The sequence below is a fragment of the Actinomyces glycerinitolerans genome (assembly GCF_900098745.1).
Taxonomy (GTDB): Bacteria; Actinomycetota; Actinomycetes; order Actinomycetales; family Actinomycetaceae; genus Actinomyces; species Actinomyces glycerinitolerans.
Genome location: NZ_FQTT01000010.1, coordinates 201,209 through 258,879, shown reverse-complemented (window position 1 = coordinate 258,879; position 57,671 = coordinate 201,209). Strand labels below are relative to the sequence as shown.

General features: G+C 66.4%; 47 protein-coding genes and 1 pseudogene (2 of these 48 running past the window's edge). 33 read left to right on the top strand and 15 right to left on the bottom strand.

From position 1 onward, the window contains the following. The 3 genes in view from ACGLYG10_RS07665 to eccD are tightly spaced (each overlapping or abutting the next) and all read right to left on the bottom strand, a layout consistent with a single transcriptional unit that may run on beyond the window. Positions 1–1,264 carry the 5' portion of a S8 family serine peptidase gene (locus ACGLYG10_RS07665; RefSeq protein ID WP_073330021.1) on the bottom strand. It extends 311 nt beyond the left edge of the window, so the window shows 1,264 of its 1,575 coding nt (coding positions 1–1,264); its start codon is at positions 1,262–1,264; its stop codon lies beyond the left edge, outside the window. Further along, positions 1,261–2,589 (bottom strand): type VII secretion protein EccB, encoded by a 1,329-nt coding sequence (gene eccB / locus ACGLYG10_RS07660; RefSeq protein WP_073330018.1) that lies wholly within the window; start codon positions 2,587–2,589, stop codon positions 1,261–1,263. The genes ACGLYG10_RS07665 and eccB overlap by 4 nt, the downstream gene beginning before the upstream one ends. Continuing rightward, complete coding sequence (gene eccD, locus ACGLYG10_RS07655) at positions 2,590–3,900, bottom strand: type VII secretion integral membrane protein EccD (RefSeq protein WP_073330505.1); 1,311 nt, start codon at positions 3,898–3,900, stop codon at positions 2,590–2,592. 438 nt (positions 3,901–4,338) lie between these two features. On the opposite strand from eccD, the gene ACGLYG10_RS07650 reads away from it, so the two are divergent. Both ACGLYG10_RS07650 and ACGLYG10_RS07645 read left to right on the top strand, forming a co-directional pair. Beyond that, the gene (locus ACGLYG10_RS07650) at positions 4,339–4,671 is read left to right on the top strand and encodes a WXG100 family type VII secretion target (protein WP_073330015.1); all 333 of its coding nucleotides are present in this window, start codon (positions 4,339–4,341) and stop codon (positions 4,669–4,671) included. Between the two features lie 53 nt (positions 4,672–4,724). Next, entirely contained in the window at positions 4,725–5,015 is a 291-nt protein-coding gene (locus ACGLYG10_RS07645) for a WXG100 family type VII secretion target (protein ID WP_073330012.1), read from the top strand. A gap of 186 nt (positions 5,016–5,201) precedes the next feature. Here the strand turns inward: ACGLYG10_RS07645 and ACGLYG10_RS15595 are convergent, their stop codons facing one another. Both ACGLYG10_RS15595 and ACGLYG10_RS16220 read right to left on the bottom strand, forming a co-directional pair. Then, entirely contained in the window at positions 5,202–6,692 is a 1,491-nt protein-coding gene (locus ACGLYG10_RS15595) for an FHA domain-containing protein (protein WP_170866487.1), read from the bottom strand. Further along, positions 6,689–8,041, bottom strand: coding sequence for a hypothetical protein (locus ACGLYG10_RS16220; RefSeq protein ID WP_073330003.1), 1,353 nt, complete (start codon positions 8,039–8,041; stop codon positions 6,689–6,691). Before ACGLYG10_RS16220 ends, ACGLYG10_RS15595 begins: the two co-directional genes overlap by 4 nt. A 219-nt stretch (positions 8,042–8,260) precedes the next feature. On the opposite strand from ACGLYG10_RS16220, the gene eccCa reads away from it, so the two are divergent. From eccCa to ACGLYG10_RS07615, 3 genes are all read left to right on the top strand, one after another. Next, positions 8,261–12,322, top strand: coding sequence for a type VII secretion protein EccCa (eccCa, locus tag ACGLYG10_RS07625; RefSeq protein ID WP_073330502.1), 4,062 nt, complete (start codon positions 8,261–8,263; stop codon positions 12,320–12,322). Positions 12,323–12,503: 181 nt separating this feature from the next. Next, complete coding sequence (locus ACGLYG10_RS15895) at positions 12,504–13,679, top strand: hypothetical protein (RefSeq protein WP_139240903.1); 1,176 nt, start codon at positions 12,504–12,506, stop codon at positions 13,677–13,679. Positions 13,680–13,998: 319 nt separating this feature from the next. Next, positions 13,999–15,327, top strand: a complete 1,329-nt coding sequence (locus ACGLYG10_RS07615; RefSeq protein WP_139240902.1) for a calpain family cysteine peptidase — start codon at positions 13,999–14,001, stop codon at positions 15,325–15,327. Between the two features lie 23 nt (positions 15,328–15,350). Here the strand turns inward: ACGLYG10_RS07615 and ACGLYG10_RS15890 are convergent, their stop codons facing one another. The 7 genes from ACGLYG10_RS15890 to ACGLYG10_RS07585 form a co-directional block, all read right to left on the bottom strand. Then, positions 15,351–15,929: a hypothetical protein gene (locus ACGLYG10_RS15890; RefSeq protein WP_139240901.1), complete on the bottom strand. Its 579-nt coding sequence runs from the start codon at positions 15,927–15,929 to the stop codon at positions 15,351–15,353. A 147-nt stretch (positions 15,930–16,076) separates the two neighbouring features. Then, entirely contained in the window at positions 16,077–16,322 is a 246-nt protein-coding gene (locus ACGLYG10_RS07610; protein ID WP_073330000.1) for a hypothetical protein, read from the bottom strand. A 282-nt stretch (positions 16,323–16,604) separates the two neighbouring features. After that, positions 16,605–16,985 carry a hypothetical protein gene (locus ACGLYG10_RS07605; RefSeq protein WP_073329997.1) on the bottom strand — a complete coding sequence of 127 codons (381 nt, stop codon included), beginning with the start codon at positions 16,983–16,985 and terminating at the stop codon, positions 16,605–16,607. A gap of 124 nt (positions 16,986–17,109) precedes the next feature. Beyond that, the gene (disA, locus tag ACGLYG10_RS07600) at positions 17,110–18,180 is read right to left on the bottom strand and encodes a DNA integrity scanning diadenylate cyclase DisA (protein WP_073329994.1); all 1,071 of its coding nucleotides are present in this window, start codon (positions 18,178–18,180) and stop codon (positions 17,110–17,112) included. Positions 18,181–18,344: 164 nt separating this feature from the next. Continuing rightward, a complete protein-coding gene (radA, locus tag ACGLYG10_RS07595) occupies positions 18,345–19,766 on the bottom strand; it encodes a DNA repair protein RadA (RefSeq protein WP_073329991.1) in 1,422 nt (473 codons plus the stop codon). A gap of 43 nt (positions 19,767–19,809) precedes the next feature. Beyond that, positions 19,810–20,310: a hypothetical protein gene (locus ACGLYG10_RS07590; protein WP_073329988.1), complete on the bottom strand. Its 501-nt coding sequence runs from the start codon at positions 20,308–20,310 to the stop codon at positions 19,810–19,812. Positions 20,311–20,424: 114 nt separating this feature from the next. Then, positions 20,425–21,063 (bottom strand): hypothetical protein, encoded by a 639-nt coding sequence (locus ACGLYG10_RS07585; RefSeq protein WP_073329985.1) that lies wholly within the window; start codon positions 21,061–21,063, stop codon positions 20,425–20,427. Between the two features lie 595 nt (positions 21,064–21,658). Here ACGLYG10_RS07585 and ACGLYG10_RS07580 point away from each other — a divergent pair. The 5 genes from ACGLYG10_RS07580 to ACGLYG10_RS07560 all read left to right on the top strand — a co-directional run bounded on the left by ACGLYG10_RS07580 (position 21,659) and on the right by ACGLYG10_RS07560 (position 27,006). After that, on the top strand, positions 21,659–22,876 hold the full coding sequence (locus ACGLYG10_RS07580; RefSeq protein WP_083565743.1) for an ABC transporter substrate-binding protein: 1,218 nt from the start codon (positions 21,659–21,661) through the stop codon (positions 22,874–22,876). Positions 22,877–23,097: 221 nt separating this feature from the next. Continuing rightward, positions 23,098–24,111: a siderophore ABC transporter substrate-binding protein gene (locus tag ACGLYG10_RS07575; protein ID WP_073329983.1), complete on the top strand. Its 1,014-nt coding sequence runs from the start codon at positions 23,098–23,100 to the stop codon at positions 24,109–24,111. Continuing rightward, positions 24,108–25,127, top strand: coding sequence for an ABC transporter permease (locus ACGLYG10_RS07570; protein ID WP_083565742.1), 1,020 nt, complete (start codon positions 24,108–24,110; stop codon positions 25,125–25,127). The genes ACGLYG10_RS07575 and ACGLYG10_RS07570 overlap by 4 nt, the downstream gene beginning before the upstream one ends. 2 nt (positions 25,128–25,129) lie before the next feature. Next, the gene (locus ACGLYG10_RS07565) at positions 25,130–26,257 is read left to right on the top strand and encodes an iron chelate uptake ABC transporter family permease subunit (RefSeq protein WP_083565741.1); all 1,128 of its coding nucleotides are present in this window, start codon (positions 25,130–25,132) and stop codon (positions 26,255–26,257) included. Then, complete coding sequence (locus ACGLYG10_RS07560) at positions 26,254–27,006, top strand: iron ABC transporter ATP-binding protein (protein WP_073329979.1); 753 nt, start codon at positions 26,254–26,256, stop codon at positions 27,004–27,006. The genes ACGLYG10_RS07565 and ACGLYG10_RS07560 overlap by 4 nt, the downstream gene beginning before the upstream one ends. A 773-nt stretch (positions 27,007–27,779) precedes the next feature. Here the strand turns inward: ACGLYG10_RS07560 and tkt are convergent. After that, positions 27,780–29,864: a transketolase gene (gene tkt / locus ACGLYG10_RS07555; protein WP_073329975.1), complete on the bottom strand. Its 2,085-nt coding sequence runs from the start codon at positions 29,862–29,864 to the stop codon at positions 27,780–27,782. 423 nt (positions 29,865–30,287) lie between these two features. Between tkt and ACGLYG10_RS07550 the strand changes: the two genes are divergently transcribed. From ACGLYG10_RS07550 to ACGLYG10_RS07485, 15 genes and pseudogenes are all read left to right on the top strand, one after another. Next, positions 30,288–31,322: an autoinducer 2 ABC transporter substrate-binding protein gene (locus tag ACGLYG10_RS07550; protein WP_073329970.1), complete on the top strand. Its 1,035-nt coding sequence runs from the start codon at positions 30,288–30,290 to the stop codon at positions 31,320–31,322. A 95-nt stretch (positions 31,323–31,417) separates the two neighbouring features. Continuing rightward, on the top strand, positions 31,418–32,935 hold the full coding sequence (locus tag ACGLYG10_RS07545) for a sugar ABC transporter ATP-binding protein (protein ID WP_083565739.1): 1,518 nt from the start codon (positions 31,418–31,420) through the stop codon (positions 32,933–32,935). A 65-nt stretch (positions 32,936–33,000) separates the two neighbouring features. Then, positions 33,001–33,948 (top strand): ABC transporter permease, encoded by a 948-nt coding sequence (locus tag ACGLYG10_RS07540; RefSeq protein ID WP_234416049.1) that lies wholly within the window; start codon positions 33,001–33,003, stop codon positions 33,946–33,948. After that, positions 33,945–35,009 (top strand): ABC transporter permease, encoded by a 1,065-nt coding sequence (locus tag ACGLYG10_RS07535; RefSeq protein WP_073329958.1) that lies wholly within the window; start codon positions 33,945–33,947, stop codon positions 35,007–35,009. The genes ACGLYG10_RS07540 and ACGLYG10_RS07535 overlap by 4 nt, the downstream gene beginning before the upstream one ends. A 15-nt stretch (positions 35,010–35,024) precedes the next feature. Next, positions 35,025–35,168, top strand: a pseudogene (locus ACGLYG10_RS16985) (LacI family DNA-binding transcriptional regulator); the annotation flags it as partial. A gap of 48 nt (positions 35,169–35,216) precedes the next feature. Beyond that, positions 35,217–36,032: a LacI family DNA-binding transcriptional regulator gene (locus ACGLYG10_RS07530; protein ID WP_244542619.1), complete on the top strand. Its 816-nt coding sequence runs from the start codon at positions 35,217–35,219 to the stop codon at positions 36,030–36,032. A 55-nt stretch (positions 36,033–36,087) separates the two neighbouring features. Next, a complete protein-coding gene (locus ACGLYG10_RS07525) occupies positions 36,088–37,044 on the top strand; it encodes a sugar phosphate isomerase/epimerase family protein (RefSeq protein ID WP_073329948.1) in 957 nt (318 codons plus the stop codon). Positions 37,045–37,865: 821 nt separating this feature from the next. Continuing rightward, positions 37,866–38,348, top strand: coding sequence for a PTS sugar transporter subunit IIA (locus ACGLYG10_RS07520; protein ID WP_199912550.1), 483 nt, complete (start codon positions 37,866–37,868; stop codon positions 38,346–38,348). 49 nt (positions 38,349–38,397) lie between these two features. After that, positions 38,398–38,691 (top strand): PTS sugar transporter subunit IIB, encoded by a 294-nt coding sequence (locus tag ACGLYG10_RS07515; RefSeq protein ID WP_073329936.1) that lies wholly within the window; start codon positions 38,398–38,400, stop codon positions 38,689–38,691. A 1-nt stretch (position 38,692) separates the two neighbouring features. Continuing rightward, positions 38,693–40,069 carry a PTS galactitol transporter subunit IIC gene (locus ACGLYG10_RS07510; protein WP_073329933.1) on the top strand — a complete coding sequence of 459 codons (1,377 nt, stop codon included), beginning with the start codon at positions 38,693–38,695 and terminating at the stop codon, positions 40,067–40,069. Positions 40,070–40,169: 100 nt separating this feature from the next. Further along, the gene (locus ACGLYG10_RS07505) at positions 40,170–40,841 is read left to right on the top strand and encodes a class II aldolase/adducin family protein (RefSeq protein WP_073329927.1); all 672 of its coding nucleotides are present in this window, start codon (positions 40,170–40,172) and stop codon (positions 40,839–40,841) included. 29 nt (positions 40,842–40,870) lie between these two features. Then, positions 40,871–41,878: a dihydroxyacetone kinase subunit DhaK gene (locus ACGLYG10_RS07500; RefSeq protein WP_073329922.1), complete on the top strand. Its 1,008-nt coding sequence runs from the start codon at positions 40,871–40,873 to the stop codon at positions 41,876–41,878. 8 nt (positions 41,879–41,886) lie between these two features. After that, the gene (locus ACGLYG10_RS07495; RefSeq protein WP_073329919.1) at positions 41,887–42,525 is read left to right on the top strand and encodes a dihydroxyacetone kinase subunit L; all 639 of its coding nucleotides are present in this window, start codon (positions 41,887–41,889) and stop codon (positions 42,523–42,525) included. 75 nt (positions 42,526–42,600) lie between these two features. Further along, a complete protein-coding gene (locus ACGLYG10_RS07490; RefSeq protein ID WP_073329915.1) occupies positions 42,601–43,659 on the top strand; it encodes an aldo/keto reductase in 1,059 nt (352 codons plus the stop codon). A 25-nt stretch (positions 43,660–43,684) separates the two neighbouring features. Beyond that, positions 43,685–44,635, top strand: coding sequence for an AlbA family DNA-binding domain-containing protein (locus ACGLYG10_RS07485; RefSeq protein WP_083565737.1), 951 nt, complete (start codon positions 43,685–43,687; stop codon positions 44,633–44,635). Positions 44,636–44,759: 124 nt separating this feature from the next. On the opposite strand, the gene ACGLYG10_RS07480 is transcribed toward ACGLYG10_RS07485, so the two are convergent. After that, complete coding sequence (locus ACGLYG10_RS07480) at positions 44,760–45,716, bottom strand: sugar-binding transcriptional regulator (RefSeq protein ID WP_073329912.1); 957 nt, start codon at positions 45,714–45,716, stop codon at positions 44,760–44,762. 342 nt (positions 45,717–46,058) lie between these two features. On the opposite strand from ACGLYG10_RS07480, the gene ACGLYG10_RS07475 reads away from it, so the two are divergent. The 5 genes from ACGLYG10_RS07475 to yicI all read left to right on the top strand — a co-directional run bounded on the left by ACGLYG10_RS07475 (position 46,059) and on the right by yicI (position 52,728). Then, the gene (locus ACGLYG10_RS07475) at positions 46,059–47,123 is read left to right on the top strand and encodes a LacI family DNA-binding transcriptional regulator (protein WP_073329909.1); all 1,065 of its coding nucleotides are present in this window, start codon (positions 46,059–46,061) and stop codon (positions 47,121–47,123) included. A 100-nt stretch (positions 47,124–47,223) separates the two neighbouring features. Next, complete coding sequence (locus ACGLYG10_RS07470; RefSeq protein ID WP_083565735.1) at positions 47,224–48,540, top strand: ABC transporter substrate-binding protein; 1,317 nt, start codon at positions 47,224–47,226, stop codon at positions 48,538–48,540. Between the two features lie 2 nt (positions 48,541–48,542). After that, positions 48,543–49,475: a carbohydrate ABC transporter permease gene (locus ACGLYG10_RS07465; protein ID WP_244542618.1), complete on the top strand. Its 933-nt coding sequence runs from the start codon at positions 48,543–48,545 to the stop codon at positions 49,473–49,475. Position 49,476: 1 nt separating this feature from the next. Further along, positions 49,477–50,409: a carbohydrate ABC transporter permease gene (locus tag ACGLYG10_RS07460; RefSeq protein WP_083565734.1), complete on the top strand. Its 933-nt coding sequence runs from the start codon at positions 49,477–49,479 to the stop codon at positions 50,407–50,409. A gap of 30 nt (positions 50,410–50,439) precedes the next feature. Further along, the gene (gene yicI / locus ACGLYG10_RS07455) at positions 50,440–52,728 is read left to right on the top strand and encodes an alpha-xylosidase (protein WP_073329906.1); all 2,289 of its coding nucleotides are present in this window, start codon (positions 50,440–50,442) and stop codon (positions 52,726–52,728) included. 54 nt (positions 52,729–52,782) lie between these two features. On the opposite strand, the gene ACGLYG10_RS07450 is transcribed toward yicI, so the two are convergent. Then, complete coding sequence (locus tag ACGLYG10_RS07450; protein WP_083565733.1) at positions 52,783–54,933, bottom strand: alpha-galactosidase; 2,151 nt, start codon at positions 54,931–54,933, stop codon at positions 52,783–52,785. A gap of 328 nt (positions 54,934–55,261) precedes the next feature. Between ACGLYG10_RS07450 and ACGLYG10_RS07445 the strand changes: the two genes are divergently transcribed. The 3 genes from ACGLYG10_RS07445 to ACGLYG10_RS07435 all read left to right on the top strand — a co-directional run. Further along, positions 55,262–56,536 carry an ABC transporter substrate-binding protein gene (locus tag ACGLYG10_RS07445; RefSeq protein WP_083565791.1) on the top strand — a complete coding sequence of 425 codons (1,275 nt, stop codon included), beginning with the start codon at positions 55,262–55,264 and terminating at the stop codon, positions 56,534–56,536. 118 nt (positions 56,537–56,654) lie between these two features. Continuing rightward, positions 56,655–57,518: a carbohydrate ABC transporter permease gene (locus tag ACGLYG10_RS07440; protein WP_073329897.1), complete on the top strand. Its 864-nt coding sequence runs from the start codon at positions 56,655–56,657 to the stop codon at positions 57,516–57,518. A 5-nt stretch (positions 57,519–57,523) separates the two neighbouring features. Next, positions 57,524–57,671, top strand: partial view of a carbohydrate ABC transporter permease gene (locus tag ACGLYG10_RS07435; RefSeq protein ID WP_073329894.1) — the 5' portion only. 689 nt of this gene lie beyond the right edge of the window; only the first 148 of its 837 coding nucleotides appear in the window; its start codon is at positions 57,524–57,526; the stop codon falls past the right edge of the window.

Below are 57,671 nucleotides of genomic sequence, written 5' to 3'. Positions count from 1 at the left end.
GTCGGTACGCCCAGTCCGCCGGAGACTCCGTCCCATGAGCCTCCGCCACCAGGGCCGCCGCGGCGCCCGCGTATCCGGTGGCCAGGGCCGTGGACGGAGCCTGCTGAGAGACCACGCAGTCGCCGTCGCCGAAGAATGCGGTCAGCACCGACTGCGCCGGGACGGCGAGGTCGACGTCGTCGCCGTGCAGCACGGCGTCGGAAACCGCCCCCGCGGAGTCCAGGGCGGTGACACCGAGGACACCCTCATAGGCGGCGGGATAACGGGTCGTCGAGTCCGCCTCGGCAGCTTCCGTGCCGGCGGTGCCGATGGCATCCGCAGTGGGCTGCGCGGAAGCATTGGCGGCGGATGACTCCTGCGGCTGGTCGCCGGTGGAGGCAACGACGAGCGCCCCGGCTGCGGTTGCATGCTCCACCGCCGCGGCCAGCTCTGCGGAGCCCTCGCTCAGCGCGCGCGGCACCACGATGATCGTGGCTCCGTTGTCCGCGGCCCAGACGATGCCCGACGCGGTCTGGTCGGCGCGTGGGCCCGTGCCGGCCTCAACGGCGGCCTCCGAGGTGTCCGTCAGCACCCGCACCGGCATGATCGCGGCGTCGTGTGCCAGCCCGGTCAGTCCTGACCCGGAGACGGCGCGCCCGCTGATCACCCCGGCGACGGCGGTGCCCAGGCCGTCCACGTCCGTGGTCGCCTCTCCGGTTCCGGTCAGGTCCACGCCGTCGACGAGCGCGTGGGTCAGGTGCGGGTTGGTTGCGTCCACACCGGAGTCGACGACGGCGACGACCACGCCCTGCCCGGTGGACACGGTCCACGCCTGCTCCGCACCGATCTGTGCGATCACCGACGGCGGGGTCTGCACCAGCGCCGTTTGTCCGCGTTCGCAGTCGGCGACCTCGGTCGCGGTGGTCGGGGTTGGGGCGGTGGTGTGCGTGGGGTCCGGCGTCGGCTCGACCGCTTCGGTGGCCTCTGGCGTGGGCTCCGGCTCCGTGGTCTCCTGGGCGACCGGCTCCTCTTCTGGTGCCTGCGGGGTGGGCTGCGGCTGCGGCTCCGCGGTTTTCTCGGTGCGGGGAATCGTGTTGCGGGCTACGAAGCCGTCGGTCTGAACCGTCGCGGGCGTCTCATCCGCGGACGCCATGCCGCCGGCCGGAAAACCAGCCGCTAAGCCGACTGCGACGATTGAGGACAGGGCGAGCACTGCGCCCAGGCGCCTGCGCCGGTGCGAGTGCCGCAGATCGGTGAACCTGCCGGAAGTGCCGGTGCGGATCATTCCTCGGTGACCCCCTCCCAGACCGCTTCTCGGGAGAGCTCAGTGCCTGTGGGGAACAGGGCCAGCCACGGTGAGGGGACCGTGGCGATCTGCTCCTCCGTGTACCCCAGCCGCTGCACCGTGTCGCTCGGGTCCCCGCCCAGGCCCCAAGCACGGCCCGCATCGGTGATCAGGAAGACCGGTCCCATGGTGCCGCCGGACACCGAACGCACCAGTGCCCCCGTGCCGCCGGCAACGCTCACTCCGCCCGTGGTGATTGCGTCGGCAGAGGCGAGAGCGGTCTGTGACGCATCGCCGGTGGAACTCGCGCCGAGCACGGCACATAGGGAGTCGTCTTCCGAAAGAGCGGTGTCCAGAGACTCGGGCCAGTCCGACGGCGCGCCACCGCCGGTGGATACACGCGTCAGATCGGAGACCCCGACCTCCTGGATCGGAGTGTCCGCTCCCTCGCCGAGTTGGTACATGGTCACCGCCACCTCACTGAGGCGGCTCAGGCTGCCGTCCTGCTGCACGACGTAGTACCGCTCGGCACCCGAAGCGTCGGTAACCGACAGCAGCATGCCCGCGACCGGGTCGGTTATCGCCGCGGACAGGCCGTTCACGGGGGTGCCCGCACCGGGGACGGAGAACGGTTCCAGCGTGCTGCCACGCGCGAATAGGTTGAGCCAGGTGGCGTCGACGGCGACGACGGGCTCCGATTCCAGCCCCAGCGCCAGCAGCGTGGTACTCAGCTGATCGGCAGGGATCTCGTGGCTGACGCCGTCGGCCACCAGATAGGTGGTCTCGCCGACCGACACCAGCGCATGCTGCACGCTGCTCAAGCCGGCGGGGGAGGAGCCCAGGTAGGTCATGGTGGTCCCGTCCGCCGTCGAGCAGGCCGACCATCCGTCCGCCACCAGCCGGTCGGCCTCGGGCAGGTGCTCCGGGGCGTCGTCGATCCCCACCTTGCTGCCGCGCTCAATGCCGTCGAGGACGGAGGCGTCAACGGAGACTTCCTGGAACGAACCGGTTTCGGACAGCAGCATGGCGCTGGCCAGGTTGGTGACCGGCCGCAATCGGCCGTTGATCGTCAGGTAGCGGGCACCCTCGCCGTTGACCACCACCAAGGTGTTGTTCTCCCATCCGTCCGGCAGGGAACTGATGAACAGTCCGGAGACCCAAGACACCAGCAGGATTACCAGTGACAAGGCGATACCACCGATTAGCGGACGTGTCACGCTGCGGGGCTCAAGCTCGCGGCCCCCGGGGGCGCCGGCGACGAATACGGTGACGAGGCGACGGCGGTTGAACCGCTGCGCATCCAGGATGTCCTTATTCGAAGCCACCTACAACACCTCGCAGGCCAACGCCGCCAGCGGCAGGATGGTCAGCAGCACGATGATCTCGGCAGCGTCGGCGACGCGGGCCAACTGTGGCCGGTACGTCGGACCGAGCACATTCAACAGCAGCACAACAACCCCGACGGCACCAACGACAGCTGTCACCGGTGCCACCAGGTCGGTGCGGCTGACCGCAACCGTTACCACCACTGTCGCCAGGATTCCCATCCCGCCGACGATCCCCGCCACGACGTCGGCGCGCGAGCGCACCGCCCGGGTGCCCAGCAGCGAGGCGACGGCGATGGCGGTGGCCAGGGCGGTGCCGGCCCAGCCCTGGGACATGAGCGAGGGGACGCTTAGCAACACGATCAGCGAGCAGGCGATACGGGTGGATAGCACCAGGCCGCGAGAGTTCATCACTCGAGCCGTAAGGGACGGCGCGACCTCCATGTCCGGCTCCGGTCTGATCGAGTCGATGCGATCGGGCAGGCGTACGTCGATCGGCACGGAGGCAAGCGCCAGCCACGGCGCAAGCAGAGACAGGACCGCGGCGCAAGCGGACACGATCGCCAGCATATGTGGTAGCGGCTGATGAGCGAGCTCGGTTCCGAACCCGACGCTGATCAACGCGACCCCGGCCACCACCGGTCCCGCGACGAGCGGACGGTCATTGCCGAGCAGCGGGATGCAGGCGAGCACGGTCATCGCCAGGGCTGCGCCGGCAAACGCCAGGCGCAGGCCACTGGGTGAGGCGACCACTTCCGAGTAGCCGGTGTAGGCCGCGACGGCGACCAGCGCTCCCGCGGTGAGCACCAGCGCCCAACCGTGCGTCCTGCCGAGCCGCTTGAGCGCGTATGCGGCCAACACCAGCACCAGAGCCGCCGTCGCCGCGGCCACGGGCGCGAACAGGCCCGGACCGTCCTGCCGCAGCAGCAGCCCTCCGGCGACCAAGAACATCACACAGGTGGAGACTACGGACATGGTGGTGGAGTCCGCGGGACGCCACGCGACCTCCTGCCGCTCAACCGCCGTCGCCACCGCTTCCACGAGGTCGTCATAGCGGGCGGCTTCATCCGGGTTGCGCACTTCCAGGGTGAGCACACTGCCGGCCGCCACCCGTTGCTCCTCCAAGGACCGCGAGTCCTCCAGGCCGATGCCGGCTGCCGTGACCAGCCGCATGCCGTAGACCGCCCCGTCGGGCTCCAATGCGTCCAAGCGTTGCGCGAGGGACGGCAGGACCTCTGCCAGGGGTAGGTTCGCAGGCAGCGACACGTCGGCCGGGATGCCGCGATATATGACAGTGGCGGGCACTGTCATCACGCCGTGTACGGTACTGCTCGACTGGCTCAAAGGCACTCTCCTGCGACGGGAACGACCTGCGGGCAAGTCGGAAGAGGTCGGCGCCGGTGACACGTCATCCGATGCCGCCGCGCGGGGAGGACGCGGCTCCCGCCTGCCACGGGGAGGACTGTGCCATCGTGGCACATCTGGGCCTCCGTGTCACGGCGGCGTTAATGCCGCCGTTCTGCCGGGATGGGTATTTCTACCCACCGCAGGTGGCGGTGTTTGAGTGCGAGATTGGTTAAAACCGTAGACAACGGAACGTGTGGAGGGGTTAGTCTTGGTCCGTTACCGAACCTCCTCCGGGATGTGTCGCGGTGGTTACCGCGGTCACAGCGGATGAGGGCGGAACGGCGCTCGCGGTCCTCTGCTCGGCGCCAGACTCTGCACCACACCTGAGAAAGGTCACAGACCATGAGTACTAACCTCGCAGCCGGGAGCGGCACCCTAGCCAATGCCGCAAACGTCGTCGCCACCCATCGCGGCCAGCAGGAGAGCATCCTGCGCAACGTGGAGAACGCCGTCCAGGAGCTCAGCCCCGGCTGGAAGGGGACTGGTGGGGCGGCCTTCACCGCGGCGACCAACCAGTGGCTGCAGGACGCCCGCAGCATCGTACGGGTACTCAGCAATTTCGAGTCCGGGCTGCGGAACACCGACGCCGCCTACCAGAACACCGAGGAGGAGACGGCGTCGAACGCCCAGAGCCTCGGGGCCAACTCGCAGGGCTACCACGGGATGATGGCCTGATCCCGCAGGCTTACAGCTAGCTCACACCACGCTTACGACTTAGGAGAGTAACTATGACCGACATGCTGGTGAACTACGGATCGATGTCCGCCGCGGCCGAGGCCCTGACTCAGGCGTCCTCGGCGATGAGCTCCGACCTGGAGGACATGGACGCGGAACTGCGCCCGACCCAGTCCGACTGGAGTGGTGAGGCGCAGGCCCAGTACACGGCTGCCAAGGCGCAGTGGAACCAGTCGCTCCAGGACATGAACGCGCTGCTCGCGCAGCTGGGCGCACACGTGACCTCGTCCTCGGAGAACTACAACGCTACCGACGTGCGGGGGCGGGCCAACTTCGGAGGCTGAGCCGACCTGCCGCCGTTTTCAGCGGGCTGGTTCGTCCAGAACCATTGGAGTTCTGGACGAACCAGCCCGTTCTTGGTTGTCGGGCTCTTCGTGTTTGTGGGCGTGGGGGGGTTCGGAGCGGTAGGCCGCTGTGTGGTGGTCGTGTTTGGACGTGGGAGGACGACGTCGGGATGGCGATGACCGTTGTTACGACCTCTGCGCGCGCCTGGCCCGCCGGCTCGCCTCAACGGTGACTTGCACCTGCTCGGCCAGCACCACGACGCCTCCCCGCCCCAGCGGTGTGCGGACGCCGGGTTCCAGAGGGACTCGCGTGCCATTCGCCCGCAATATCATGCTGCCGTTCGCAGACCCGAGATCCTCCGCCCAGGGCCCGCCGCCGGCCACACCGATGCGCAGGTGCGAACGGGAGACGGCCGTGGAGGCATCCAGCGCTAGGAGCTGAACGTCGTCGTCGGCCAGTCGCTGTGGATCGCGTCCGAGGATGCACTGCCCTTCAAGCGGTAGCCATCGGGTCGAATCAATGACGATGTGGTACAGCGGTGGAGACGTGGCGCCGGACGAGTTTGCGGTGCCAGTGGCTGAACTCGCAGTTGTGGGTAGCTGCGTGGTGGGAACCGGACCGGTGGCGGCGGGGTCGAGCGCCGGGCCGGGGGCGGATTCGCGTGGCGTCCCGGTGCCGCCGGGCGGGAAGGACTGTGGCAGCTGCGCAGGCGGAGGCGGAGCAGGACTCGCAGCGGGCTGCGGTCGCGGCGGGGTGGACTGCACATCAGGCGGTGCGGCGTCGGGCGAGTGCAGCGACGGTGAGGTAGCTGAGGCGTACGAGGCCGCCGTGGACGGAGCGCCCGGGACGATGGGCGGGGTCGGAGCCGGGCCGGACGCTTGTGATGGGCCGTATTCGGCCTGTCGACCATACGCCTGCCGACCATATGTCTGCTGGCCATACGCAGGTGCAGGGATAGCGGGGTCTGCGGGCAGGGCGGGCTCGGCCGGCACCGCTGCGGGCCCCGGTGCCGACGCAGGCATGGGCGCGAAAGACGTTACGGGTTCCGGCGCGGACTGTGCCTGCGGCGCGGGTTGTGTCGGCGGGGCGGTGTAGAGATTCGCTGCCTGCGCGGGTTGTGTCGGCGGGGCGGGTTGTGTCTGTGCCGGCGGCGCGGTGTAGAGATTGACCGTCTGCGCGGACGTTTGCCGACTGGCCCGCCTGGTCCTGGTGCTGGTTCGGGTGATCGAGTCGACCAGCGACTCCCGCCCCCCGGCACCGGTGCCCCCGCTCGTGGCGCTCGGGGTGCGGCGTTGGATCGGCAGCAGCGGCGTCAGCAGAACCCGGACCAGAGCCGTAGCGATGCCCGGTGTCTTTCCCACCGAGGATGCCGCGGATGCGGACATGACGGCCAGGCCCGGGGTGCGTCCGAGCGTGGCCAACAGCAGCGCCATGACGACCACGATTTCTCCGGCGATGATCCACGCCAGCACCGTCCAGTCCAGCACCAGGTGTACCAGCACTGCGGGAACCAGCACCAGCAGGACGTCGACGAGCGCGACCGCGATGGACTCTGGGACGTTGAGCGGGCGGCCGGTGCTCGGATCAGGGCGCGATGGGGCCGCCTGCGATGGATTCCTCCGTGGCGACTCGACTTGGGGCGTTTGTGCCTGGCGGACTACCTCGAATTGACTCACAGTTGCCTCATCACTTCTATCAGTCCGGCTGCGACCACCGCGGTGGGGAGTATCAGGAAGGCAGAAAGCCGTTCGAACACGTCGCCTAGGCGTCCCCACCACGCCGATCGTCTGAGCAGGGTGAATGCGCCGACCAGGCTCAAGGCGCCCCCGATCGCCAGCACCGCGCCCGCCGCGACCCACGGTTGAACCGCTTGCGTCGCTGCCGCCACCAGCGCGCTGAGACAAATGGCGATGCATGCGAACATCCGCGGAATAATGCGGGCAGCGTGCGAGCGGGCGGTGCGCGGCCGAAGCGTGAGCAGTGCCAGCGCAAAGATGATCTCTGCCCGTGCCCCCCAGGCCTCGATTCCGTGGCCTACCGCTACTCCGGTGACAGCGGGTAAGCACGCTGCGACCAGAGCGCCCAAGGCGATCTCAAGTGCGACAGAGACGGCTTCGGCGTCGGCAACGGTGCGCCGGGTGCGGGCGCGGGTGACCTGAACCGGGGGAGCCGTCGTCGGAGCACGTACCGACTGCCCCGCAGCCCTCTGCCCGGTCATGTCCAGGAGCTGTCGATCCGGCACCGAGGCCAAGGCGGCCCCTGAAATCAGCAGACCGCCGAGCGCCGCCAGCGCGGCCGTCAACAGCGCCAGCGTTGTGGCCGAGATCCCCAGCGCAGCGCCGACCGTCACCACCGTCGCCGCAGCGGCCCAGGTCGCCGCGGCGACGGCGTCGCTTGGGCCCCTGTGGCGCAGCCACAGTGCCATGGCCGTAGCCGCTGCGCCCCAAAGCGCAACGAGGGTCGCCAGCAGCGCCCAGTCCGGGTTGGTGGGAGGAACTAGCAGGGCACTCATGCTCGCACCCAGCAACGGAAGTGACAAAGTGAACAGTGCCGCCGATGTAGGCGTACAGGATGCGCGTTGTGGCAGCCCGAGCGCCGCTAGCAGCGCGAGCAACATCACAGCGGCCGTCACGCGGACGGGTAGCGACAGCACAGATGTTCCGGTGAGGATCCCGGCAAATACGAAGGCGAGCATCAGCGCGGCTAGCAGAACCGCCGTCGCCTCCGCCAGCCAGAACGGGGGACGTACTGCCGCCCAGGACGCTGGACGCGGATGCGTCGTCGCCCGGCCGTTAGTGTCCACTGCATCGGTGATCACCAACACCGATCCCTCGGCCACGTCCTGTCCGATCAACCCACCGGTCTCGATCGGAAGGCCCGACGGCGTGGCGATGGCCGCCGGACGAGCGTCCGGAACAATGCGTTGGGATCCCAACAGTTCGTCGACGCTCGTGCCCGGTGCGGCCGCAACGTCAACCGCGCCGCCCTCGTGGACGAGGGTGACATGAATGGCCGTTGCGCTCATACGCCTCGCTGCTCCGAGTATGGGGTGGCCCGTTGGGCCGCCCGACGGAAGGTTACTAACGCGGTTACTCTAGGTGCAGATAGCATAACGACGCGACGGGGTGGGCCTTGTGGCAAGGCTCGCCCCGTGCCGCCGGCCCCAGACTCGGACGGAACTGCCTCGATGGCGGCCCTCCGCCAAATGGTGCCGGAACACGACCGGAAGGTGCCCGCCCACCCCATGAATGCCAACAACAATCAGTCCCCAGAGCCCGCCGGCGGGACTATCGAGGTCAAGGCCCCGCCCGACACCATCGCCCCGCAGGACGCCACCAGCGTCCTTGCCTCCGTCTTGCCGCTGACCGGCTCCATGGGCGTGATGGTGTTCATGGCGATCTCCAACAGCTCCAACACGCGGATGCTGCTCATGGGCGGAGGCATGGTGGTGGCGATGCTGTCGATGGTGGCCGCCAACATCTACCGGCAGATCCGCCAGCATCGGGGCAACGTCACCGACCAGCGCCGCGAGTATCTGGCATACCTGTCGGAAATGCGCGAGACGGTGCGCAACGCGGCCCGGCAGCAGCGCGCCGAGTCCATACGCAGCTTCCCCGACCCGGTCTCTCTGCCTTATTTCGTCCAGTACGGGCAGCGCGTCTGGGAACGCAGCGAAGCTGCCGATGATCCGCTGGCGGTGCGTTTGGGGCGGGGAACGGTGAAGTTGTCCGCCGAGCTCAAGGCCGAGAAGCTCGATGCGCTGGCCAAGCCGGACCCGGTGTGCCTCTCGGCAATGACTCGGTTCGTGTCTACCCACGGGGAGGTCGACGGGGTGCCATGGGTGGTTTCGCTGGGCAACCTCTCCCGCGTGGAGGTGGTGGGGGAGGGGAGCGTCACGCGCGCACACACCCGGGCACTGCTCACCCACCTGCTTGCGATGACGCCTCCGAGCCTGTTACGCGTGGCGGTACTCGCCAGCGAGGAGAATCTTCCGGAATGGGACTGGATCAAATGGGCGCCGCACGCCTGGTCCGACTCGGTTAGGGACGCCGTCGGCCCGGCACGCCTGATCGCCACCGACCTCGACCAGCTCTTGGACAAGCTTCCCGAGGGGCTGGAACACCGGGGGGCCTTTTCCGCCGGTGCTGGCGAGGGGCCCACGCCCCACGTCATCATCGTCGTCGACGGCGGCCGGCTTCCCGATACCTCCCCGCTGGGCTCAGCCGCGGGAGTACGCGGTGTCACCATTGTTGATCTGCCCGCCGAGTGGGGACTGCTGACCTCTCCGACGACGCTGCGTCTCCTGCTCTACCCGCCCCAGCCGGGAGCCGCGGGCGACGCCGACGCGTCGGTCACCGTGCCCATGGAGATTGCCGTCGTCGGCCAGGACCCCGTTCCACTGGCGGCGGACATGCTTGACCCGACCGCGGCTGAAGCGGTGACTCGGCGTCTGGCGGCCAGGTTCACCGAGGTTGGGGAGGACGCTGCCGCCGTCCCCGTGGGTATCTCTGACCCCAAGCGCTCCGCGGACCTGTTGGACCTGCTGGGCCTGGGAGACGTGCGGGACATTGATCCGGAGCGGTGCTGGACGCCGCGTCTGGGCGACGACCGGCTGCGGGTTCCCTTCGGCGTCACGCCCGAGGGCACTCCCGTGGTGTTGGACATCAAGGAGTCGGCGCAGGGAGGCATGGGCCCCCACGGGCTGCTGGTGGGGGCAACCGGATCCGGTAAGTCAGAAGTATTGCGCACCCTTGTCCTGGCGCTCGCGCTGACGCACTCGCCCGACCAGCTCAACTTCGTGCTGGTGGACTTCAAGGGCGGTGCCACCTTCGCAGGCATGTCCGAACTGCCACACGTGTCCGCCATGATCTCCAACCTCGAGAACGAGCTCGGTTTGGTCGACCGCATGGAGGAAGCGCTGCGCGGGGAGATGAACCGCCGCCAGGAGATCCTGCTCAAGACGGGCAACTACGCCAATGTCTCCGACTACGAGGCCGCTCGCCGCGCGGGCAAGCACAATGGCGAGCCACTGCCCGCACTGTTCGTCATTCTTGACGAGTTCTCCGAGCTGCTCGCCGCCAAGCCCGACTTCATCGAGGTATTCGTCGCCATCGGCCGTCTGGGCCGTTCCATGCAGATCCACCTGCTGCTGTCCTCACAGCGCCTGGAGGAGGGGCGCCTGCACGGCCTGGAGTCCCACCTGTCCTACCGAATCGGACTGCGCACCTTCTCTGCCTCGGAATCGCGCACCGTCCTGGGCGTCACCGACGCATACGACCTGCCGCCCTACCCGGGAGTCGGCTACCTCAAGAGCGACACCCGCACCATGACCCGGTTCCGGGCCGCCTATGTGGCAGGGCCGCCGCCGGAGCGCGCCGCGGCCACCGGACGCGCCTCGGAGCGGCCGGAGCTCCCGGCCGCGAGCAGCCCGGGGCGCGGTGACACCGGTCCGCTGGTACTGCCCTTCACCGCCCAGGAGATCCCGCTGCCGCCACAGGCACAGCACGCAGAGCCCGAGCCGACGTCGGAGCAGCAGGTGCCGGAGACGTCCGCAAAGGACGCCACCTACGCCGACATGTCCACCATGGACATCGCCGTGGCGCGCATGACCGGTCACGGCAACCCGGCGCATCGGATCTGGCTGCCGCCGCTGGACGTCCCCGAGACCTTCGACTCGTTGATCGACGACCTGACGGTCGACCCCGAGCTCGGACTGATCTCCCCATCATGGCGAGCTCGTGGCGACCTAGTGGTACCGCTGGGTATCACCGACGTGCCGCTGGAGCAGCGGCGCGACCAGTACAGCGTGGACTTGTCCGGGGCGGGCGGCCACGTGGGCGTCGTCGGCGGTCCGCTCTCCGGCAAATCCACCGCTCTACGATCGTTGCTCATGGGCCTGGCGCTGACCCATACACCCACCGAGGTTCAGTTCTACGTGATCGACCTCGGCGGCGGGACCTTCTCCACGATGCTCGACCTGCCGCATCTGGCCGGCGTGGGCACGCGTGACGACCCCGACATCATCGCCCGCATCGTGGCGGAGATCGAAGCGATGCTGGTTGACCGCGAACGCTACTTCAAGGCCAACCGGATCGACTCGATCCAAACCTATCGGCGCCGGCGCGCGGCCGGTCAGGCCGACGACGGCTACGGTGACGTCTTCCTCGTCATCGACGGGTGGTCCGTGCTCAAGACGGACTTCGAGAACATCACCGAGCGTGTACAGGCGATCATGACGCGGGCGCTCGCTTTTGGCGTGCACCTGGTCATATCCGCGGGCAGGTGGATGGAGATGCGTGCCGCGATCAAGGACGCCCTCGGTACCCGGATCGAACTGCGTCTGGGCGAGCCCTCCGATTCCGAGATCAGTCGCCCCGCCGCCAAGGCGGTGCCGACCGGCCGCCCCGGACGGGGCCTGGACCCCGCCGGGCGGCACATGCTGCTTACGCTCCCGCGTGTGGACGGCGAGCACGATCCCGCCACGCTCTCCGAAGGCGTCGGCCACGCGTGCCGCACCATCGCGGACGCCTACCGGGGCGCACCCGGACCGAAGCTGCGGCTGCTGCCGACCCGCATCGACCTTACCGAGCTGCAGGCCCTGGTGCCCGCCGAGGATGGCCCCGTCATCGGGATCAACGAGGCCCGCCTGGAGCCCGTCACCCTCGACATGCGGCAGGAGCCCCACCTGATCGTGCTGGGCGATGCGAAGAAGGGCAAGTCATCCTTCCTGCGTGCCCTGATGGCCGAACTGACCCGCGATCGCACCCCGAATGACCTGCGCATCCTTCCGGTCGACCCGCGTCGCTCCCTGCTCGGCGACATCCCCGAGGAGTTCATGCTCACGTATGTGACCCTGCGCGATCAGGCGGCCAAGGAGATGACCGATCTGGCGGAGTTTCTCAAGCAGCGCCTGCCCGGTCCGGAGGTGACGCCGGAGCAGTTGCGCACCCGCAGCTGGTGGAACGGCCCCGAGGTATACATCCTCGTGGACGACTACGACCTGATGACCACCGGCCAGATGAACCCACTGCTGCCGCTCCAGGCCCTGCTGCCCCAGGGGCAGGACATTGGCCTGCACCTGGTGTTGACTCGGCGCACGGGCGGGGCCAGTCGGGCCCTGTTCGAGCCCTTGGTGCAGACGCTCAACGACCTTTCCACCCCCGGGATCATGTTGCCCGGCAACCCTGACGAGGGGCCGCTACTCGGGCGTCAGCGTCCCAAGCCGGGGCCGGCCGGGCGTGCCAGCCTGATCACCCGCGACTCGGTCCAGTCCGTCCAGCTGGCCTGGTCCCCGCCGACGGCGTGAGCCGCCAGCCCCCCGGCCTAGCGCCTTGTGACGCATCGCCGGGACGCTGCCAGAGGCGGTCGTGCCCGCCAGCCCCGGCTCGCGCCTCGTGGCGACACGCCTCCCGGCCTGGGCATGCCGGCGGGTGTCTTGGGCGGGGCGCTGACCGGGGCGGGACCGCGGCGCCGGTACAGTCAACCCCATGGCGCAGAGACGGAACTCGGGAGACGGCTCCCACGGCGGCGGGCGCGGTCGCAGCGCGCGGGGTCGGGCGTCGTCTGCGCGTTCTGGCGGTTCCCGCTCCGCCTCCGCCCGCGGTGGTACCTCTCGCTCCGGCGCTTCGGATAGCGGCGGCGCATCCCGCTCGACGTCGTCGGCGCGCCCCCGCGTTTCCTCCGCATCCCGCTCACGGCAGGCGCCCCGCGGCCAGGCCCGCGCGCAGCGCACCGTCACCACCCAGGATGGCCGCCCGGGACGGCGGCCCGCCCGCACCGCCCGTATCGGCCGCGGCCAGACCGCTCGTTCGGCGGCGCGCTCCGGCGTCGCTCAGTCGGCCGACCGGGGAGGCGCTCGTGGCGGCGCCAACCGCTCTGCGACGCGACCGGGTGCCGGTAATCGACGTGGGCAGACCCGGGGGCGCGGGGCCACCGCCAGCCGCAGACAGGCCAGGCCCCGGCGGCCGCGCTACTGGCTGCGCCGACTCGTGGCGCTGCTGCTCGCCGTGGCTCTGCTGGCGGGGATTTCTGCCGGTGTCTTGTCGGCAGCCGTCTGGGCGCGCAACACCATCCGTGCCCAAGACGACCAGGCCGCCGCGCATACCGCCACCACCTACGCCAACCCGGTGGAGTGCACCGCAGCGGACCTGGATGTTACCTTCACCTCACCCGACACGGTATCCACCGGCGCGGGCTTGAAGCTGAACCTGACCGTGAACAACACCGGCTCCGAGGCCTGCCTGATCGACGTCGGCTCGCAGTCGCTCGGCGCCGTCATCACCTCCGGCGAGCAGACGATTTGGACCTCCACCGCCTGCCCGGCCAACCCGGCCAGCCGGCGCCTGCTGGTCGCGGCCGGCACCGCTGCGTCCGCCACCATTACCTGGGACGGCAACGTGGCCTCGTCGGAATGCACACCTGCTGACACGGCGTCGACCACGGCAGCTGCCCCCGCCGCCGAGGATGCCGCGGCGACGCCCACCGACGCGGAGCCTACGAAGGATGGTGAGGCCGCGCAGGAGGACGAAGGAACTGAAACAGCCTCCTCCGAGGAGACGGCCCAGGCCGCCTCCGGAAATGCGGCCACCGCCGGGACCTATCGGGTACGCATCCAACTGGACGGAACGGACCTCACCGAGGACCGCGTCTTCGTGATCGAGTAGGGGAGCGGCGTCGTTCTCTGCGTCGGCACCTACGCCGCACATCGACTTCTGTCCGATATCCGGTGGTGCGGTGTGTGAGGGTGGTTTCTCGGGCGGGGGTCTTGCTGATGTCCGTGCCGTGGCTGACGGTGGTGTTTTGGTGTCGGTGGGGTTACGGTTTGGTTTTGTGAACTGTGGTGTCGTCTCGGGCGACCGGCGCGCCAACCACCTGGCGAGTGAGGGGTAAGTGTGGGTTTGAGCCTGGATGCGGTTGCGGGCGCCGTGGTCGGCGAGATCCCGGGCTCTCCCGGTGGCGGACTCCTGGAGGACCGGGGCCCGGGTGCTGGATAAGGCCGCCAGTGGGGTGGTGTCCTCACGCCTGGCGGTCCCGTCCTGGCAGGGGGCGAGCGCGGATGCGTTCCGCTCCTCCTCCCGGCGCCTGGAGACGGACCTGGATGCCTCGATCACCAGTCTGCTGGACGGGGCCAGCCGTTTGGAGGCTTACGCCCAGGTGCTGGCTGAGGCGAAGGAGGCGTTGGAGCGGCTGCGCGCCCTGGTCGGTGCGGCGCTGTTGGAGGCCGTGGACGCTGGGGCGCCGGCGGTGCTGGTGGCGGGGGTGCGGTATGCGGCCGCGGGTGCGGCCGTGGGTATCCGTGCCCGGGTGAGTATCGCGGCCATGCAAACTGCCGCGGCCCTGAATGCCGTTGGTGTAGGTGCTAGCTCGCGAGTTGGTTCGGGGGCTGCTGGTGTGGGCGCGCATGGGGGCGGCGGTGTCGGTGCGGGTAAGGGCAAGGACGATGACGGCACTGGGAGCAAGACCAAGTTCAGTGATGAGGACATAAGGCGGTTGCGGCAGCAGGCGGACGGCTCCTCGGACTGGGACCCAGTGGACCAGTACAAGATCGGCGACTGTTACTTTCTGGCGACTTTGGACGCGTATTCGCAGTCGGAGGAGGGGGAGCAGTTTCTGCGGGATCATGTGCGGTGGAGTGAGGAGGATCAGGCGTTCATCGTCACCCTGCACAACTTCTTCGGCTTTCCGGAGGAGATCAAGGTCACCGACTACTACACCGACGGTAACCAGGGTGATGATCTGGGTGGTGGGCGGCGGGGGCCGAACCTGATGAGCGTGTACGAGCGCGCCTACGGCCAATACCTGGGCGACCACAACCTCCCGAACGGGAGGCCAGCTGATGCGATGCGGGCGATCTCCGGGCAGTACGGCCCGCCAGTAGTTGACACCAGAGGCACCTCGGGGTTCCTGGGGGCGGTGCGTGAAGATCATGAGTACACCGATGAGGAGTGGTCTCAGATCGAACAGGCGGTGAAGGATGGTAGGCCGGTCGTTGCAACTACGGCAGGAGGTGACTTCGGTGACGGCAACACGGCCTCGGATGCGACCGCCAACACCGACGCCCGCGCCGCCGACAGGCAGCACCCGGACGCCGCGATCGACACCCACGACAGGTCTGGCGACTACCAGATCGCCGAAGGCCACGCCTACACGGTGATCGCGATCGACGATAAGTACGTGACCCTGCGCAACCCCTGGGCACACAACAACCTGGCGAACGGCTCCGACGCCGGAGACGACGGCATTATCCGCATCACCCGCGAGGACTACGAGAAATACTTCGCCCGCACCGACATCGGTGGAGAAATACCATAACCAGAATCATGTCGCGAGAGCGTTCACCTAATTACCTCTACCCCGGGGTCGAGGACGATGTACACCTTGTAGGTCCAGCCCCCTGTCCGGTAGTCGGGGATCAGCGGTTTTGGGTTAACGGCGAACAAGGTGACTGTGCCCAGTCCGTCGATGTGGGTGGTTTCTCCTAGTCGTAGTTCAATGGGTTCTTGGACGCCGTCATTGTGACGCCATAGCAGCGTGCCGATCCATTCATGTCCCTCCGAGCGCAACGGCCCCACTTGCAACCCGCCTGCTGCGGTCTCTACCGGTTCGATACTCGTATGAATCCGTGCGTAGGTTCCGTCCTTGGCGGCAAGCTCATCGGGCAACGGCACCTCCCGTACTGGCGGTCTGGTCCACCACAGCCAACCGGAAATGCCTCCCATCACCACCAGCACAACCGCAAGGAACCCTCGCAGGACATTCCGCATGAGGCGTCGGCGCGGCGAGACTAAGGAGATGTCTCCACCTGATGGACTCACGGCACCGTAGCCGACGGATTCTGCTTTCGTGTCCGCTCCAGCTGAGGGCACCTCGGACCGAGCGCCGGACCCCCCGCCGTCGGCGATTGCTGATGCCACTGCCAACACCCTCCTTGCCCATCACGGGTAACCAGATGGTGACAATCCTACGCTGACTTACGTACGGGTAACAGGTCCTGATCCATGTAGTTCCGCAGCGACATCGGCGAAGAAATACCATGAGCAGAGTCGTATATGCGCGAACTATCACCACATTATCTCTACCCCGGGGTCGAGAGTGACATTAACAGCGTAAGTCCAGGCTCCGTCCCGGTAGTCTGGGAGCAATGGTTCGGGGTGGACCCGCAGTAGCGTCACGGTTCCCAGGCCGTCGATGTGCACGCTTTCCCCCAGGCGCAGTTCGAATATCTCCACGACCCCGTCACTGCGGTCCCACTCCAAAGACCCGATCCACTCATGGTTCTCCGAGCGCAGGGGTCCTTCTCTCAACATGCCCGCTTCGGTACTTGCTGGCCAAACGCTCGTGCCGATATACCAGACATGCCCGGCCTCAACACCGTCGGGCAGCGGCACCTCCCGTACCGGTGGCCTGGTCCACCACAGCCAACCCCCGAAGCCTGCCGTGGCCAGCAGTGCGACCAGGAGGCAGCCGGTAAGGACGCGCCGTACGCGTCGTCGCCTCGGCGGAGCCACTGAGGCGACGTACTCCTCGTCAGCCGCTGATTTCACGCCGCACTTCTTCCCCTGGAGTCGTCGATATTCTCGCGCCGTGGTCTAGCCGGTCAGGCCGTGGTAGGTGACGGTCTTAGCCCTGGCTCCGGCGACGGCACCGCCCGCAGCCGAGCCACCAAGATTGCGCAGCCCACTGGCCGATGCTGCGAGCCGATGCGCGCCGTCGGCAGCGTCGTCGTCGGTGCTCGCGTACCCCTGCTGCGCGGCCAGCAACCCGTCTGCGTCCGCATTCGCCCGCGCCGCCGTACGCTCTGCCTGCTGCTCGTGGTGAGCAGCAAACCGGGCTGCAGCCGATGCGAGCACGGCAGAACCGAATAAGCCCTCACCGCCTGAGTCCAAATGGAACTGGGACAACGCATGGCGGCGGTCATCCAGGCGCGCTCGAGCGGCGGCGAGCTCCTCCGGCACAACCCGCAGTACCACTTCAACACCTTCCCTGGATGCCCACCCGAACCGTTGACAAGTGTGCCGCACAGCGCGAACAAACCGTTTCCAAACGGTCTCAGCTTAGCATCGGCGGCCCTGTCCCGCGCTCACAGCACCGCCCTCACGCGTACCGGTCGGCGATGGACACCTCCGCCAGGCGCGACAGACCGTCGCGCAGGGTACGTGCCTGGCGCGCGCCGACGCCGTCGACGGCCTCCAGCTCCTCCACCGTCGCCGCGAGCACCGCCTGCAAGGAGCCCCAGTTATCCACCACCGCGCGCGCCGTCACCAGTGGCAGCCGCGGGATCTTGGACAGGATCCGCAGCCCACGCGGTGAGACCGACGCGTCCAGGTCTTGGCCGTCGGCGCCGCCGAGGCCCATTGCGCGGGCAACCATGGCCAGGTCCAGCAGGGCGGGGGAGCCCACCCACTTCAGGCGTGCGTCCACCGTGGCGGTGTCCAGTCCCTGCGGGAGGTAGTCGGTCAGCAGGAAGTCGCGCTCGGCCATGAGCCCGCGGGTCAGCTCCTCCACCTGTAGGGCGAGCAGCCGCCCATCGGTGCCGAGCTCGACCACGTAGCCGTCGATGTCGGAGGCGATGCGACTGACCATCTCCAACAGCTGCAGCACGGCGGTGACGTCGCGTACCGTCACCAGGTCCTCGATCTCCAGGGCATCCAGGCCGCCGGAGATCTTGTCCAGGCGCGCCTTGTAGCGCTCCAGCGTGGCCAGCGCCTGGTTGGCGCGCGCCAGAATCGCCTCGCTCGGCTCGATCACGTGCCGACGCCCGTCCACGTACAGGGAGATGATCCGCATGGACTGGCTCACCGAGATCACCGGGTGCCCGGTCTGCCGCGCCACGCGCTCGGCGGTGCGGTGACGCATGCCGGCCTCGGCGGTCTCGATGGAGGCGTTGGGCAACAGCTGCACGTTGGCGCGCCGGATGCGGTTGTTGGCCCGGTCCACGATCACGGCCCCGTCCATTTTGGCCAGCTCCCGCAGCCGCGCCGCGGTCAACTCGACGTCGAGCCGAAAACCGCCCGAGGAGATCGCCTCCACCGTCTCGTCGAAGCCGAGCACGATGATCGCCCCGGTGCGCCCGCGCAGAATGCGCTCCAGACCGTCGCGCAGAACGGTGCCGGGGGCGACGAGTGCGAGGGTCTCGCGCAGCAGGTTGACGGGGTTTTCGGTCATGGGTCTCTCCTGGGGGTGGTCCGAGCGCGCCGACTGGCGCGGGCCTCGGACCGATGCCGCATCATGCTAACCGCCCGGGGCGGCCGACCGCCGTGAAACAGATCGCGCCTTACCCGCCCACCCGCGTTTGGCGGGTGGTCTGTACGCGCCGAAGCCGCCGGGGATCAGCCGCGGGGCAGGGCCGCGCCGATGGCTTCGCTCAGGTGCGCAACCGGCAGCACGCGCATGCCGTCGACGCCGCGCAACTCCTTAGAGCCGGCCAACGGCACGATGGCCCGGTCGAAGCCGAGACGCGCCGCCTCCGCCAGACGCCGCTGCACACCCACCGTCGCCCGCACCTCCCCGGTCAGGCCCACCTCCCCGAAGGCCACCAAGCCGGGGGGAGTGGGCAGGTTCTGCGCGGCGGAGACCACGGCGATCGCCACCGCCAGGTCCGTGGCCGGCTCCACCGCCCGCGCCCCGCCCACGGTGGATACGTACACATCGGTGGTGGAGGTATCCACGCGCAGCCGGGCCGCCAGCACCGCCAGCGCCATCGCCACCCGGGAGTGGTCCACCCCGGAGGTGGTGCGCCGCGGTGAGCCGGCGGCGGTCCCGGCCACCAGCGCCTGAATCTCCACCGGCATGGGGCGGCGCCCCTCCAGCGTCACGGTGGCGCACGTGCCCGGCACCTCGCTGCGCGCCGCCGACAGGAACAGACCCGAGGGGTCGGCCAGGCCGACAATGCCGCGCTCGCCCAGGTCGAAACAGCCGACCTCATCGGTGGGGCCATAGCGGTTCTTCACCGCCCGCAGCAGCCGCAGCCGCGCATGCCGGTCTCCCTCGAACTGGCAGACGACGTCCACCAGGTGTTCCAGTACGCGCGGCCCCGCAATACCGCCGTCCTTAGTTACGTGTCCTACCAGCAGCACCGGGATGGCCCGCTCCTTGGCCACCTGGATGAGGGCGCTCGCCACCGCCCGCACCTGGGTGATGCCACCTGCGCCACCCTCGACCTGCGCGGAGGCGATGGTCTGGATCGAGTCCACAATCAGCAGGGACGGGGAGACGTCCTGCACGTGCCCGAGGAGCGCGCCCAGCTCGGTCTCGGCGGCGAGCAGCAGCGCCGGGTCGATGGCGTCGATGCGCTCGGCGCGCAGCCGCACCTGGCTGGCCGACTCCTCCCCGGTCACATACAGCACCGGCCCCTGTCCGCGCTCACGGGAGGCCGCGGCCGCCTTCGCGGCGACATCCAGCAGCAGCGTGGACTTGCCGACGCCTGGCTCTCCTGCCAGCAGCACCACTGCCCCAGGCACGACGCCGCCGCCCAGAACCCGGTCCAACTCGCCCACCCCGGTGGGGCGGGCGCGGGCCTCCTCCGCGCTGACTTCCGCGATGGGGCGCGCGGCGACGGCGGGGCGAATCGGCGCCGCCGACATGGGGACGCGTCCGGGAGAACCGATTCCACCCGGGGCCGACTCTACGAACTCCTCCAACGTGCCCCAGGCGCGGCACTCGCGACACTGACCGAGCCACTTGGGGCTGGACCAGCCGCACTCGGTGCACACGTAGGCGGTGTGTGCCTTCGCTGTCTTCGTGGTGGCCATGGCGGCAGGCTACCGGGAGCCCCCGACATGAATTCGGGCGGCTTCAGGACGCCGTCGGTCCGTACCCGCCGACGCCGTATCCGTGCGCGGAGGGCTGTGTCTGCGTGGACGCTGTGGGTTGAGCGGGCGGCATGGGCTGGCCGGGTGCCAGCACCTGGTTGTAGCTCGGGACCTGGCCGTAGGCCGGCACGGGTCCGTGCCCCTGGGCCTGCCCGTAACCCGAGGCCGGATCGTTCCCGGCGGCGAGCGGGATGCCGGTGAGGGGATCGCGCCCGAGCCGTTCGGCGAGCAGCTGGCGGTCCTTTGGGCGCACCAGGTGCGGAGAGTTGGCGAGAATCTTCTCGTCTATTGCCCGCGCAGCACCGATGGTGAAGAACATCAGAGCGATCGCCAGGGCGCGAAGACCGAATTTGAATCCTAGGTATCCGACGAGCACGCCGAGGATGACGTAGATGCCCACGACGCCAATCACGATCGCCGCCGCGATCAGGGCCCAGTAGTACTTGGAATGGGGAACGGATTCATTGCGCTGCGTGATGGCCATGAGGACACTCCTGTAGTTGATGGTGTCGTTACCGCTCCAGTATTGGTCTCGATCTTGTCACGCGGCAATGGCGTCGACTGGGGACTACTACCCGTCTGCGTGGGTCCGTGTTACCTACGCCGTGGGGGCGCCGTAGCCGTAGGAGCCATACGCCTCCGGCTGTCCCTGGGGCGTGGACTGCCCATATCCCTGACCCTGACGCCCCTGGTCCACGTACCCCTGGGAGCTCGGCTGTGCCGACGTGGTCTGGGCGTATCCGTAACCCGGCGTGGTGGGCTGTGAACCCGCCGGCATCTGACCGTATCCCTGCAAGGTCTGGGTGGCCTGAACCTGCCCGTAGCCGTACTGGGGTGTCCTGCCCGCCTGGCCCAGTGGCTGCGGGCCGGGACCGTACGCTGCTGTGCCGGGGATGCCGTTGCCCTGTGTCGGGGCGTAGCCGCCGACGTTGAGGGGCGCCCCGGTGATGGGGTCGTGTCCAAGCTTCTGGGCCAGCAGGTACCGGTCCTGGTTCCGCACCAGCCGTGGGGCCTTCGCCAGGATGGCGTCGTCGATGACGCCTGCAATGGCGATGAAGAGCAATAGCGGGAAGATCAGCAGGATCACGGGAATGCGCACCGATCCCTCGACGTGGCTGGAGATCCACACGTAGATCCCGATCACGCCTGGTATGCCCAGGATGACCGCCAGGGTGATGAGCAGCCAGTGGAACTTGGAGTGGGGCGTGGGCTCGTTCTTATCGCTTTTCTTGGCCATGAGGCAGCTCCTGGGTCGGGGTAAGGGCTCGTCCAGTATTTCGCTGCGGTGTCAGACGGGACAAGGGGTGGGGGCACGCGGGAAGTGTGTGATTCGTTATCAGGCTCTTACGGTTTGAGGATGTGGTGGGCGGCGTCGGTCGCAGCCCACGCTGCATGCCGGCGCTCCAGAGTCGGTCCGCACGCAAGAGCCGCCCGAGCAGACCTGGCTGAATCCCGTTTTCCCTTGGAAATAAGCGGAAATCACTTCTCCGGCAGAGTCCGGTGACACTGCTCCAGTGTGCAACGAGCCATTCGCTGCACACAGGAGCAGTGTCATGACACTCGGTCTGCAAGCCAAATCCGCACTATCATGCGGATCCCGCCCTGGCGTTTACTTCTCGAGTGTGCAGACCCACGACGGGAGCTCGAACAACGCCGTTCAACCGGCCGCTGCCACTCCCGGTGCCACTATCCGGGCGTGCGGACATGTGGAGATTGCTTGGTCGCCGTGAGCCGCGAGCAACCTTGCCGCACGGCCTCCTCGCATAGGAAAATGCCCTCGACCGAGGCCCGGGCGCCCGGTGCCGGGGCCGTGACCGAAGGGAAGAACGTCTTTGGCCGATTCCGCCGATTCTGCCGGTTCTACCGACCTCGCCCGCGGCACCGAGCGGCGTCGCGCCAGTTCCGCCGCCCGCACCGGTGCCTGCCGCCTGAGCCGCCGCACCCTCCTGGCAGGTGCCGCCGCCGCGGGTGCCGCCGTACTGCTGGCGGCCTGCGCCTCCGGCGGCAGCAGCACGGCGGGGCCATCCGCCGCCGCGGGCAACGCCTCACAGGGAGCCACCGAATCCTTCCCCATTACCATTGCCCACACCTATGGCTCCACCACGATTGCGGCCGAGCCGACTCGCATCGTGGCCATCTCCACCGTCGACGCCGATGTGGTCATCTCCCTAGGCGTGGTCCCCCTGGGTATGCCCGCCGTCGCTGCGGACGCCGACGGCGAGGAGGCCTACCCCTGGACCACCGCAGGACTCGAAGCGCTGGGCGCCGGCTGGGACACCGTCGCCGCGCCCACCCTGTACGCCGCGGCGGAAGATGTCGACGTTGACGCGGTCGCTGCGCTTGAACCCGACCTGATCCTCGGTGTGCACTCGGGCATGAGTGAAGACGAATACGCGCGCCTGTCCGCCGTCGCTCCGACCCTGGCCTACCCGGCCGATGCCTCCGCCTACGAGGCCTCCTGGGAGGCGGTGACCGTCGCCGTCGGCAGGGCGCTGGGGCGCTCCGCCGCCGCCGAGGCCCTGGTCAATACCACCACCGATGTGCTGACCACCGCTCGTACCTTGAATCCGGCTCTGTCCGGTGCCACCTACGCGGCGGTCGCGCTAGATGCGAGCGGCCCCTCCATCACCGTGTACACCGAGGTCGATACGCGCTCGCAGGTGCTGCGCCAACTGGGCCTGACCCTCGCGCCTGCAGCCCAGGCGGCGGAGGGGGCCGCGGGAGCGGTCGCCGCGAACTATCCGCTCAGCGAGGCCGAGGAGTTGGAAGCCGACCTGTTGTGGGCTCAGGTGGGCGGCGACGGCGCCGTGGACGCCGTCAAGGCGGACCCCCAGTTGGAGAAGATTCCGGCCGTCGCCAACGGCACGGCCCTGTTCGTCGCCGACGAGGTCGCCGCCATGAGCCTGGCGGCGGCCTCCCCGCTGTCACTGCCGTGGTGCTGCGAGAACCACGTGCCCGACATCGTCGCCGCCGTCGAGGCGAGCCGGGGCGCCGCAACGGCGTCGCCGAGTGCCACTGCGAGTGCCGGCGCTTCGGCCTCGGCGTCGTGAACCGGCACGCCGCCACATCAACCGACCTCGGGATGTAACTTCCACCGACCTCGGCGGTTGCTTCGAGCGGCCTCGGGGCGAGATAGGGCTTGCCGTTCGCCTCCACGGCGACATAGGTTAGCCATACATAGGTGAACCTGACCTAAGTTCAGTGGGTTGGCGGAAGCCTGTGCCTCTCGCGTGGACCGTGCCGCGCGAGCCCTACCATCCTGAAGGAAGACATGTCTCGCAAACTCCCTGCGCTCCTGGCGCTGTCGGCGACCGTGAGCCTCGCCCTCGCCGGCTGCTCCGGCAGTACCGATTCCGCGTCCACCTCCGCGGCCTCAGACGCCGCCTCTACCTCCGTGTCCCAGGCATCCTCGGTCACCATCGAGGACAATCACGGCAGCGTCGAGGTGTCCTTGCCCGTCCAGCGGGCGGCCTCCACCGACAACCGCACCTTCGAGGTCCTCGCCGACTGGGATGTGCCGCTGGTCGCCGTGCCCAAGGGGGTCATGCCCTCCACCGTGACCGCATACGACGGCGACGACGTCGCCGACATCGGCAACCACCGTGAGCCCGACCTGGAGGCCCTGGCTGCGGCCGACCCCGATCTGGTGATCGTCGGCCAGCGCTTCTCCGACCAGTATGACTCGATCGCCGAACTGACCCCCGATGCCGCCCTACTCGACCTCGAGCCCCGCGACGGTGAGCCCTTAGACGCCGAACTCGAGCGCCAGGTGACCGACCTGGGGCAGGTGTTCGGCAAGGAGGCCGAGGCCGATCAGCTCATCGCCGACTTCGAGGACGCCCTGGAGCGCGCCAAGAACGCCTACGACGGCTCCTCCACGGTCATGGCCGTGATCGTCTCCGGCGGAGAGATCGGCTACTCCGGGCCCACCACCGGACGCACCTGGGGGCCGCTGTTCGACCTGCTTGAGCTGGAGCCCGCCCTCGAGGTAGAGGGCTCCACCGATGACCACCAGGGCGACGACGTCTCCGTGGAGCAGATCGCCGAGTCCAACCCGGACTGGATCTTCGTAATGGACCGCGACGCCGCCATCACTGCGGACGACCCGAATTACACGCCCGCCGCGGATGTGATCGCGGGCAACGCCGCGCTGCAGAATGTCACGGCGGTGACCTCCGGGCAGATCGTCTACGCCCCGGATGACACCTACACCAACGAGTCGATCATCACCTACACCGAGATCCTCAACTCGATTGCCGATGCCTTCGAAGGGGCACAGAACTGAGCACCCGGCAGCTCTCAAGGTCGGGCGCGCCGCCCAGTGACGCGACCGATACCGCCGCCCGCACCCGCGAGCCCCTGGTCAGCCGGGGGCTCGCGGTCGGGCTGCTGGCGGTACTGGCCCTGCTGGGCCTAAGCCTGGCTACCGGCCAGTACTCCATCCTGTCCCACGCGGACGGCTGGGAGATGTTCCGCAACGTCCGCGTCCCCCGCACGCTCGCGCTGGTTTTGGCCGGGGCCGCCATGAGCATGTCCGGCCTGGTCATGCAGCTGATCACCCAGAACCGATTCGTGGAGCCGACCACCACCGGCACCACCGAATGGGCCGGCCTGGGCCTGTTGACGGTGATGGTGGTCTTCCCGCGCGCCAGCGTGTTGGGGCGAATGGCCGGCGCCGTCACCGCCTCATTCATCGGCACCATGGTGTTCTTCCTGCTGCTGCGCCGGGTCTCCCTGCGCTCCTCGCTGCTGGTGCCGATCATCGGCATGATGCTGGGGGCGGTGGTCAGCGCGGTGTCTACCTTCTTCGCGCTTCAGACCGACATGCTGCAATCCCTGGGCGTGTGGTTCCAGGGCAGCTTCACGTCGGTGTACCGGGGCCAGTACGAGGTGATGTGGATCGTGGTGGCGGTCGTGGCGGCGATCTTCTACTACGCCGACCACCTGACCGCCGTTGGCCTGGGGGAGGACGTCGCCACGAACATCGGCGTCGACTACCGGCGCACGGTGCTGATCGGCACCGGGCTGGTGGCCGTGGCCACGGGCACCGTCACCGTGGTGGTCGGCTCGCTGCCCTTCCTGGGGTTGATCGTCCCCAACCTGGTGTCCATGCGCCGTGGGGACGACCTGCGCTCCAACCTGCCCTGGGTGTGCTTGGTGGGGATCGGCTTGATCACCGCCTGCGACCTGCTCGCTCGTACCGTCATCGCCCCCTTCGAGATACCGGTGTCCGTGATTCTCGGCCTGGTGGGGGCCGCGGTGTTCATCGCCCTGATCATCCGCCAAACCGGGAAGGGCTGAGCATGAGTCTCGGAGCTTCCGCCGCGCCGACCGCGGGCCGCCCCGACGTCGGCCCGACCACCCGCAGCGCCGGCACGACGCCGGGCGCCCCCACCGACGCCGACGCGGCCACGCGCAGTCCCGCCGTCGTCCGCCGCTCCGGCGCCTTCCCTAACCCGGCTGCCCGCCGTCGCTGGTGGCTGACCTACCTGGCGGTCACCGGCCTGGCGGTCTGCTTCGCCGTCGGCCTGCTGGTGTGGAAGAACCCGATGGAACCGGGCAGCCGCGGCTTCTGGCTCATCGCCCAGCGGCGCCTGGACGCCGTAGTCGCCATGATCGTGGTGGCCGTATGCCAGGCCATGGCCACCGTCGCCTTCCAGACCGCAACCGGCAACCGCATCATCACGCCGTCGCTCATGGGATTCGAGTCCCTGTACCGGACCATCCAGACCGCCACCATTTTCTTCTTCGGGGCCACCGGCCTGGCCGCCACCCGTACTGCGTCCATGTTCGCCCTGCGGCTGGCGCTCATGGTGGGGCTGTCCCTGCTGCTGTACTCCTGGCTGCTGACCGGCGGCGCGCGCAACCTGTACTCGATGCTGCTGATCGGCGTCGTGATCGGCTCGGCCCTGGGGAGCCTGACCACCTTCATGCAGCGCCTGCTCACGCCCAGCGAGTTCGACCTGCTCTCCGCCCGACTGTTCGGCTCCATCGCCAATGCCGACCCCGACTACTACCCGATCGCCATCCCCCTGGCGGTGGTGGCGAGTGCCGCACTGCTGGCGTACTCGCGCCGGCTCAATGTGCTCGCCCTGGGGCGGGACACCGCCACCACTCTGGGGCTGAACCACACCCGCGCCACCATCGCCGTGTTGGTGCTGGTCTCGGTGCTCATGGCCACTTCGACGGCGCTGGTCGGCCCCATGACCTTCCTCGGCTTCCTGGTGGCGACCCTGTCCTACCAGCTGTCGGGCACCTACGACCACCGCTACCTGTTCCCCATGGCTGCCAGCCTGGGACTGCTCGTGCTCACGGGCGCCTACTTCGTCATGCGGCACATGTTCTACGCCCAGGGCGTCGTCTCCATCATCATCGAGCTGGTGGGCGGCTCGGTGTTCCTCGTCGTCGTGCTCAGAAAGGGGCGCCTGTGATCGAACTGGACCGGGTGCGCAAGGTCTACAACCCCGAGGTTGTCATCGGGCCGGTCAGCCTGGAGCTGCCCGCCGGCGGGATCACCGCCTTCATCGGCCCCAACGGGGCGGGCAAGTCCACCCTGCTGACCATGGTGGGGCGGCTGCTGGGCATTGACGAGGGCGCCGTGCGTGTGGCCGGGCTGGATGTGTCCTCCACCAAGTCGGCGGACCTGGCCCGGGTGCTGTCCATCCTGCGGCAGGAGAACCACTTCATCACCCGGCTCACCGTGCGTCAACTGGTGGGCTTCGGGCGCTTCCCCTATTCCCACGGGCGGCTCACGGCCGACGACGAGCGCATCATCTCCCGCTACATCGACTTCTTCGCTCTGGGCGACTTGGAGGGGCGTCACCTGGATGAGCTGTCCGGCGGGCAGCGGCAGCGCGCCTACGTGGCCATGGTGCTGTGCCAGGAGACCGACTACGTGCTGCTGGACGAGCCCCTGAACAACCTCGACATCGCCCACAGCGTGGAGATGATGAACCACCTGGAGCGCGCCGCGAAGGAATTCGGCCGCACCGTGCTGATCGTGCTGCACGACATCAACTTCGCGGCCCGCTACGCCGACCGCATCTGCGCCCTGAAGGACGGGAGCGTGTTTCGCTTCGGCCCGCCGGCGGAGATCATGCGCGACGACGTGCTCACCGCCGTCTTCGGCACCCCCATCCAGGTGATCGAGGGCCCATCGGGGCCGCTCGCCTGCTACTAGGTCTGTTGTGTAAGTGCTTGGGTGGCGGTGTGTGGTTTTTGAGCCGGTCAGTTGGACCGCTGTTCCCCCGGTTGGACCCCTGTTCCCCCGTTGGACCGCCGTAGCCGCCGGTTACAGCGGTCCAACGGGGCGTGGGCGGTCCAACCGGGGCGTGGGCGGTCCAACCGGGGCGTGGGCGGTCCAACCGGGGCGTGGGCGGTCCAACCGGGGCGTGGGCGGTCCAACCGGGGCGTGGGCGGTCCAACCGGGGCGGTGCAAGACCCACTCGCCCCCTTCGACGGGCGCACACAGCCCACTCAAGCTGGGGCGCCGTAGCCACCAGATACGACGAACTCGCCATCCGCTACCAGACCACCACCCACATCGCCAGCACCGACCCACCGGCACAAACGACTCACACAACACGACCTAGGTGCGGGCACACCGGCGGTGCCCGGCGCGTTCCGCGGTCGGGGGTCGCAGTGCACGACCTCGGGCCGCATTTCACGACCTCGGGCCGCACTGCACGACCTCGGTGTGCTTTCCACGACCACCCCGGGGTCGTGCAACGTACACCAAGGTCGTGGAACAACGCCGGGGGTCGTGGAATGCGGCCCGGTGCGTCTTGAGCGGGAGCGTCGAGACCGGGTGGGTAGACATGCCGAACGGGCGTGGGCGAGCGCACCGGCTGAGGCAGGTGGCTCACCCACGCCATGGCGGACGTTCGTCAAGCGCGGGCGAACCGCCGGCAAAGGTCGTCCGCCCGCGCCTCAGCGAAGTGAGGGAGTGGTTCGTCAGGCGCGAGCCAGGGCGTCGCGTACCCGCGCCGCCACCGCCTCGCCGGTGAAGCCATACTCCTCGAACAGCTGCGCGCCGGGCGCAGAGGCGCCGAAGTGGTCCAGGGAGACGATCTCACCGTCTGCGCCGACCACCTCACGCCAACCCATGGCAATGCCCGCCTCCACCGAGACCCGCACGCCCGCCTCGGGCAGCACCGAGGCCCGGTAGGCCTCGTCCTGCTGGGCGAACCACTCCAGGCAGGGGGCGGAGACCACGCGGGTGGGCGTGCCCTCGGCCTGCAGCACCTCGCGGGCGTCCATGGCGACGCCCACCTCGGAGCCGGTGGCGATCAGGATCGCCGCGGGGGCGACCTCGGCGCCGGCGGCGTCGGTGGCCTCGGCCAGCACGTAGGCGCCACGGCCGACGCCGGCGCGGGCGGTCTCGGCGTCGGCGTGCACGGTCAGGTTCTGCCGAGACAGCACGATTCCGGCCGGGCCCTCCGGGCGGCGCAGGATCTCCGCCCAGGCGGCTGCCGTCTCATTGGCGTCGGCGGGACGGACGACGGCGAGTCCGGGGATGGCGCGCAGCGCGGCCAGGTGCTCGATCGGCTGGTGGGTGGGGCCGTCCTCGCCCACGCCGATGGAGTCGTGCGTCCAGACGAAGATGGAGCCCAGGCCCATCAGCGCCGCCAGGCGCACGGCGGGACGCATGTAGTCGGAGAACACCATGAAGGTGCCGCCGTACGGGCGGGTCAGGCGGTCCAGGGCGATGCCGTTGAGGATCCCGCCCATGGCGTGTTCACGGATGCCGAAGTGCAGCGTGCGCCCGTAAGGGCCATCGCCGTCGGCCTGGGCCAGGTCGGCGGGCAGGAAGGAGGGCTCACCGGCCATGGTGGTGTTGTTCGAGCCGGCCAGGTCGGCCGACCCGCCCCACAGCTCCGGGGCGACCGGCGCCAGGGCCGTCAGTGTCTTGCCGGAAGCGGCGCGGGTGGCCAGGGCCTCCCCGACCTCCCACACCGGCAGTGCGGCGTCCAGACCCTCATCCAGCTTGCCGGCGCGCAGGCGCTCCAACAGGGCGGCCTGCTCGGGGGAGTTCTGCTGCCAGGCGGCCAGGCGGGCGTCCCAGTCGGCGCGGGCGGCCGCGGCGCGCTCGGCGGCGTGCGAGCGGGTGAAGGCGACGACGTCGTCGGGCAGCTGGAAGGTAGCCTGCGGGTCCAGGCCCAGGGCGGTCTTCAGCCCGGCCAGCTCCTCGGCGCCGAGCTTGGCGCCGTGGGAGGACTCCGACCCTTGCTTGGTGGGGGAGGGCCAGGCGATGATCGTGTGCAGGCGGATCATGGTGGGCCGCTTGGTCTCGGCGCGGGCGGTCACCAGCGCCTCGTGCAGGGCCTGCAGGTCCTCGTGGTAGGTGCCGCCGGCCTTCCAGTCGACGTCGAGCACCTGCCAGCCGTAGGCCTCGAAACGGGCGGAGGGATCTTCGGTGAAGGAGATGTCGGTGTCGCCCTCGATGGAGATGTCGTTGTCGTCGTAGATGGCGATCAGGTTGCCCAGCTGCAGGGTGCCGGCCAGGGAGGCGGCCTCGGAGGCGACGCCCTCCTGCATACAGCCGTCGCCCATGATCGTGTAGACGAAGTGGTCGAACAGGGAGGTGCCGTCGGCGGCATCGGGCTCGAACAGGCCGTGCTCGCGGCGGGCCGCCATGGCCAGTCCGACGGCGTTGGAGAAGCCTGCGCCCAGCGGACCGGTGGTGGTCTCGATGCCGGGGGTGTGCCCGTACTCGGGGTGTCCGGGCAGGCCGGCGGAGGAGCGGAAGTGGGTGAACCCCTCCACCGGGATGTCGTAGCCGGTCAGGAACAGCTGGCAGTACTGCAACAGGGAGGCATGCCCGGCGGACAGGACGAAGCGGTCGCGGCCGAGCCAGTTCGGGTCGGACGGGTCGTGGCGCAGTTCGTGCTGGTAGAGCAGGTGTGCCACGGGCGCCAACGAGATCGCAGTGCCGGGGTGACCGGAGCCCGCCGCCTCCACGGCGTCGGCGGCCAGCGCCTTGGCGACGTTGATGGCCTTGAGGTCGAGGTCGGTGAGCGCGAGGGGCTCGGTGGTCATGGACTAACTCCTTTGTCGGTTGTCTGTGCGACAGGCGCTGTGATTGGTTTTCGCCCGGCCGGTGGTGTGTCCGCCGGAGTCGCTAAACGCATCATCCCCGTTGGCGGGGCGGGCTAGCAAGACGTGCTGCTGCACATCGGTGCAGGTGCCGTCCCTGGAGTCGCCGTTCGTGCTGCGCCGATTTGCGGCATGAGCGCGGGAGGTTGCTCCTGAACGGCGGCCGTCGGATCCGCACCAGTTGAATGTATCACGATCAGACAAACCTCGCCGGGGCGATGCTCGCGAAGTGACCTGTTGACACGTCCGTGTCTCCTGGTGCACACTGGATCACGCCACACTTTTGAACCGGTCCAAAGAGGGATCGGTGCAGCCAGTCGCATGCTCATCGGGGAGCTTGTGGGAACGTGGCGATGGAGGACAGACATGAAACATCGTCTAGGTATGGCAGCGGCGGCAGGCGCCACATGCCTCGCGCTGGCAGTCGCAGGTTGCGCCGGCGGTAACGGCGGAGGCTCGTCGAGCGGAGCCGGCGGCGGCACAGCCGACGGAACATCGGTTTCCGTTGCATTCGTGCCTAAGATCCAGGGTATTCCCTTCTTCGAGGCCATGAATACCGGCGGCGCCGACGCCGCCGAGGAATTCGGCTTCAACTGGGTCTATTCAGGACCGAACACGGCTGATCCCGCCGCGCAGAGCGAAGTTGTTCGTTCTTTGATGCAGCAGAAGGTGGACGCGCTGCTGATTGCGCCCAACGACCCCGACTCCATGGCGCCCTTGATCACCGAGGCCCAAGACCAAGGAATAAAGGTCGGAACGGCGGACACGGACGCCTCGTCGTCTTCGCGCGAAGTATTCGTGACTCAAGCCACGGAGGAGGCTATTGGCACGGCACTGCTGGAACAAATGGCGGAGCCGATTGACGGAGAGGGGCAGATCGCGATCGTGTCGTGCGGCCAGACCGCGGCCAACCTCAACGCGTGGATCGAGGTGTTCAAGGACAAGGCCGCCACCGACTATCCAGACATGGAGATTGTCGACACCGTCTATGCCGATGAGGACCAAGCGAAGGCCGTCACCATGGCCAAGAACCTTATCAACGCATATCCGGACCTCAAGGGACTGGTCGGGGTCTGTACAACGTCCGCACCCGGGGTTGCGCAGGCGGTACAGGAGTCTGGCAAGACGGGTGAGATCGCCACGGTTGGCGTTGGAACGCCGCAGGCCATGCTGCCGTACCTAGAGGACGGTTCGGCAAGCTCATCGGTGCTGTGGGACGTTGAGAACCTCGGATATCTGACGGCATGGGCCGGCTGGAAGCTGGCACAGGGCGAGTCCTTCGAAGCAACTCAGGACGTGGGCAGGATTCCCGGCGTGACGTACGACGAGGCGTCGCAGACACTGGTCATGGGAGAACCTTTGATTCTGACCGAGGAGAACGCGGGGGACTACGACTACTGACTCGCTTCGTGAACCATGGTGTGCGCGGTCGCCACGGTCGCGCACACCATGGGGAGCATGGGGGGGCGAATATGCCGAAGACTGGAAGTGAAGACATGCCTTCCGAAGAGCAAATACTGGAGGTTCGGGGAGTCGACAAGCGTTACGGCGGCGTTCATGCGCTTCGGAACGTCAACTGGTCTGTTCGTGCCGGCGAGGTACACGGACTGGTTGGTGAGAACGGAGCGGGGAAGTCTACCCTGATAAAAATGATCAGCGGGGCCGAGACCCCGGACCGGGGCGCCGTGCTAATACATGGGCAACCGATCGTTCTAGGGGATACGCAGTCCGCGCTCGCCGCAGGAGTGTCGCCGGTGTATCAGGAGCCAGAGCTGTTTGCCGACCTGTCCGTGGCCGAAAACATATTCCTAGGCCGCGAGGAGACCCGTATGGGCCGGGTCGACTGGACGAGTCAGCAAAAGACAGTCGAAAGGCTACTGAGTCGCCTGAAGCTGGACCCCGAAATCATGCACAGTCGGGTTGGAGATCTTCCCGTAGGGGAGCAGCAGTTGGTATCCATAGCGAAGGCATTCGCAGTGGACGTCCGCCTGCTCATCCTGGATGAGCCGTCGGCCATCCTAACGAATACGGAGATCGAGCGCCTATTCGATATTATCAGGGGCCTGCGCGACGAAGGCATAGGCGTGATATATATATCGCACAGATTGGACGAGTTGGGGCGCATCACCGATAGGATCACCGTAATGCGTGACGGTTCCGTCATTGGGACTTACGCCACCGAGGAGATGTCTCCGGCCAAGATCGCGCAGGCCATGGTGGGCGACAAGTTCGAGATCGCCGATCGTTCAGACAGGCGCAGTGCCGCGACCGACGACGTCGTGCTAGAAGTCTCATCCCTCGCGCAGGGAAAACGGCTCGACAATGTCAGCTTTCAGCTGCATCGAGGCGAAATCGTCGGTGTGTACGGCCTCATTGGTTCGGGCACGACGGAGCTTGCGCGCGTTCTCTTCGGTGTTACTCCCCCCGACGGCGGCGATATCAGGGTCAAAGGCGAACTGGTGCGGATACGTTCACCACGGAGTGCCATGCGACTGGGCCTGGCCATGCTCCCCAGAAACCGGAAACTGCAGGGCGTGTTTCAGCCCAAGAGCCTCGCCTTCAATGTCTCCGCCAGTCACCTGCCGTTCTTCTCCCGCCTGGGCATATTCGATGACCGACACGAGCGGAGAACGACGGGCGATCTGATTCGCAGGTTGGGTATTAAGGCGCCGGGTCCCTCGACTCCGGTAGGCGCATTGTCCGGCGGTAATCAACAGAAGGTCGTTATGGGGCGTCAACTGGTAGAGGTGCCCGACATCCTGCTGGCCGAGGAGCCCACTCAGGGCGTGGATGTAGGCGCAAAGTCTGAAATACACCAGTTGATCCTGGATCACGCGGCCGAGGGGCATTCGGCAATAGTGTTCTCAACCGATTTGGACGAGATCCGTTTCCTGGCGGACCGGATCCTCGTTATGAGACATGGTGAGATATCGGCCGAGTTAAATGGCGACGTGTCTGCAGTCACCTTGCTGAGCGCCGCATCGGGAGAGCTTGAGAGCGAGGGCGCGAGATGAGTCCGTCAGCAACTGGTCGGAGTGTTGGTGCGGCACGATGGCCCAGGCGCCGGGGACGCCGGCCTTTGATCGAGGGCCAGGAAATGGTTCTCGTCGTCGTGATTGCGCTGCTGTGGCTGGTCATGGGAGTGACGACGCCGACCTTCGTCGAGCCGTCCAGCGTATTTGCGATCTTCTACACGGTCGCGCCGATTGCTCTCATAGGCATCGCTATGACGCCGATCATGTGTGCCGCCGGTATCGACGTGTCGGTTGGATCCGGCCTCGCGGTAGTGATGGTGGTGGTATCAAAGCTCATACGTGACTTCGATATCAATGCTCCTGTCGCGATTGCGGTGGCGCTGCTGGTCGGCAGCGCGTTGGGCGTCGTCAATGCCACTCTCATAGCGTTCGGACGAGTTCCGGCGATGGTGTGCACGTTCGGCACGCTGAACGTTTTTCGCTATGTAGCGCTGCAGGTGTTCGGTGAAACTCAGGTCGCCGGCGTCCCGGGCACTCTCGGCTTTTTGGGCGGGAGTATCTCGCGTGCACGCTTTCTGGGGTTGCCCAACGCGATGTGGCTTGCGATCGTACTGACCGCGATCGTATGGGTGTACATGAGACACTGGGCGACTGGCCGCCACATATACGCGATTGGCAATGACGCCGACGCCGCTCGGCTTGCAGGCGTTAAGGTCAGGCGTCGCATATTCATGTTGTACGTGTTCTGCGGCGCCATGGTAGGGCTGGCTGCTGTCGTGTCGGTCGGCAGCGGAGGTCTTATCCAGCAGAATGTCGGTATCGGGATGGAGATGTCGGTGATCGCGGCGTGCGTTATCGGCGGAACTTCCGTCATCGGGGGACGCGGAACGGTACTGGGAACATTGTTGGGCGCCGTATTGGTCGGAAGTGTTCAGGCGGCGGTCATCCACCTTCACCTGCCGACTGAGATTACGCAACTATTTGTCGGCATCATCATACTAATCGCGGTGGGCGTGGATCTACTGCGTCAGGCGAGGAGGGCCAGGTCATGACAGTGCCTGCTACGGACGGTGTATTCGAGGAACGCGAGTCTGTGCCTGCACGAGTTCTGCGCGTTCTCCTGACCGAGAGGACCGCGGCGCTCGCGCTGCTCACGGTCCTGCTGGTCATCATGTTCTCGGCGCTGGGAAGAGGGGGCTATCTATTCGCAGACTTCGACGCCGCCTATATGGCGTCGTCCCTACAATCGCTGGTTCCCGTCGCGCTTCTGGCGCTGGCCGAGATGTTCGTCATTATCTCCGGGTACTCGGGCATCGATCTTTCGGTTGGCGCTATCGTGTCATTGGCCGGAATGCTCTTCGGCCACTTGATACAGAATGTGGGAGTCCCGCTCGTGCCGGCGGTAGTATGCACGGTAGTCGCGGGCGGTCTGTTGGGAGCAGTCAATGGCGTGCTCGTAGGGTATCTCAAATTCCCCCCGCTTATTGCCACTCTGGCGACGCAATACGCTTACGCCTCAATCGCCATGGTGGTCTCAGGGTCTGCACCGATCTCCGGCGACAAGATCACGGCGGCAAACGGTGTTCTCACCGGACGCGTCGCGTTGTTCGGCCTCATGATCCCGACGCAGGTACTCACGATACTGGTTCCAAGCGTGCTTATTTCATGGCTGCTGCTGGACCGCATGACGTGGGGGCGGTCTCTCTTGGCCGTTGGAACCAACGCGACGGCGGCGCGCTATGCGGCTCAGAATGTGCGCGCAATTCGAGGTTCGTCCTATATGGTATCGGGCCTGCTGTGTGGCCTTGCCGCGGTAGTCAATGTCGCTCAGTACGCCTCGGCGAGGCCGGATGCGGGTACCGCGGGTAACGGCATGGCGCTGACCGCCATCACGATAGCGGCGCTCGGCGGTGTGTTGATCCAGGGGGGATTCGGCAGAGTGAGCGGCGTCGTCATGGCGGCGGTGCTGATCACGTGGCTGAACGCAGGACTGCTTATTTCGATGGAGGGTTCCGCCGGGTCGAGGTCGCAACTGCTCGCCCTCGGCGCCGTACTTATTTGTTCCATCCTGGTGAATAGTTACGCGGCGCGCCGGTATCAACTACGGAGCTGATCAGAGTTGGGCACGGTGCGTGGCGGAAGGCTGAAGATCCGGGAGGTGGCGAGGCTCGCGGGCGTCTCGGTCGGTACGGTCTCAAACGTAATCAACCACCCGGAGCGGGTTTCGGATGGATTGCGCAGGCGTGTGGAGAGTGTATTGGAGGAGAGCGGTTTCAGCCCAGATCCTACGGCCCGCGCACTCAGCCTGGGACGCTCGTCCATGATCGGTGTGGTCTTCTTCGATATTTCCAACCCGTTCTTCGCCGAGGCTGCCCATCAATTGAGTCGTTTGTTCGAGAATCTTGGCTGTTCCATGGTGCTGGCGGAAACCGATCAGGTCGCGGAGATTGAGAGCCGGGTACTTCGCAACATGGAACGGGCCGGCGTCGACGCCGTGATCGTGTGCTCCACCGGCGCCTGCTGGGATGACTTGTCTCGGCTACGTGACCGCGGTGTTCCAGTGGTGTTGATGGCGCAGCGTAGCGAGCGCCCGGGCTTCCCGTCGGTCGGCATCAACGATTACGACGGCATGCGGAAGGTGGCAGGTCACCTTTGGGGGCGCGGCCTGCGCAGGTTCAGCTTCGTGAACGAGCCGGTACAGGCGACTCAGCACAAGGACCGCTGGCGCGGCTTCTCGGACGAGCTTGTGGCTCGCGGCATGCGTGTGGAGGACGTCGATGTTCAGTGGGCCTCCGGTCCCACCTGGGATGGCGGCTACGAGGTTGCGCGGCACGTCATGTCTCGTCCGAGCGCGTTGTGGCCGGATGCTTTCGTTTGTCTTAATGACCACCTCGCCATGGGTGTTTCAAAGGCTGTCACGGATGCCGGCCTGACGGTTGGTCGCGACGTATGTGTGTCCGGTTTCGACGACGTGCCGTATGCGTCTGTGCTGGGTGTTCCGCTCACCACGATACGACAGCCGATTGCGGGCATTTGCGAGTACATTGCTCGGGAGATAGGTGACTTCTTGAATGGGGAGGGGGCGGTGTCGGGCCGCACTTTTGATGCGGAGCTCATCGTGCGGCAGTCAGCGTAGTGGTCGATTCAGGTTTCATGTGTGGTGTTTTTCGATCGAGTTAGGAGTTGTGTAGATGTTGTCGGAGCAGAATGTTGATCGCTGGAAGCGCGAGCTTGTCGAGCAGTATCTCGCGGCGAAGCGGGCGGACCCCGAACGGTTCGAGCCCAGGCTGAATTTGTCGTGGTCGAACTGGGGATTCGGGCTGGAGGAGCTCGAGCGTTCCGCCGAGAGACTGGCGTCCAATGGCGTTACGTACATCGAGCTTCACGGAAATCATTATGGACCTTCTCTGGGGTATGAGGTCGAAGAGACTCGTGCGGTTCTCCGTCAGTACGGGCTGCAGACCTCAGGGGTCTGTGGCATGTTTTCGGATGACAATGACTTGTCTTCGAATCGCCCCGTTTGTCAGCAGGCCGCGCTCGATTATATTGAGCGGGAAGTTGAGTTCACGCATGCAATGGGTGGCTATTACTTGCTAGTGGTTCCGGCCTCCGTTGGGCGAGCCGACGCCTACGACGCGTATGAATTTGAACGCTCGGTGTTGGCTCTTAAACGAGTCGCGCACGTGTTCAGCGAGCAGGGGGTCAAGGCTGCGATCGAACCCATTCGGTCCGCGGAGACCTCGATCGTGCATACGGTCGCAGATGCTTTGGACTACATTGGCGCGGTTGATTCGCCTGGTGTCCAGTGCATCAATGGAGACGTGTATCACATGCAGGTGGAGGAGCAGTACATCCCGAAGGCGATACTCGAGGCGGGGGACAGGCTGGTCAACTTGCACCTTGCCGATTCGAATAGGCGTGCATTGGGTGACGGTTCGCTCGACCTGGATGCGGTCATTATGGCTGCGTATCTTGTTGGGGCCAACTCCGAGGGCAGGTTCATGACCCCTGAGCCCCTCGGTCCTGGTGCGGGGCCGTATCCCGCTCGCAATGGTGTGCCCGACGTTCCGGCGCTCGATCGACTCGTGCATGACACGGTGGGCTACTTCCGTGAGCGCGAGGACGCGGTTCGTTCGATGAGCGCCTGACACCGCGCTCCTTCGGAGGTCCGTCGACAATGGCGTCGGCGGACCTCCGTAGGAGCTTTTCCGCTTGGGGATACGGTTTCTGGGACCCGCGGGTGGCGTCCTGCTCGATCTGTTGGGGCGCTACAGGGCGCCATCGAGGAACGCGACATCCGCTTGGTGGCGTCCTGCTCGATCTGTTGGGGCGCTACAGGGGCGGAGGCGTGCATTCTGCTGCGGCGCGGGTACCTCCGCATCACCGGCCGTTGTATATGGCCGTGGCAGAGCGACGCACCCCGGTGCGCGGTCGTAGAGCGCCCGCGCTGCGACTTGGCGCCGTCGACGTGTCAACAACGCGGGCGGACGACGTCGACAACAATGAAGACGTTCTCATGTTCCAGGCGACGGCCCGGCCACTTCGGCTACGTCCTCATGCCCCGGATACGTCTTCTCGCGCCCGAGTGCCGGGCCGCGTCGCTGTCACGTCCTGAACCGCCACGACGCCGCCGACCTGTACCCGTGACCCGGGGATCGATACCCCGGAGACAGCGGAAGGCTGTCCTTCCCCGCATTCGCCGTCCCGACTGGCTTCGAATTGGCGGAACCGGGCTACGCCCACCTTGAGATGCTGAACAGATGTTCATTGTGTCCTGTGGAAGATGCCAGGGTAAAGGCCGAAGAATCGCTCGAATATGGGGCGTCGCAGGCTCCTCCCGGAGGGGTCGGTGGTTCATTTGGCGAACATATGTTCACGTGACTTCTGTTCGTTGGTGGGCTGCCGCGCTATTTTCCGGGGTGTCCGGACCGTGTCCGGGCTCTGGTACTCGATGACGAGACTCAAGGAGATGGCAGACATGCGGCTGGATCTGCTCAAACGCGACCTGGTTCGCCTCGACTGGGAGGTGAAGGACCAGGAGGACTTCTTCGACCGGATCTCGGCGGAGCTCCTGCGCGCGGGCTACATCAAGGATTCCTTCTGCGAGGCGCTGGCAGAGCGAGAACGCAAGTATCCGACGGCGCTCCCGACCTCGCCGGAGGCGGTTGCGATCCCCCACTCCGACGTCGAACACATCGTCAAGCCCTTCATCGCATCGGTGCGCCTGGCCAGGCCGATTGACTGGCGGGAGATGGGTAACGACGACGTCATCCATCCGGTGCGCTTCATCTTCGTCCTCGGCTTCGTACAGGAGGACCGCCACGTGGAGGTACTGCAAATCATGCTGCAGGCCTTCCAGGACCCGGTCTTCATGGAACGGCTGAGCGAGGCACAGAGCCCGGACGAGTACTACCGGGTGCTTTCCGACATGTCAGGCCTCGAGGCCGCGTGAATCGGGCGTTCCCATACCCATACCCACCCATCCACAAGGAGAAGTCATCATGACTGCGAAAGTAATCGTCGCCTGCGGCAGTGGCGTCGCCACCTCCCAGACCGTGGCCAGCAAGGTCAACCGTCTGCTGAAGGAGGCGAGGGTCGACGCCGACGTCCAGGCCGTCGACCTCAAGTCCGTCGACCGCCACCTGACCGACGCCGCCGCCTACATCACCATCGTGCGGGAGAACAAGCCGCGCTCCGTGCCCGTCATCAACGGGATCGCGTTCCTCACCGGCATGGGGCAGGATCAGGAGCTGGCCAAGCTGATCGAGGCCATCAAGGCCTCCGGGAGCAACTGACATGCAAGTCCTTCAGAGCTCCGTCAACTTCCTGCTGTCGCTCGGGGCCGCCATCTTCGTCCCGATCATTATCATCATCGCCGGGCTGATCGTCCGGATGAAGATCAAGGACGCCATCTCTGCGGGCATCACCCTGGGTGTGGCCTTCTCCGGCATGACCATGCTCATCAGTTACATGACCGAGGCCATCACGCCGGCCGCTCAGGCCATGTCGGACACGATCGGTGTGGATCTGCCCATCACCGACGGCGGGTGGACGACGATGTCCACGATTTCCTGGTCGTGGCCGTACGCCTTCCTCATGTTCCCACTGGTGATCGGCATCAACATTGCGCTGATCCTGTTCAAGCAGACCGAGACCTTCAACGCGGACCTGTGGAACGTGTGGGGCAAGATCTTCACCGCCGTCGCCGTCTACTACATCACGGGAATGGTGTGGCTGGCCTTCGTCATCGCGGCCATTCAGGTGGTCTTTGAGCTGAAAACGGCCGACTTCCACCAGCATCGGGTCGAAACCATGTCCGGTATCCCGGGGGTGACGATTACCCACCGCATGGTGTTCCTGGCTGCCCCGATGTACCCGATCGACTGGCTGCTGCGCAAGATCCCCGGACTCGACCGCTCGTTCAACGCCGCCGACCTGCGCGACAAGCTCGGTATTTTCGCCGAGAACCACGTCCTGGGGTTCATCCTCGGCATCCTGTTCGGCATTCTGGCCCGCTTCGACGTGGCCGCCATTTTGACGCTCGGCATTCAGGCCGCGACGGCGCTGACCCTGTTCCCGGTCATCTCCAAGTACTTCATGCAGGCACTCGAGCCGATCTCGAACGCCATCTCCGAGTACATGCAGAAGCGCTTCAACGACCGCCAGCTGTTCGTCGGACTCGACTGGCCCTTCCTCGGTGGCGCCAACGAAATCTGGATTGCCGTCATCTGGACCATCCCGGTGACCCTGGCATACGCGTTCTTCCTCCCCGGCAACGGCATCCTCCCCTTCGCCGGCATCATCAACATCTGCATCGCGGTGGCGGCCTACTTCGCCAGCAAGGGGAACATCATCCGGATGCTCATCCAGTGCACGATCTTCGCACCCGTGTTCCTGTGGGCGGGCACCGCCTTCGCCCCATTCATGACCGAGTTGGCCAACTCCACCAAGGCTGTGGAGCTGTCCGCCGGGCAGATGATCTCCAACTCCTCCATCGACGCGCCGATCTTCACTTATGCGCTGTCCCACCTCATGCAGTTCCTCGACGGGAACTTCATTCCGCTGCTCATCTTCGTGGTCTGGCTGATCTGCTTCGTCCTGTACTCGCGCAGTCTGATCAAGGAGCGCAACGAGGCGCGCGCGGCCGCCGCGGAGGCCGGTGCCGCCGCCTGAGGCGGCTGACTCCACGTGACGACGGCGGTCCCCCCCCGCCGTCGTCACGGCCCCGATGAACACCAAAGAATCCAATGAAACCAGAAAGTAGGACATACCCATGCTTGAAACCCTGAAGAAGGAACTATGCGAGATCGCCAAGCGGGCGCAGCACGACGGGCTGTGCAAGCACAAGTCCGGCAACTTCTCCATCCGAGACTCCGAGACCGGTCTGCTGGTCGCCTCGCCCACCAGCCTGGACCGCGATTTGATGACCCCGCGTGACGTGGTGGTCATGGACCTCGATGCCCACGTCGTCGAGAACGAGTCCGGCCTGCGACCGACCAGTGAGGTGCTCATGCACCTGGAGATATACAAGGAGCGTCCCGAGGTGGCCGCCATTGTGCACACGCACTCGGTCTACGCCACCTCGTTCGCGCTGCTGAACAAGCCGATCCCCGCCATTGTCTACGAGGTCGCCAACCTGGGACTGAGCCGGGCGCGCATCCCCGTGGCCCCATACGGCCGCCCCGGCACGCCCGAGCTGGCCGCCTCGGTGCGTCAGGCGGTGCGTGAGGCGGACTGCGTGCTGCTGGAGAAGCACGGCACCGTCGCCGTCGACTCCCGCAATCTCTACGAGGCCTACCTCAAGGCCGCATACATCGAGGAGCTCGCCGAGCTCTACCACCACGCGCTCACGGCGAACCGCGGCGTCGAGCCCGAGCCCTTCGCCACCGAAGAACTCCAGAAGTGGGCGTATCCGTCGGAGATCACCTTCCCCAACCAGCACTGAACCGACCTGTAGAACTCTGGGAGAGAACGATGAAGAAGATTCTCAACAGTGCGGACACCTTCGTCCGCGACACGATGGAGGGCATCGAAGCGGCATACGGCGACCGCGTGGGTCTGCTCGACGGCGACTTCCGAGTGCTCGTCTCACGCTACCCGGCACCGGAGGGCAAGGTAGGCATTGTAACGGCCGGGGGCAGCGGCCACCTGCCTCTGTTCCTCGGCTACGTCGGGCAGGGAATGCTTGACGGATGCGCCGTCGGCGAGGTCTTCGCCTCACCGGCCGCCGAGAAGATGGCCGACATGATCCGCGCCTGTGACCGTGGCGCCGGCGTCCTGTGCCTGTACGGAAACTACAACGGCGATGTCTTCAATTTCCGCATGGCCTGCGAGGATGTCGAGTTCGACGACATCGAGACCCGCCAGCTGCTCGGTCGCGACGACGTCGCCAGTTCCCCGAAGGATCGCGCCGACAAGCGCCGGGGCGTGGCCGGGCTGGTCTACGCGTTCAAGATCGCCGGGGCAGCGGCCGAACGGATGATGACGCTTGACGAGGTCACCGCTGTCACGGCTCGTGCCCTGGACAACATCCGTACCATGGGCGTGGCGCTGTCCCCGTGCATTGTCCCCAAGGTCGGGCAACCGACCTTCACCATTGAGGAGGGGCAGATCGAGATCGGCATGGGCATCCACGGGGAGGCCGGCATCGAAGTGCGTCCCATGATGACCGCAGACGAGATCGCTCGCCTCATCCTTGAGACCATCGAGGCGGACATGCCGCTGAATGCCGGGGACGAGGTTTCGGTGATGATCAACGGTCTGGGCGGCACCCCGCTGGAGGAACAGCTCATCGTGTACCGCTCCGTGCACGCGCGGCTGGCCGAACGCGGAGTCGCGGTGGTGATGCCGCACGTGGGCGAGTTCGCCACGTCGATGGAGATGGCCGGTCTGTCGGTGTCAGTTTTCAAGCTTGACGCAGAACTGAAGGAATTGCTGCGCGCTCCGGCCGCCACGCCCTTCTACACCAACGCGAACAAGTGAGGGTCAAAATGCTGAACCGTGAATCACTTGCGGCAATCGTCGGTGAAATCAGCGCCCTGATGGCCGAGAATCGTGACTATCTGGTCTCCCTGGATCAGGTTAACGGAGATGGTGATCTGGGCATCTCCATGGATGACGGCTTCAAGGCGCTCGCCGAATACCTTGCCACCCAGGAACAGGCCGATCTCGGACAGCTACTGCGCGGGGCGGCCAAGGCGTTCAACAGTGCGGCGCCGTCGTCATTGGGAACCATCCTCAGCTTCGGGATGATGGGTATGGCGCGGACGCTGCGCGGAAAGACTGAGACCAACGTTGTTACCGCCGCGCAGGCCGTGCAGGCGGGCGTGGAGGCCATTATGGAAAAGGCCGAGTCAAAGCCGGGGGAGAAAACCATCCTGGATGCGCTCGCGCCCGGGGCGACGGCCCTCGTGGAGGGCGCCGGCGCCGTCGACGGGGGCGGAGCCGCGTTGACGGAGCTTTTGCGACGCGCTGCCGAGGCGGCCGCCCAGGGTTCGGAGTCCACCCGGGAGATGGAGGCCGTGCACGGACGCGCCGCCTACTCAGCTTCCCGCAGCATCGGGGTGCTCGACGGCGGCTCCGTCGTCGGCCGCCTCATCTTCGAGGGGCTGGCCGCCTGGGCGGTCTGAGGACCGCGGATCTGCGGGGGCGGGAGGCACAGAAAGCCCTTCCGTCCCCGCAGATCGGCTCGTACCGTATGTGTCATGGAATACAGACAGCTGGGCAAAAGCGGCCTACGGGTCTCGACCATCACCTTGGGCACCATGGGCTTTGGTGGTACCGGGTTTGCGCGTACCGTGGGGCAGATTGATGTGGACGGAGCGCGTCGGCAAATCGACATAGCGCGCGACGCCGGAGTGAACCTCTTCGACACCGCCGACATGTACTCCGCCGGACTTTCCGAGGAGATCCTCGGCAGGGCGCTCGGCGCGGAGCGCGACGACGTCCTGATCGCCACCAAGGTGCGGATGCCCATGGGGGAGGGTCCCAATGACGCCGGCCTGTCCCGGCATCACATCATGCGCAGTGTGGAGGCGAGCCTGCGCCGCCTGGGCACTGACCACATCGACCTCTACCAGGTGCACGAGTGGGACGGGGTCACGCCCCTGGAGGAGACGCTTACCGCTCTGGACGATCTGGTACACGCGGGCAAGGTGCGCTACATCGGCTGCTCCAACTATGCGGCCTGGCACATGATGAAATCCCTGTGGACCGCCGACCGTCACGGCCTGACCCCGTTCGTCAGCAACCAGGTGCACTACTCCGTGCAGACCCGGGATATCGAGCATGAGATCGTGCCCGCCGCGGTGGACCAGGGTATAGGCATCCTGGTGTGGAGCCCGCTGGCCGGCGGGCTGTTGACCGGCAAGTACCGTCGCGGAGTCGACGCGCCCGCCGGCAGCCGCCACGTTGAGGGCTGGAATGAGCCGCCGGTGTATGACGTCGAGGTCCTCTACGACATCGTCGAGGAACTCGTGGCGATCGCCGACGGGCACGGTGTCGCACCGAGTCAGGTGGCCCTTGCCTACGTCCTGGCCAAGCCGGCGGTCACCTCGGTGATCGTAGGGGCGCGCAATGAGCAACAGTTGCGGCAGAACCTCGGTGCGGTTGACTTGGCGCTCACAGCTGAGGAGATGGAGCGGCTGGAACAGGTCAGCGCAACCGGGCTGCCCTACCCGTTCTGGCACCACCTGAACGCCGCGGACCGGTTGAGCCCGGCCGACCTGACGTTGTTGGCTCGGCACCTGCGGGATTGCGGCTGAAGGTACTGCCCTACGCTGAGGCACTATGCCCGTCTCGTTCACAGGCCTGCTTAGTGTCCTGCCGCTAAACGCCACCGCCCTCCCGCCGGCACCGCGCAGCCCGGTGCTACTGTTCGCCGTCCTCATTCAGCCGGTGGCGCTGCTGGTCGCCTATCTGGCCGGTCGCTTCGCCTCTCACCTGGTACGGCGTCGAGCCCAGATCTCTACCTCCACGGCCACCCTCACTGCCCTGATCGGCCTGTGGGCCGGGTTCGCCGGCGGCGCCTGGCTGTTCAACGAGGACTATCTGTGGGCGCCGCGGATGCTGGCCTCGGCCGTCGTAGTCGCGGTAATCGTCGTGGGAATAACCGCGCTGGTCATAACCCGCATCCAGCATGAGCCGCCGCTGGACCCGATCGCCGAGGTGGCCCGGCGGGGTGAGTCGGAACGGCTGGAGCTGAAGTCCTCCGCCCGCGTGAACATGCACACCGGCAAGCGCGACGATGCCATGGAAACGGTGGTGGCCAAGACCGTGGCCGCCTTCCTCAACTCCCGGGGAGGCACCCTGCTGCTGGGCGTCGACGACGACGGGCGCCTGATTGGCCTGGCCCCGGACTACGCCACTCTGCGCCAGCCCGACGCCGACCGCTTCGAGCTGTTCCTACGCAGCCTGTGGCGAGTGCGGCTGGGTACAAACGCCGCGGCGCTGCCGCGCCTGGACTTTGCGTCGGCCGCTGACGGGGCCGGCGAGGTGTGCCGGGTGACGGTGCCGCCTTCGCCCGTCCCCGTGTACCTCAAGGGCCCGAAGGGCAATGGTGGCACCGAACTATGGGTACGCGTCGGCAATTCCACGCAGCGGCTCGAAGTGGACGACGCCATCTCCTACGTCGCCCGTCGCTGGCCGCACGAGGTGCGCCCGAGCCTGCGCGCCCGCGTAGGTGCCTACCTGCTCTACCACCGTAAGCGCGCAGCGGTTCCACAGGTGGATACGGATTAGTGCGGTGATCGGTGAACATGCGCTGGCACCGATGGCTTGCGATGTGAGATGACTCAGTCCCGGCAACGCCCAACCGCATACTTGCTCTGATCCCTCCCGGCCCGGTACGCGGGTGGCCTCCGGTTCAGAGCATGTCGAGGATTGACAGGGCGGTCTGGTAGTCGGTGGCCAGCGCGCTCAGGATGCCGCCGCGCACTGCTCCGACAATCGCCTCCACCTTGTCCTCACCGCCGGCCGCCCCGATGACCAGTGGGATGCGCCGCAACTCATCCAGGGGCAGCGCCAGTGTGCGCGGGGTCAGCGGCGTGGGAACGGGATTGCCGTAGGCGTCGTAATGGTGATCGAGGATGTGTCCCACTGCGCCACCCGCGCGAATGGCCTCACGTACGTCCGGGGTGAGGTACTCGGCCAGGATGTTACCCGCGCCCTTCGCCTCCACTCCGGCCACGCCTACGAGCGCCACGTCGGCGCGCGCAGCCAAAGCCAGCGTGGTGGCCACCTTCTCCTCGCGCATGAGCGGCCGCAACAGCGAGGGATCGTCCACGATCAATGGAACCGGCATGCGGGACACCTTGGCGCCAAGCTGGCTGGCAATGCGGGTGCAAATGGTCGGCGCGTCGCGGCCCCAGGAGGGCAGGCCGCCTGGAATCGAACCGAGTAGCTGAACGATTGTGCAGTCCACTCGCGGTATTTGCGGGATGCGCTGGGCGGCGGCCTGTATGGAGCGTCCGTTGCCGACGGCGACTACCTGTCCGTTCGCGACCGAGTCGACCAGCAGTTCGGCGGCGGCTTGTCCGACGGCGCCGATCACATCGGTCCCGTTGACCTCGGCGACCCGGACCGCCTTGAGTGGCAGTCTCTCGCGCAGGCGCTTCTCCACCGACAAGATGTGTTCGAGCGGGTGGGAGATGGTGACTTGCACGATCCCCTGTTCACGGGCGCGATTGAGTAGCCGCGAGACGCTGGGGCGTGAATAGCCGATCTCGCGGGCGATGTCCGCCTGGGTGAGGTGCTGCTCGTAGTACATGCGCGCCACCCTCAGCAGCAGTTCGACATCGCCCCGCGTGCTGTCCTGGCCCACGGCCCAATGCTAAGTCAGCCGACACGACTGCTGCAGATTCTCCCCAGCGGCGGCCGTGGAGGACGGGCGAGGTGGTGTTCCCGGGACCGCCGCAGGGGTGAAGTGCCAGACATCGAAATTTCGATCTTTTCGCCGTCGCGTTGACCCCGGCCGAGGGCGCGTTGCACACTATTCGAAGCGCTTCGACGAAACGCTTCGAACGTTGGAATGTCAACGAGATCCGACGCGCGTAGTGGTTCGCGGGCGCAGGTCGGGCAGCGGCCGGGGTGCTTCCGGTGCTGCCTGTGCGCGGCAAGGACAGCGCCGGGACGCGGATACGCCGATCGGATCGAGGAGGCAGGCATGACGACCATGCAGGATGTGGCCCGACGGGCCAACGTTGCCGTGTCAACCGTCTCCTACACCCTTTCTGGTGCGCGTCCGGTGGCTCCGGAGACCGCCCGGCGCGTCCGTGCTGCAATGGAGGAACTCAACTACCAGCCGAACGCCATGGCGCGCGGGCTCGCCAGCCACCGTTCCCACACCTTGGCCATGACCTTTCCGCGCTTCGACACCGCGATGGGTGAGACGGTTTTCGAGATCGTCCGTGGTGCTCAGCACGAGGCCGCCCGCCACGGCTACAGCCTTGCCGTCTGGCCGTTGGAGGAGACCGAGGCGGGCGCGGAGTTGGTGGCGCTGGTGCGGCAGGGCAAGGCCGACGGCGTGCTGCTCGTCGAAGTGGAGGTGGACGATCCGCGAGTCGCCGCACTCAAACGTGCCCGGCTGCCATTCGTCATGGTTGGACGCACCGCCGATCCTACGGGCCTGGCATACGTAGATATCGACTTCGAGCGCACCGTCGACGACGCCGTCGGCGAGCTGTATTGCCTCGGCCACCGCCGCATCGCCTTCATTGGACGTCCTGCATCCCAGGCGGAGACGGGCTATGGGCCGGCGGTAAGGGGACGACAGGGATACCTGCGGGCGATGAACAACCGTGCGTTGGAGCCGCTCGCCTTCCACTGCGACGCCAGTCCCCAGGCGGGCCAGGCGCTTGCCCGCGAACTGGCCGCACTGGAGGAACCTCCCACCGGGGTGGTGGTCATGAATGACATGGCCGCCCTCGGACTGCTCGCCGGACTGCAGGCGCAAGGACTAAGGGTTCCCCGGGATATCTCCGTGGTCGGCGCGGTCTCCTCCCCGACGCTCGGTGCCATGACAACCCCCGCACTGACGACGACGCATGCGCCCGGCGAGCGCATGGGCGCCTTCGCCGCTCGCGCCCTGCTGGCCATCCTCGACGAGCACCTCGACCCGGCCGACTGCCACCAGCTGGTGACGTGCTCGGTGGTCGAGGGCGAGAGTCTCGGCCCCGCCCCGGGAGCCGACCTGGAAGGCAACCATCCGCGCGAGAAGAGCAGCAGCTGAATACAGCCCGCTGAAACCCACAATCTCCCGGCGCCCACCGGCGTCGGGCCCCATCACCACTCCCCAGCGGAGTGCCCGCACTCAATGAAGAGGAAACATCATGATGAAGCGCAGGAACTTCAACGCTCTCCTGGCCGCCGCGGCCGCCACCGGCCTGCTCGGCCCGACACTGTCCGCTTGCGGCTCCTCCGGGTCATCCGGAGCGGGATCGGACACCTTCACCATCTGGGACTACGAGTCCGACGACTCCGCCATGGGACAGGCCTGGGCCCGTGCGATCGAGATCTTCAAGGAGCAGCACCCCGAGGTCACCGTCAAAATCGAGGATCAGACCTTCGAGCAGCTGCAGAAGAACGCCAAGATCGTGCTGACCGGAGACGACGTCCCGGACATCATGGAGTACAACAAGGGCAACTCAACCTCCGGACAGCTCGCCTCCCAGGGACTCATTGAGCCGCTGACCGAGCAGGCGACCGAACGCGGCTGGGACGCCAAGCTCGCGGCCTCGTTGCAGACCACGGCCCGCTACAGTGAGGACGGGCTCATGGGCGACGGCGACTGGTACGGGGTCCCCAACTACGGCGAGTACGTGTTCGTCTACTACAACCAGGACATGTTCGACGCCCAGGGGCTCAGTGTGCCGACCACCCTGGAGGAGTTCGAGGCCGTATGTGACGCCTTCGTCGCCGCCGGGCAGATCCCGCTGGCCGAGGCCGGCTCGGAGTACCCCATGGGGCAGCTCTGGTACCAGTTGGTTCTCGCCCACGCCGACCGTTCCTTCGTCAACGCCTACCAGCTCTTCGAAGGCGACGTCGACTGGACCGCCGACCCGATCAAGGCCGGAACCGACAAGCTCGTGGAATGGATCGACAAGGGGTACGTCGCCGCCGACTCCGCCGGCCTGACCGCCGAGGACGCCGGCACCGCCTTCATCAACGGCAGCTATCCCATGTTCGTCTCCGGCTCCTGGTGGTTCGGGCGGATCGTCGGGGACATGGCCGACAAGAACTGGGACCAGTTCCTCTTCCCGGGCACGGAACTGTTCCCGGGCTCCTCCGGGAACCTGTGGGTGGTGCCGACCAATGCCAAGAACAAGGAACTCGCCTACGACTTCATCGACATCACCCTGTCCGATGAGGTCCAGGCGATCCTCGGCGAGAAGGGCGGGCTGCCGGTGAGTGGCGACCCCTCCACCATTGAGGACGAGAAGACCCGCACCATGACCGACAACTTCGCTCGGATCAACGAGCAGGACGGCCTGGCCTTCTACCCGGACTGGCCGGTGGCGGGCTTCTACGACCAGATCGTCTCCGCCATGCAGTCCCTCATCAACGGTTCCAAGACCGGTGACGAGGTTCTTGCCGACCTGCGCTCCGCATATGACGAGGGCAAGGCCGATATGGGCATTGAGGGCTGACCGTGCGCGCCCGAACCGAACGGCCCTCGCGCCGCAGGTCGCGGAGTCTGGCCTACCTGCCCTACCTCATTCCGGGAGCGGTCTGCTTCACCATCATCATTCTGGTGCCGCTGGCTCTCAACGTCTGGTACTCGCTCAACAGCTGGAAGGGCGGCATGTCGCCGATGCGGTTCATCGGGCTGGACAATTATGCCCAACTGCTGGATGACGCGAAGTTCTGGGCGTCCTTCCGCAACTCGTTGTCGATGATCGTGGCCATGGTCATCATCCCGACGCTCATCGGGCTGGTGCTGGCTGCCGTCCTGTTCGACTACATCGGCAAGCACTTCGGCTCTCGTACCGCCGCGACGCTGCGCGCCATGTACTACCTGCCGCAGATCCTGCCGATCTCCGTGGCCGGCATCGTGTGGAACTGGATCCTCAACTCCCAGACGGGTGCGGTCAACACGATTCTGCGCGGCCTGGGTGTCACCGACCCGCCCAACTGGCTGGGTTCCACCTCGACGGCGTTGGGCTCGGTCATGTTCGTGCTCATCTGGATCCAGATCGGCTACCCGACCGTCATCTTCATGTCCGCCCTGCAGCGGGTGGACCCGGAGTTGTACGAGGCGGCCGAGCTCGACGGCGCGGGCTGGTTCGCGCGCTTCCGCGCCATCACCGTGCCGCAGATCCGGCCGGAGACCTTCGTGATCGTGCTCACCTGCACCATCGCGGCGCTGAAGGTGTTCGCGCCCATCTACGTGCTCACCCGTGGCGGTCCGGAGAGCTCCACCCTGGTGCCGAGCTACTACTCCTACCTGAACTTCTTCGACAAGTCGAAGGTCGGCTACGGCGCCGCCATCTCAACCGTGCTCACAATCGTCATTATCGTCATCGCCGGCGTCATCCAGGTCTTCCAGAACCGCAGCGCCCGGCGTGAGGAGGAGGGACGCTGACATGTCCGACACCGTCCTCAGCTCAGCATCTGTGGCCACTCGCGCGGCGGGCACAACCAAACGCGCCCCGGCGCCGAAACCGGGCACGGCCACTCGCAGGAAGGACCGCTTCCATCGGGGCGCCGGACGCTGGATCGTGCTCGCCGTCGTCGGCCTGTTCGCGCTGCTCATGGTGGCCCCGTTCCTGTTGATGGTCATCAACGCCTTCAAATCTCCGGCCGACTACTCCGGCGGCAGCCCGCTGTCCCTGCCGAAGCAGATCTACATCGACGGTCTGGCCTACTTCTGGCAGCGAGTCAACTTCCCCGTCAAGCTGTGGAACTCCATCTGGACCTCGGCGCTGGTAGCCGTGGCCGGTACGTTGCTTTCCCTGCTGAACGCCTACGCCATCGGCGTGGGCCGGGTGCGGGGGCGCGCCTGGATCGTGGCCGTGTTCATGATCGCCAATATGCTCCCGCAGGAGGGGCTGATCTACCCCCTGTTCACCATGGCGCAGAAGACCGGGCTCACCGACAACCCGTGGTCGATCGTCATCATCTTCACCGTCATCCAGTCGGCCTTCGGCACCTACCTGCTCTCCTCCGTGCTCGGCACCTTCCCACGCGCCCTGCTGGAGGCGGCCGAGCTCGACGGCGCCGGCCGCTGGCAGATCCTGTGGCGGGTGGTCTACCCGATCGTCCGCCCCACCATGAGCGTGCTCGCGATCTTCTTCTTCATCTGGACGTGGAACGAGTTCTTCATTCCGCTGGTCATGCTCACCAGCAATGACAACCAGACCGTGCCGATCGCCCTGTCCAGCCTGCAGGGTGACCGCATGCTCGACGTGCCCACCCTCAACGCCGGCGCCCTCGTCTCGCTGATTCCGACCTTCCTGTTCTTCCTCTTCTTCCAGCGCACCCTGACCCGCGGCGTCACCGCCGGCGCGGTTAAGTAGCGCAAGCAGATCAATCAGCAAAGGACCCCCATGAAGTTCTCCAACGGCTATTGGCTCGACCGTCCCGGTTACACCGTGGAAAAGGCCCGCGGTCTGCTCGACCTATCCGTCGGCGCCGCCCACTGCGGCGACACCGGCAGCACTGTTCACGCATACGCCCCGGTCCGCCCGGTCTCCGGCCGTGGCGACACCTTGAACGTGGCGTTGCTGTCGGCGACCTTCACCGCCGTCGCCGACGGCATCATCAAGGTGGAACTGGTCAACCACCGCGGCGTGCGTGACCGCGGGCCGCATTTCGCGGTAGCTACGACGGAGGACTATCGGGGCGAGGTCGAGCAGGCGGCGGGCGGCGTCACCCTGCGGGCCGGCGCGCTGGCCGTGACCCTGCGGGAGGGGGAGGACTGGACGGCTGCCTTCAGTTCCGCCGGACGCCCGCTCACGGCAAGTCTGCCGCGCGCCGTCGCCCACGTCGTCGGGCCGGACGGGACCCGCTACATGCGCGAACAGCTCTCCCTGCGCCCGGGGGAGCGGGTCTACGGGCTGGGGGAGCGCTTCGGCGCCTTCACCAAAAACGGCCAGAGCGTGGACATCTGGAACGAGGACGGCGGCACCGCCTCCGAGCAGGCCTACAAGAACATCCCCTTCTACCTCTCCAGCGCCGGCTACGGGGTGTTCGTCGCCGAGGCCGGCGGAGTGTCATTCGAAGTCGGCAGTGAGATCACCACCCGCGTCCAGTTCTCGGTGGAGGGCGAGCGCCTGACCTACTACGTGATCGATGGGCCCACCCCGAAGGACGTGCTGCGGCGGTACACGGCGCTGACCGGCCGCGCCCCGATGGTGCCCACCTGGTCCTTCGGACTGTGGCTGACCACCTCTTTCACCACCGACTACGACGAACAGACCGTCATGTCATTCATCGACGGCATGGAGCAGCGGGGCCTGCCGCTGAGCGTGTTCCACTTCGACACCTTCTGGATGCGTGGCTTTCACTGGTGCGACTTCGTGTGGGACCCCGCGACCTTCCCCGACCCGGCCGGCATGCTGGAGCGTATCAAGGACCGCGGCCTGCGCGTATGCGTGTGGATCAACCCCTATATCGCCCAGCGCTCGGCATTGTTCGATGAGGGTGCCACGCGCGGATATCTGGTGCGCACCACCGACGGTGATGTGTGGCAGACCGATCTGTGGCAGGCGGGCATGGCCCTGGTCGACTTCACCAACCCCGACGCCGTCGCCTGGTACCGGGAGAAACTCCAGGTGCTGCTGGACATGGGTGTGGACTGCTTCAAGACCGACTTCGGGGAGCGGATCCCGGTACGGGGCATCGCCTGGCATGACGGCTCCGACCCGGAGAAGATGCACAACTACTACACACAGCTGTACAACCGCACCGTCTTCGAACTGCTGCGCGAGCGGCGCGGCCAGGGGGAGGCGGTCCTGTTCGCCCGCTCGGCCACGGCGGGTGGACAGCAGTTCCCCGTGCACTGGGGCGGCGACAACGAGTCCACCTACGCCTCCATGGGGGAGACGCTGCGCGGCGGCTTGTCCCTGTGCGCCTCCGGCTTCGCCTATTGGAGCCACGACATCGGCGGTTTCGAGGGCACCCCCGACCCGGGCGTGTTCAAGCGCTGGCTGGCCTTCGGACTGCTGTCCTCCCATGCCCGGCTGCACGGCTCGAACTCGGTGCGCGTGCCCTGGGCCTTCGACGCCGAGGCGGTCGAGGTGGCCCGCCGGTTCATCCGCCTGCGCCTGTCGCTCATGCCCTACCTGTACCGGCTGGCGGAGCAGGCGCACGCCACGGGGGCGCCGATGATGCGGCCCATGTTCCTGGAGTTCCCCGACGACCCCGGGGCCAGGGACATCGACACCCAGTACATGCTCGGGGAGGCCCTACTGGTGGCGCCCGTGATGGACGCCGACGGCGAGGTGGAGGTCTACCTGCCCGAAGGCACCTGGACCTCCTGGTGGGATGGGACGACGGTGGCTGGGCCGCGGTGGGTGCGCGAGCGCCACGGCCTGGACACCCTGCCGCTGTACGTGCGGCAGGGGAGTGTACTGCCCGTGACGGGACGGGTGGAATGGCCGGAGGACGACTGGGCCGCCGACCTCACCCTGCGCTGCTTCGGCCTGGTCGACGGCGACGAACGTGAGGTGGTGGTGCCTGCGCACGACGACTGCGCGGCGGTCGCCTTCCACGTCGCCCGCCGCGACGGCGTGATCACCGCGCGGGCCGACGGCGCTCGCGGGCCGTGGCGGCTGGAGGCCGGCGGGACGTGCGTGCGGGCCGACGGGGGCGTGGCCGAGTTGCGTTTCGGCTGAGGCCACTCTGGGGCGAGTCGGACATCGGTGCCGACTCGCCCCAGCTTTTCCGAGTCACTTATGTAGGCGGATGACTCGCGCGCTTTCTCCGGCCGACTCGAAGTCGATGTCTAAACAACCTACCCGCGGAAGCCATGTGACCCGCCAAGGCTCCAGTGTCGTCGGGTAGATGACTTGCGGGTCGAGTGACTCACCTATGTGCTGCGGCAGAGGGATGGTGGTGCCGGCGATGGTTGAGTGTCGCTTCCATACGTACAACAGGATCTCGGCGCCGGAATCGGTGGCGAGGACCACGACGGGCGCGTTCCATTCCGGCAGTCCAATAGGCCAGCGAGGAACCGATACCGACTGGTGGGCTATAACGCTTGGGTATAGTGCCGTCGCCTCATGCACGAGAGCTGTCTGGTCGGCGCTGAGTTGATCAAGCCTTCCTGACAGGTAGAGCCTGCCCGAAAGTCCCGTCACCATGGTGAAGGCCACCTGCTCCAGTGTCATGCCGGGTTGGGGATAGGCCCAGTTTCCAGCTTGTTCGGGAATCATGGCCATGGGTGCGGCGGCAGCGATCGTGGGGTAGAGCCGGTAGTCCTGCTGGTCACTGGTCGACTGAAGGTCGTAGCGTGCAAGGATCGCCTGATCCATACGCTGCGCCCCCGACGAGCAGGCCTCGAATATCACTCCCGGATGCTCCCGGCGCAGTTCCTCGAACCAGGCCAGGTGCGCGCGGGCGTGGTCCAGCAGTGCCTCTCCCGGACTGCTCGACTTGGTATCCGGCCCGCTACCCGGAGTCACGTTGTAATCCCACTTGAAGTAGGAGACTCCGTAGTCGTTGATCAGCCGATCGAAGGTCCGTGCCAAGTGATCCTGCGCGTTTTTGGAGCGGAAGTCGATTAGATGGCGCCCGTGCTCAACGATGCGTCTGCCACCCCGATGCATGAACGCGTCCTCCGGGAGGGTGCGTGCGAGCGCGGACCTCACACCGATCACCTCGGGCTCAATCCAGAGTCCAGGTTTGAGCCCCTGACCGCGAATGTAGTCCAGAACGCCGGTTAAGCCCTCCTTCCCGAAGCGCTTGGTAGACGGGAACCATTCGCCGACCGAGTCCCACCAGTAGCCGTCGTCGTCGTACCACCCGGCGTCTATGCAGAAGTACTGCGCACCCGCGTTGGCGGCCGCATCGACGAGAGGCAGCAGTTTATCCGTCGTCGGGTCGCCCATCAGTGCGTTCATATAGTCGTTGAAAACGAGAGGGCGGTGGATGTCGGCGGAAGTTGGCAGATGCGATGCGCGGCGATGACGCGTGAGCTCACCCACTGCGGCGTCGAGGCCATCATCGCTGAACGCCAACGAGACCGGTATGGTTTCGAATTCCTCTCCCGCCGCGAGTACTTTCATCCAGGAGTGATGAAGATCGTCCGGGCCCTGAAGTACGAGGGTGATCCAGTCGGCGCGTTCGAGCTGCGGGTTGATCTCCCAGCGCCAGGGACCGTTCACCTCCAGCTGCCATACGACGCTGCGGCGCGTGTCGGTGTTGGTCAGAGCCGCGACCGGGACGTAGTCCCCGGAGGACCACGTCGAGCTGCCTTGCAGCGCATATGTGCCTCTGTGAGACTGGCCGTGCAGGTGGGAATGAATGTCAACCAGCGAGGCCGTGCCCTGGAGGGGGGTTGCGGCCCAACGGCTCTCCCCGCACCACTCGCTGCGTGCCGTCCAGACCTCGGTCGTGTGTGCAGGGCCCAGGAATCCGGTCAATCCGTCTAGTGCAATGGAGGAGATCATCTGCAGCGAGATGGGGCGATCGCCGTCATTCCGGATCTTGGTGCTGACGCGCCATGCGGCGAGGCTGTCGTAGCGCGTGAATGTGGTGGTGACGACGGCGCCCGACAGAGGGTCTTGCTGAACGATCTCCAGGGTACGGGCCTTCACGTGCTCCCGACCCGCTCCGGGAGTATCTCCAGCAGCCTCTCGCGACTCATACTCGAGTTCGTGCCTGGAGACGAACCGCAAACGTTCCGACAATGCCCCCCGATGCGAACGGGTGCTCGTCAGAGCCCGCCCCTCCCCGACCGCGAGGATCTCGACCATGGCTTGGGGCGCGAGTCTTTCCTCCGCATGAAGTACAGGTGAACTGCTGACGCGGACCGGACGGTCGGCTCCATAATCGAAGAAGAGCTCAGCAGGGGGTTCCCCCCAGGAGAACTGTGCCATCTCTCAACCTCCTTGGTGAATGGCGTCGCCGCTTCCGAGCGGAGAGGCGGCGTGAATGATAAACGTATTAATCTTCCCTTGCGCGACCTTGAGATGCAAGCGTGCCGTCGGCCAGTGGTGGACGGTGAGCGCCCGCCATCTCCGCCGAGGCGTGGAGCCTCCTCGGAGCGCGCGGTGCGCTAGCTGGTTGACTGTCAGCGTAAGCTGCGCTATAAATGATGAACGTTCATCACTCGGTGGCGACGGGGCCACTCCGCTCGCCACACGCCACGGGCGAGGCTGCTCGAGGCGCAATCAGTTGTTCAATGACGAGCGCTTGGAGGTTCCCATGAAGCGAAGGACCGTTCTGAAGCTGGCTGGTGGTACAGCGATAGCTCCCATCCTTTTGGCCGCCTGCGGCGACAGGGGGGCAGGAAGCGGCACGAAGACCATCGAGCTGTGGACCGCTTGGACCGAGGGTGCCGATACAGCGACGGCGAGTCAGGAACAGATCAAGAAGTTTGAAGAGTCGAGCGGCTTCAAGGTCAATCAGACGAACTTCACCTACGATATGCTGCACGAGAAGCTTATCGCCTCGGCCGCGGGTAATAACCTTCCAGATGTCGTGTGGGGGCTTCCCGAGTATGTCGGCGAATTCCAAAAGCTCGGAATCCTTGCTGACCTCACAGCTGCCTGGGACGCCTGGGCGGATGGGGACAAGGTCAGCGAGGCGGTCAAATCCGCCATGACGGTTGACGGCAAGATCATCGGCTTCCCCTACGAAACCACGGCCCGCGCCTATCTCGTTCACGACGATCTGCTGACGCAGGCGGGGGTCGCGGTCCCCGAGACGTGGGATGCGGTCCTGGGAACTGGCAAGAGCGTCGAGCAGGCCACCGGATCCTCCTTCTACGGGGTGGCGGGAACCGGTGTGCGCGCGCCCCAGGAACTCCTTGTATACCTTGCGCAGTACGATCTAGCCGTTGCTGTGGAGCAGGAGGGCGGCGGATACCGCAACACGTGGTCCGACGACTCCGACGAGCTGGACCGGGCCGCCAAGGTATTCGACTTCTACGCCTCCTTGATCGAAACCGGCGCCGCCTCCCCCAACTCGGCCACCTACGGTTGGGAGGAGACCGACGAGAACTTCGCCACTGGCTTGAACGCCACGTACGTTACCGGGAACTGGCTTGCCGAGCGCGAGTCGTCCAATCCTGACACGATGAAAGATGTATCGGTCCATCCGATTCCATATCCCGCGGATGGCCGGCCCGCGACTTATATCGAGGCGAAACCGCTGATGGTCATGGCAACATCGAAGGTACTCGACGGTGCGACGCAGCTGGCGCAGGCGTTCGCTTCCACCGAGTGGCAGACGGCAGCATTTCCCGACCGATCGGCCCTGTCTGGTGTATCCACCGACACGAAATGGAGCAGGGACTTCTCAGCACTCCTCGACACCGGCGTCACCTATCCACCGATCACCCTGTCCGGAGTGACGCAGAACATGATCGACGCACTGGCCATGGTGCTCCAGGAGGGGAAGTCCTCCCGGGAGACCGCGACCTGGCTGTCGCAAGAGATCAACGCTTCATTGGAGCGGTCCGGTGACGCTCCCGCTTAGGGCTCCGGCACATGACCGCAGGAAACCGCCTTCGCAAGGGGCGCGAAGGATGACACACATGTCTCAACGCGAGGCGGGAGTGCGCAGAGGTCCCCGGAGAAGAGCAGACAGTAGATTCGTGGTCGCCGCACTCCTGCCGGCCTGGATCTTCCTGGCCGTACTCATCGGGTATCCGCTCGTGAAGGTCCTCATCGATGGATTCTCCTACTCAAACCTCGTCAACCCCTCGGTCTCCGGATTCGCCGGAACTCGCAATTACTCGGACGTCTTCGCGGATCCCCACTTCACGGGGGCGCTCAAGAACTCAGTGATCTGGACGGTCGGCTCCGTCCTGGGTGAGTACATGCTGGGTCTGGGCTCCGCGGTACTCCTCAATCGGCGGCTCAAAGGGCGAGGTATATTCAGGATGCTCACCTTCATTCCGTGGCTGGTGCCAATTATCGTGGCCGGGATGACATGGGAATGGATGCTGAATCCTGACTTCGGAATAATCAACTCACTTCTAGTTCGAGTGGGTATATGCGACTCTCCGGTGAACTTCCTCGGCAGTCCGAGCTGGGCAATGCCGACCGTAGTCTTCGTCAATATCTGGCGGAGTTTCCCTTACTACACTATTACGTTCCTCGCCGCGCTCCAGGCGATCCCCCCGGAGCTCAAGGAGGCCGCGCAAATCGACGGGGCATCGGCGTGGAGATCGTTCTGGTCGGTGACATTCCCTCAATTGCGGTCCCCTTCGCTGATCATCGTATTCATGCACTTAATATGGACCGCGGTGAACTTCGACTTCATCTGGGTGATGACGCAGGGTGGACCCAACTATGCAACGATGACCCTCCCGCTGCTTATATATCGTTATTCAATGCAGGACTTCAACGTCGGAATGGCCTCGGCGCTCTCTACCGTCATGCTGTTGGGGACTAGTGTCATATTCGTCGTTTATTATAGGTTGCGTCGCAACCTCAGTGAGGAGATTGTGGGCTGACTGTCATGAAGAAGCGACGACTCCTCGGTGATCTAATTTCCTACGTCTTGTTGGCGGCTCTGGCCTTATACAGCGTGTTCCCCTTCGTGTGGATGATGCTGTCGGCGCTGAAGCCGCGCGAAGAGATTCGCGTCCGCGTGCCGCGTCTGACAA

What these genes read in the sequence shown, in the direction of transcription:
- eccD (WP_073330505.1), bottom strand. Translation starts at nt 3,900, where the DNA reads ATGACAGTGCCCGCCACTGTCATATATCGCGGCATCCCGGCCGACGTG.
- ACGLYG10_RS07650 (WP_073330015.1), top strand. Translation starts at nt 4,339, where the DNA reads ATGAGTACTAACCTCGCAGCCGGGAGCGGCACCCTAGCCAATGCCGCA.
- ACGLYG10_RS07645 (WP_073330012.1), top strand. Translation starts at nt 4,725, where the DNA reads ATGACCGACATGCTGGTGAACTACGGATCGATGTCCGCCGCGGCCGAG.
- ACGLYG10_RS16220 (WP_073330003.1), bottom strand. Translation starts at nt 8,041, where the DNA reads ATGAGCGCAACGGCCATTCATGTCACCCTCGTCCACGAGGGCGGCGCG.
- eccCa (WP_073330502.1), top strand. Translation starts at nt 8,261, where the DNA reads ATGAATGCCAACAACAATCAGTCCCCAGAGCCCGCCGGCGGGACTATC.
- ACGLYG10_RS15895 (WP_139240903.1), top strand. Translation starts at nt 12,504, where the DNA reads ATGGCGCAGAGACGGAACTCGGGAGACGGCTCCCACGGCGGCGGGCGC.
- ACGLYG10_RS07610 (WP_073330000.1), bottom strand. Translation starts at nt 16,322, where the DNA reads ATGTTGAGAGAAGGACCCCTGCGCTCGGAGAACCATGAGTGGATCGGG.
- disA (WP_073329994.1), bottom strand. Translation starts at nt 18,180, where the DNA reads ATGACCGAAAACCCCGTCAACCTGCTGCGCGAGACCCTCGCACTCGTC.
- radA (WP_073329991.1), bottom strand. Translation starts at nt 19,766, where the DNA reads ATGGCCACCACGAAGACAGCGAAGGCACACACCGCCTACGTGTGCACC.
- ACGLYG10_RS07590 (WP_073329988.1), bottom strand. Translation starts at nt 20,310, where the DNA reads ATGGCCATCACGCAGCGCAATGAATCCGTTCCCCATTCCAAGTACTAC.
- ACGLYG10_RS07585 (WP_073329985.1), bottom strand. Translation starts at nt 21,063, where the DNA reads ATGGCCAAGAAAAGCGATAAGAACGAGCCCACGCCCCACTCCAAGTTC.
- ACGLYG10_RS07575 (WP_073329983.1), top strand. Translation starts at nt 23,098, where the DNA reads ATGTCTCGCAAACTCCCTGCGCTCCTGGCGCTGTCGGCGACCGTGAGC.
- ACGLYG10_RS07565 (WP_083565741.1), top strand. Translation starts at nt 25,130, where the DNA reads ATGAGTCTCGGAGCTTCCGCCGCGCCGACCGCGGGCCGCCCCGACGTC.
- tkt (WP_073329975.1), bottom strand. Translation starts at nt 29,864, where the DNA reads ATGACCACCGAGCCCCTCGCGCTCACCGACCTCGACCTCAAGGCCATC.
- ACGLYG10_RS07550 (WP_073329970.1), top strand. Translation starts at nt 30,288, where the DNA reads ATGAAACATCGTCTAGGTATGGCAGCGGCGGCAGGCGCCACATGCCTC.
- ACGLYG10_RS07545 (WP_083565739.1), top strand. Translation starts at nt 31,418, where the DNA reads ATGCCTTCCGAAGAGCAAATACTGGAGGTTCGGGGAGTCGACAAGCGT.
- ACGLYG10_RS07535 (WP_073329958.1), top strand. Translation starts at nt 33,945, where the DNA reads ATGACAGTGCCTGCTACGGACGGTGTATTCGAGGAACGCGAGTCTGTG.
- ACGLYG10_RS07530 (WP_244542619.1), top strand. Translation starts at nt 35,217, where the DNA reads ATGATCGGTGTGGTCTTCTTCGATATTTCCAACCCGTTCTTCGCCGAG.
- ACGLYG10_RS07525 (WP_073329948.1), top strand. Translation starts at nt 36,088, where the DNA reads ATGTTGTCGGAGCAGAATGTTGATCGCTGGAAGCGCGAGCTTGTCGAG.
- ACGLYG10_RS07520 (WP_199912550.1), top strand. Translation starts at nt 37,866, where the DNA reads ATGGCAGACATGCGGCTGGATCTGCTCAAACGCGACCTGGTTCGCCTC.
- ACGLYG10_RS07515 (WP_073329936.1), top strand. Translation starts at nt 38,398, where the DNA reads ATGACTGCGAAAGTAATCGTCGCCTGCGGCAGTGGCGTCGCCACCTCC.
- ACGLYG10_RS07510 (WP_073329933.1), top strand. Translation starts at nt 38,693, where the DNA reads ATGCAAGTCCTTCAGAGCTCCGTCAACTTCCTGCTGTCGCTCGGGGCC.
- ACGLYG10_RS07505 (WP_073329927.1), top strand. Translation starts at nt 40,170, where the DNA reads ATGCTTGAAACCCTGAAGAAGGAACTATGCGAGATCGCCAAGCGGGCG.
- ACGLYG10_RS07500 (WP_073329922.1), top strand. Translation starts at nt 40,871, where the DNA reads ATGAAGAAGATTCTCAACAGTGCGGACACCTTCGTCCGCGACACGATG.
- ACGLYG10_RS07495 (WP_073329919.1), top strand. Translation starts at nt 41,887, where the DNA reads ATGCTGAACCGTGAATCACTTGCGGCAATCGTCGGTGAAATCAGCGCC.
- ACGLYG10_RS07490 (WP_073329915.1), top strand. Translation starts at nt 42,601, where the DNA reads ATGGAATACAGACAGCTGGGCAAAAGCGGCCTACGGGTCTCGACCATC.
- ACGLYG10_RS07485 (WP_083565737.1), top strand. Translation starts at nt 43,685, where the DNA reads ATGCCCGTCTCGTTCACAGGCCTGCTTAGTGTCCTGCCGCTAAACGCC.
- ACGLYG10_RS07475 (WP_073329909.1), top strand. Translation starts at nt 46,059, where the DNA reads ATGACGACCATGCAGGATGTGGCCCGACGGGCCAACGTTGCCGTGTCA.
- ACGLYG10_RS07470 (WP_083565735.1), top strand. Translation starts at nt 47,224, where the DNA reads ATGATGAAGCGCAGGAACTTCAACGCTCTCCTGGCCGCCGCGGCCGCC.
- ACGLYG10_RS07460 (WP_083565734.1), top strand. Translation starts at nt 49,477, where the DNA reads ATGTCCGACACCGTCCTCAGCTCAGCATCTGTGGCCACTCGCGCGGCG.
- yicI (WP_073329906.1), top strand. Translation starts at nt 50,440, where the DNA reads ATGAAGTTCTCCAACGGCTATTGGCTCGACCGTCCCGGTTACACCGTG.
- ACGLYG10_RS07450 (WP_083565733.1), bottom strand. Translation starts at nt 54,933, where the DNA reads ATGGCACAGTTCTCCTGGGGGGAACCCCCTGCTGAGCTCTTCTTCGAT.
- ACGLYG10_RS07445 (WP_083565791.1), top strand. Translation starts at nt 55,262, where the DNA reads ATGAAGCGAAGGACCGTTCTGAAGCTGGCTGGTGGTACAGCGATAGCT.